General features: G+C 55.6%; 50 protein-coding genes, 1 tRNA gene and 1 pseudogene (1 of these 52 only partly in view). 27 read left to right on the top strand and 25 right to left on the bottom strand.

The window, feature by feature from the left end; all coding sequences use genetic code 11:
- Positions 1 to 200 precede the first annotated feature (200 nt).
- The gene (locus tag RRF55_RS22020) at positions 201 to 1,061 is read right to left on the bottom strand and encodes a glycerophosphodiester phosphodiesterase family protein (protein WP_064277212.1); all 861 of its coding nucleotides are present in this window, start codon (positions 1,059 to 1,061) and stop codon (positions 201 to 203) included.
- A 159-nt stretch (positions 1,062 to 1,220) separates the two neighbouring features.
- Between RRF55_RS22020 and dinB the strand changes: the two genes are divergently transcribed.
- Both dinB and RRF55_RS22030 read left to right on the top strand, forming a co-directional pair.
- On the top strand, positions 1,221 to 2,276 hold the full coding sequence (gene dinB, locus RRF55_RS22025) for a DNA polymerase IV (protein ID WP_002889726.1): 1,056 nt from the start codon (positions 1,221 to 1,223) through the stop codon (positions 2,274 to 2,276).
- 2 nt (positions 2,277 to 2,278) lie between these two features.
- The gene (locus RRF55_RS22030) at positions 2,279 to 2,731 is read left to right on the top strand and encodes a GNAT family N-acetyltransferase (protein WP_032445589.1); all 453 of its coding nucleotides are present in this window, start codon (positions 2,279 to 2,281) and stop codon (positions 2,729 to 2,731) included.
- A gap of 42 nt (positions 2,732 to 2,773) precedes the next feature.
- Here RRF55_RS22030 and pepD read toward each other — a convergent pair whose 3' ends face one another.
- Positions 2,774 to 4,231 (bottom strand): cytosol nonspecific dipeptidase, encoded by a 1,458-nt coding sequence (gene pepD / locus RRF55_RS22035; RefSeq protein ID WP_016530034.1) that lies wholly within the window; start codon positions 4,229 to 4,231, stop codon positions 2,774 to 2,776.
- A 257-nt stretch (positions 4,232 to 4,488) separates the two neighbouring features.
- On the opposite strand from pepD, the gene gpt reads away from it, so the two are divergent.
- The 3 genes from gpt to crl all read left to right on the top strand — a co-directional run bounded on the left by gpt (position 4,489) and on the right by crl (position 6,753).
- Positions 4,489 to 4,947, top strand: coding sequence for a xanthine phosphoribosyltransferase (gpt, locus tag RRF55_RS22040; protein ID WP_002889733.1), 459 nt, complete (start codon positions 4,489 to 4,491; stop codon positions 4,945 to 4,947).
- Positions 4,948 to 5,052: 105 nt separating this feature from the next.
- The gene (gene frsA / locus RRF55_RS22045) at positions 5,053 to 6,297 is read left to right on the top strand and encodes an esterase FrsA (RefSeq protein ID WP_002889742.1); all 1,245 of its coding nucleotides are present in this window, start codon (positions 5,053 to 5,055) and stop codon (positions 6,295 to 6,297) included.
- Between the two features lie 57 nt (positions 6,298 to 6,354).
- Positions 6,355 to 6,753: a sigma factor-binding protein Crl gene (crl, locus tag RRF55_RS22050; RefSeq protein ID WP_004177332.1), complete on the top strand. Its 399-nt coding sequence runs from the start codon at positions 6,355 to 6,357 to the stop codon at positions 6,751 to 6,753.
- Positions 6,754 to 6,838: 85 nt separating this feature from the next.
- On the opposite strand, the gene csiR is transcribed toward crl, so the two are convergent.
- The 6 genes from csiR to glaH all read right to left on the bottom strand — a co-directional run bounded on the left by csiR (position 6,839) and on the right by glaH (position 14,171).
- Positions 6,839 to 7,531: a DNA-binding transcriptional regulator CsiR gene (csiR, locus tag RRF55_RS22055; protein WP_004177331.1), complete on the bottom strand. Its 693-nt coding sequence runs from the start codon at positions 7,529 to 7,531 to the stop codon at positions 6,839 to 6,841.
- A 45-nt stretch (positions 7,532 to 7,576) separates the two neighbouring features.
- Entirely contained in the window at positions 7,577 to 8,977 is a 1,401-nt protein-coding gene (gabP, locus tag RRF55_RS22060; RefSeq protein WP_002889795.1) for a GABA permease, read from the bottom strand.
- A gap of 149 nt (positions 8,978 to 9,126) precedes the next feature.
- On the bottom strand, positions 9,127 to 10,410 hold the full coding sequence (gene gabT / locus RRF55_RS22065; RefSeq protein WP_087830645.1) for a 4-aminobutyrate--2-oxoglutarate transaminase: 1,284 nt from the start codon (positions 10,408 to 10,410) through the stop codon (positions 9,127 to 9,129).
- 12 nt (positions 10,411 to 10,422) lie between these two features.
- The gene (gene gabD, locus RRF55_RS22070; protein ID WP_029602785.1) at positions 10,423 to 11,871 is read right to left on the bottom strand and encodes an NADP-dependent succinate-semialdehyde dehydrogenase; all 1,449 of its coding nucleotides are present in this window, start codon (positions 11,869 to 11,871) and stop codon (positions 10,423 to 10,425) included.
- Positions 11,872 to 11,897: 26 nt separating this feature from the next.
- Positions 11,898 to 13,166, bottom strand: a complete 1,269-nt coding sequence (gene lhgO / locus RRF55_RS22075; protein WP_002889846.1) for an L-2-hydroxyglutarate oxidase — start codon at positions 13,164 to 13,166, stop codon at positions 11,898 to 11,900.
- 27 nt (positions 13,167 to 13,193) lie between these two features.
- Positions 13,194 to 14,171, bottom strand: a complete 978-nt coding sequence (gene glaH / locus RRF55_RS22080; RefSeq protein ID WP_002889847.1) for a glutarate dioxygenase GlaH — start codon at positions 14,169 to 14,171, stop codon at positions 13,194 to 13,196.
- Between the two features lie 460 nt (positions 14,172 to 14,631).
- Between glaH and RRF55_RS22085 the strand changes: the two genes are divergently transcribed.
- The 3 genes from RRF55_RS22085 (at position 14,632) to RRF55_RS22095 (ending at position 16,432) form a co-directional block, all read left to right on the top strand.
- Positions 14,632 to 14,889 (top strand): YjhX family toxin, encoded by a 258-nt coding sequence (locus RRF55_RS22085; protein WP_002889848.1) that lies wholly within the window; start codon positions 14,632 to 14,634, stop codon positions 14,887 to 14,889.
- 57 nt (positions 14,890 to 14,946) lie between these two features.
- A complete protein-coding gene (locus RRF55_RS22090; protein WP_004222810.1) occupies positions 14,947 to 15,696 on the top strand; it encodes an SAM-dependent methyltransferase in 750 nt (249 codons plus the stop codon).
- A gap of 271 nt (positions 15,697 to 15,967) precedes the next feature.
- Positions 15,968 to 16,432 carry an HNH endonuclease gene (locus RRF55_RS22095; RefSeq protein WP_004191854.1) on the top strand — a complete coding sequence of 155 codons (465 nt, stop codon included), beginning with the start codon at positions 15,968 to 15,970 and terminating at the stop codon, positions 16,430 to 16,432.
- Positions 16,433 to 16,770: 338 nt separating this feature from the next.
- On the opposite strand, the gene lpdA is transcribed toward RRF55_RS22095, so the two are convergent.
- Genes lpdA through RRF55_RS22115 form a run of 4 tightly spaced genes read right to left on the bottom strand, consistent with a single transcriptional unit; the run spans position 16,771 to position 21,687 of the window.
- Positions 16,771 to 18,168, bottom strand: coding sequence for a dihydrolipoyl dehydrogenase (gene lpdA / locus RRF55_RS22100; RefSeq protein WP_032414554.1), 1,398 nt, complete (start codon positions 18,166 to 18,168; stop codon positions 16,771 to 16,773).
- The gene (locus tag RRF55_RS22105; protein ID WP_032414555.1) at positions 18,158 to 19,693 is read right to left on the bottom strand and encodes a 2-oxo acid dehydrogenase subunit E2; all 1,536 of its coding nucleotides are present in this window, start codon (positions 19,691 to 19,693) and stop codon (positions 18,158 to 18,160) included. The genes lpdA and RRF55_RS22105 overlap by 11 nt, the downstream gene beginning before the upstream one ends.
- Positions 19,694 to 19,696: 3 nt before the next feature.
- Positions 19,697 to 20,716, bottom strand: a complete 1,020-nt coding sequence (locus RRF55_RS22110; protein ID WP_002889881.1) for an alpha-ketoacid dehydrogenase subunit beta — start codon at positions 20,714 to 20,716, stop codon at positions 19,697 to 19,699.
- A gap of 11 nt (positions 20,717 to 20,727) precedes the next feature.
- Positions 20,728 to 21,687, bottom strand: coding sequence for a thiamine pyrophosphate-dependent dehydrogenase E1 component subunit alpha (locus RRF55_RS22115; RefSeq protein ID WP_002889884.1), 960 nt, complete (start codon positions 21,685 to 21,687; stop codon positions 20,728 to 20,730).
- A 255-nt stretch (positions 21,688 to 21,942) separates the two neighbouring features.
- On the opposite strand from RRF55_RS22115, the gene RRF55_RS22120 reads away from it, so the two are divergent.
- The 4 genes from RRF55_RS22120 (at position 21,943) to RRF55_RS22135 (ending at position 28,243) form a co-directional block, all read left to right on the top strand.
- Positions 21,943 to 24,708: a LuxR C-terminal-related transcriptional regulator gene (locus RRF55_RS22120; RefSeq protein ID WP_004222823.1), complete on the top strand. Its 2,766-nt coding sequence runs from the start codon at positions 21,943 to 21,945 to the stop codon at positions 24,706 to 24,708.
- A 372-nt stretch (positions 24,709 to 25,080) separates the two neighbouring features.
- Positions 25,081 to 25,536 (top strand): acetyl-CoA carboxylase biotin carboxyl carrier protein, encoded by a 456-nt coding sequence (accB, locus tag RRF55_RS22125; RefSeq protein WP_004222825.1) that lies wholly within the window; start codon positions 25,081 to 25,083, stop codon positions 25,534 to 25,536.
- An 8-nt stretch (positions 25,537 to 25,544) separates the two neighbouring features.
- Positions 25,545 to 26,891 carry an acetyl-CoA carboxylase biotin carboxylase subunit gene (gene accC / locus RRF55_RS22130; protein WP_004222829.1) on the top strand — a complete coding sequence of 449 codons (1,347 nt, stop codon included), beginning with the start codon at positions 25,545 to 25,547 and terminating at the stop codon, positions 26,889 to 26,891.
- 80 nt (positions 26,892 to 26,971) lie between these two features.
- Complete coding sequence (locus tag RRF55_RS22135) at positions 26,972 to 28,243, top strand: Glu/Leu/Phe/Val family dehydrogenase (protein WP_004222831.1); 1,272 nt, start codon at positions 26,972 to 26,974, stop codon at positions 28,241 to 28,243.
- A gap of 60 nt (positions 28,244 to 28,303) precedes the next feature.
- On the opposite strand, the gene RRF55_RS22140 is transcribed toward RRF55_RS22135, so the two are convergent.
- Positions 28,304 to 29,224 carry a DMT family transporter gene (locus RRF55_RS22140; protein WP_032438736.1) on the bottom strand — a complete coding sequence of 307 codons (921 nt, stop codon included), beginning with the start codon at positions 29,222 to 29,224 and terminating at the stop codon, positions 28,304 to 28,306.
- A gap of 297 nt (positions 29,225 to 29,521) precedes the next feature.
- Here RRF55_RS22140 and RRF55_RS22145 point away from each other — a divergent pair, with 297 nt between their 5' ends.
- Genes RRF55_RS22145 through RRF55_RS22160 form a run of 4 tightly spaced genes read left to right on the top strand, consistent with a single transcriptional unit; the run spans position 29,522 to position 32,835 of the window.
- Entirely contained in the window at positions 29,522 to 30,361 is an 840-nt protein-coding gene (locus tag RRF55_RS22145) for an ABC transporter substrate-binding protein (RefSeq protein WP_004222836.1), read from the top strand.
- A gap of 2 nt (positions 30,362 to 30,363) precedes the next feature.
- The gene (gene pxpB, locus RRF55_RS22150) at positions 30,364 to 31,071 is read left to right on the top strand and encodes a 5-oxoprolinase subunit PxpB (RefSeq protein ID WP_016529972.1); all 708 of its coding nucleotides are present in this window, start codon (positions 30,364 to 30,366) and stop codon (positions 31,069 to 31,071) included.
- Entirely contained in the window at positions 31,068 to 32,054 is a 987-nt protein-coding gene (locus RRF55_RS22155; protein ID WP_021312347.1) for a biotin-dependent carboxyltransferase family protein, read from the top strand. Before pxpB ends, RRF55_RS22155 begins: the two co-directional genes overlap by 4 nt.
- 10 nt (positions 32,055 to 32,064) lie before the next feature.
- Entirely contained in the window at positions 32,065 to 32,835 is a 771-nt protein-coding gene (locus tag RRF55_RS22160) for a 5-oxoprolinase subunit PxpA (RefSeq protein ID WP_130974946.1), read from the top strand.
- 223 nt (positions 32,836 to 33,058) lie between these two features.
- Here RRF55_RS22160 and RRF55_RS22165 read toward each other — a convergent pair whose 3' ends face one another.
- A complete protein-coding gene (locus RRF55_RS22165) occupies positions 33,059 to 34,261 on the bottom strand; it encodes a pyridoxal phosphate-dependent aminotransferase (RefSeq protein ID WP_040226171.1) in 1,203 nt (400 codons plus the stop codon).
- Positions 34,262 to 34,616: 355 nt separating this feature from the next.
- On the opposite strand from RRF55_RS22165, the gene nac reads away from it, so the two are divergent.
- From nac to RRF55_RS22205, 8 genes are all read left to right on the top strand, one after another.
- A complete protein-coding gene (gene nac / locus RRF55_RS22170; RefSeq protein WP_004222846.1) occupies positions 34,617 to 35,540 on the top strand; it encodes a nitrogen assimilation transcriptional regulator NAC in 924 nt (307 codons plus the stop codon).
- Between the two features lie 117 nt (positions 35,541 to 35,657).
- The gene (locus RRF55_RS22175) at positions 35,658 to 36,098 is read left to right on the top strand and encodes an acetyl-CoA carboxylase biotin carboxyl carrier protein (protein ID WP_224322346.1); all 441 of its coding nucleotides are present in this window, start codon (positions 35,658 to 35,660) and stop codon (positions 36,096 to 36,098) included.
- Positions 36,099 to 36,211: 113 nt separating this feature from the next.
- The gene (locus RRF55_RS22180; protein WP_046042675.1) at positions 36,212 to 36,964 is read left to right on the top strand and encodes an SDR family oxidoreductase; all 753 of its coding nucleotides are present in this window, start codon (positions 36,212 to 36,214) and stop codon (positions 36,962 to 36,964) included.
- 23 nt (positions 36,965 to 36,987) lie between these two features.
- Positions 36,988 to 37,683 carry an amino acid ABC transporter permease gene (locus RRF55_RS22185; protein WP_004222853.1) on the top strand — a complete coding sequence of 232 codons (696 nt, stop codon included), beginning with the start codon at positions 36,988 to 36,990 and terminating at the stop codon, positions 37,681 to 37,683.
- A 5-nt stretch (positions 37,684 to 37,688) separates the two neighbouring features.
- Positions 37,689 to 38,450 (top strand): amino acid ABC transporter permease, encoded by a 762-nt coding sequence (locus RRF55_RS22190; protein ID WP_004222855.1) that lies wholly within the window; start codon positions 37,689 to 37,691, stop codon positions 38,448 to 38,450.
- 9 nt (positions 38,451 to 38,459) lie between these two features.
- Positions 38,460 to 39,197 (top strand): amino acid ABC transporter ATP-binding protein, encoded by a 738-nt coding sequence (locus RRF55_RS22195; protein WP_020316552.1) that lies wholly within the window; start codon positions 38,460 to 38,462, stop codon positions 39,195 to 39,197.
- Positions 39,198 to 39,535: 338 nt separating this feature from the next.
- Positions 39,536 to 40,647 (top strand): IS3 family transposase gene (locus tag RRF55_RS22200; protein ID WP_251892738.1). Its coding sequence is split into 2 segments (ribosomal slippage): positions 39,536 to 39,746 and positions 39,746 to 40,647, totalling 1,113 coding nucleotides; the frame shifts between segments, so codons are not numbered across the junction.
- Between the two features lie 245 nt (positions 40,648 to 40,892).
- Positions 40,893 to 42,026: a DUF3800 domain-containing protein gene (locus RRF55_RS22205; RefSeq protein WP_064277216.1), complete on the top strand. Its 1,134-nt coding sequence runs from the start codon at positions 40,893 to 40,895 to the stop codon at positions 42,024 to 42,026.
- 73 nt (positions 42,027 to 42,099) lie between these two features.
- On the opposite strand, the gene RRF55_RS22210 is transcribed toward RRF55_RS22205, so the two are convergent.
- On the bottom strand, positions 42,100 to 42,906 hold the full coding sequence (locus tag RRF55_RS22210) for a hypothetical protein (RefSeq protein ID WP_064277217.1): 807 nt from the start codon (positions 42,904 to 42,906) through the stop codon (positions 42,100 to 42,102).
- Positions 42,903 to 43,421: a DNA-binding protein gene (locus tag RRF55_RS22215; RefSeq protein ID WP_064277264.1), complete on the bottom strand. Its 519-nt coding sequence runs from the start codon at positions 43,419 to 43,421 to the stop codon at positions 42,903 to 42,905. The genes RRF55_RS22210 and RRF55_RS22215 overlap by 4 nt, the downstream gene beginning before the upstream one ends.
- Positions 43,422 to 43,649: 228 nt before the next feature.
- Here RRF55_RS22215 and RRF55_RS22220 point away from each other — a divergent pair, with 228 nt between their 5' ends.
- Positions 43,650 to 44,078 (top strand): GFA family protein, encoded by a 429-nt coding sequence (locus RRF55_RS22220; RefSeq protein WP_114265531.1) that lies wholly within the window; start codon positions 43,650 to 43,652, stop codon positions 44,076 to 44,078.
- Between the two features lie 44 nt (positions 44,079 to 44,122).
- On the opposite strand, the gene RRF55_RS22225 is transcribed toward RRF55_RS22220, so the two are convergent.
- The 5 genes from RRF55_RS22225 to pifC form a co-directional block, all read right to left on the bottom strand.
- On the bottom strand, positions 44,123 to 44,725 hold the full coding sequence (locus RRF55_RS22225) for a site-specific integrase (protein ID WP_024906933.1): 603 nt from the start codon (positions 44,723 to 44,725) through the stop codon (positions 44,123 to 44,125).
- Between the two features lie 348 nt (positions 44,726 to 45,073).
- Positions 45,074 to 46,744 (bottom strand): AIPR family protein, encoded by a 1,671-nt coding sequence (locus RRF55_RS22230; RefSeq protein WP_439419168.1) that lies wholly within the window; start codon positions 46,742 to 46,744, stop codon positions 45,074 to 45,076.
- Positions 46,745 to 47,355: 611 nt separating this feature from the next.
- Entirely contained in the window at positions 47,356 to 49,119 is a 1,764-nt protein-coding gene (locus RRF55_RS22235; RefSeq protein ID WP_064151304.1) for a sensor domain-containing phosphodiesterase, read from the bottom strand.
- A gap of 287 nt (positions 49,120 to 49,406) precedes the next feature.
- The gene (locus tag RRF55_RS22240; protein WP_063160997.1) at positions 49,407 to 50,780 is read right to left on the bottom strand and encodes a hypothetical protein; all 1,374 of its coding nucleotides are present in this window, start codon (positions 50,778 to 50,780) and stop codon (positions 49,407 to 49,409) included.
- Positions 50,781 to 50,790: 10 nt separating this feature from the next.
- Entirely contained in the window at positions 50,791 to 51,879 is a 1,089-nt protein-coding gene (gene pifC, locus RRF55_RS22245; protein ID WP_032638120.1) for a transcriptional repressor PifC, read from the bottom strand.
- Between the two features lie 614 nt (positions 51,880 to 52,493).
- On the opposite strand from pifC, the gene RRF55_RS22250 reads away from it, so the two are divergent.
- Complete coding sequence (locus RRF55_RS22250) at positions 52,494 to 52,697, top strand: hypothetical protein (protein WP_130953190.1); 204 nt, start codon at positions 52,494 to 52,496, stop codon at positions 52,695 to 52,697.
- A gap of 61 nt (positions 52,698 to 52,758) precedes the next feature.
- Here the strand turns inward: RRF55_RS22250 and RRF55_RS22255 are convergent.
- The 4 genes and pseudogenes from RRF55_RS22255 to proB all read right to left on the bottom strand — a co-directional run bounded on the left by RRF55_RS22255 (position 52,759) and on the right by proB (position 56,674).
- Positions 52,759 to 53,954, bottom strand: a pseudogene (locus RRF55_RS22255) (tyrosine-type recombinase/integrase).
- Between the two features lie 163 nt (positions 53,955 to 54,117).
- Positions 54,118 to 54,193: transfer RNA gene (locus RRF55_RS22260), tRNA-Thr, on the bottom strand.
- A 113-nt stretch (positions 54,194 to 54,306) separates the two neighbouring features.
- A complete protein-coding gene (gene proA / locus RRF55_RS22265; RefSeq protein ID WP_023283266.1) occupies positions 54,307 to 55,560 on the bottom strand; it encodes a glutamate-5-semialdehyde dehydrogenase in 1,254 nt (417 codons plus the stop codon).
- Positions 55,561 to 55,570: 10 nt separating this feature from the next.
- On the bottom strand, positions 55,571 to 56,674 hold the full coding sequence (gene proB, locus RRF55_RS22270) for a glutamate 5-kinase (RefSeq protein ID WP_004144574.1): 1,104 nt from the start codon (positions 56,672 to 56,674) through the stop codon (positions 55,571 to 55,573).
- 289 nt (positions 56,675 to 56,963) lie between these two features.
- On the opposite strand from proB, the gene phoE reads away from it, so the two are divergent.
- A protein-coding gene (gene phoE, locus RRF55_RS22275) for a phosphoporin PhoE (protein ID WP_004144576.1) crosses the window boundary here: on the top strand, positions 56,964 to 57,671 show its 5' portion. Its footprint extends 345 nt past the window's final position; the window shows 708 of its 1,053 coding nt (coding positions 1–708); it begins with the start codon at positions 56,964 to 56,966; the stop codon falls past the right edge of the window.

Here is a 57,671-nt window from a genome sequence, read left to right on the forward strand (position 1 = left end):
CGGGGCTGCTGCTTCGGTTTTGTAGGCCGGGTAAGGCGCCAGCCGCCACCCGGCATAAAGCGGCTCCGTGCCCGGCGGCGCTGCGCATGCCGGGGCTGCTGCTTCGGTTTTGTAGGCCGGGTAAGGCGCCAGCCGCCACCCGGCAACAACATGCCAGCAATGTGAGGCCGCTTTCGCGGCCTTTTTAGCCGTTGACTCCCTTACTGCCAGCTTTTCGCCTGCGCCGGAGAATCCACCATCACCCCGTCGGCGCCCAGTTCTATCGCCGTGCGGTAATCTTCCGCACTGTTGATGCCGAAGAAGATAATGTGCGCTTTATCCTGCGAGCGGAAGCAATCCATTGCCTCTTTATCCCAGGTGAGCGTCGCCGGGGAGATCCCTTCGCCAAGGGTGAATTTCTCCACCACCTCGACTTTGCGCTTCAGCTCCAGGCCATACCACTGCTCACCATCGCGTTGACTCGCTGGCTGGCACTGATGACTGAGCGAAATATTGGCAAGCCTGGTGCGGGTTTCACTGCGAGTGATAAAGCGAGGGATGGCTGGCGGCAGGGCGGCGATATAGCGGTCTTCGGTGGAATAGACCCGCACGCGATCGAGGCTATCGGTGGTTTTTAACACTTCAAGCAGGCGCTGGCCCATCACGGTCGGATCGGCATCCGGAGATTTGATATCGATATAGAAAAAAGTGTGCGGCCATTGCTGTAAAACGCTTTGCAAGGTCGGAATGGTGGCCTGCTTACCGCGCCACGGGTGGCTGTCACCCCCCCATTTCCAGCCGGCGTCGACTTTCGCCAGCTCGGCGGCGGTCAAACTGGAAACTTTGCCCTCGCTATTGGTCAATGCGGAAAGATCGCTTGACCGGTAGAGCACCGGTACGCCGTCGCGGCTTAACTGCACCGTGACCCAGATGGCTTCGGCGTTATTCTCCAGCGCCAGCTTAATGGCCGGCAGGGTATTTTCCGGCGCATCGCCGGTGCCGCCGCGGTGGGCTATCAGCTGTGGAGCGGCCCAGGCGCCGGTGGTGGCCAGCAGGCAAAGCGCGGTAAGTATTTTCTTCATGATTACATCTTCCTGATTTATCTTTTAACTCAATGAAAATAAACATAATTTATTGCAGTATTATGTTTTAACCGCTTTTTTAGCCAATGAAATAAAAAAAGCATAAAATTCGCATCTGATTTTGCTATGCTGTATGGGTATACAGTGTTGAGTCTGACGATGCGTAAAATTATCCATGTCGATATGGACTGTTTCTTTGCGGCGGTGGAGATGCGCGACAACCCAGCGTTGCGCGATATTCCCCTCGCGATAGGCGGCAGTCGGGTACAACGTGGCGTGATTAGTACCGCGAACTATCCTGCGCGTAAGTTTGGCGTGCGCAGCGCCATGCCGACGGCGACGGCGCTCAAGCTGTGCCCGCACCTCACGCTGCTTCCTGGCCGCTTTGATGCCTACAAAGAAGCCTCGAACCATATCCGCGAAATTTTCTCCCGCTATACCTCGCGCATTGAGCCGCTGTCGCTGGATGAAGCCTATCTTGACGTCAGCGACAGCGAGCATTGTCACGGGTCAGCCACCCTGATAGCCCAGGAGATCCGCCAGACCATCGAACGGGAGCTGCGCCTCACCGCCTCGGCGGGGGTGGCGCCGGTGAAGTTTCTCGCTAAAATCGCTTCAGATATGAATAAACCCAACGGCCAGTTCGTTATCGCCCCCCATCAGGTGGCAGAGTTTGTGCGGGCGCTGCCGCTGGCGAAAATACCCGGCGTCGGGAAGGTATCGGCAGCGAAGCTGGAAAATATGGGCCTGCGAACCTGTGGCGATGTGCAAAACAGCGATCTGGCCATGCTGCTTAAGCGCTTCGGTAAATTCGGGCGTATTCTGTGGGAGCGCAGCCACGGGATTGATGAGCGGGAAATTCATAACGATCGGCAGCGTAAATCGGTGGGCGTGGAGCGCACCTTAGCGGAAGATATCCATGAATGGCCGGAGTGCGAAGCGATTATCGAAAACCTCTATCCCGAGCTGGAGAGGCGACTGGCGAAGGTCAAACCTGACCTGCTGATCGCCCGTCAGGGCATTAAACTGAAATTCAATGATTTCCAGCTGACCACCCAGGAGCACGTCTGGCCGCGGCTGAACAAAGAGGATCTGATCGCCACCGCGCACAAAGCCTGGGATGAGCGCCGCGGCGGACGGGGCGTGCGACTGGTTGGGCTCCACGTGACGTTGCTCGATCCGCAGCTGGAAAGGCAGCTTTTATTAGGGATTTAGCCATGCATATTCGTGCTTACCGCGACAGCGATTTGCCACTGCTCTGCCAGATCTTTCTGCGCGCGGTGCGGGAAACCGCCAGTCGGGACTATACCCCGGGGCAGATCGCGGCCTGGGCGCAGGTGGATGAGACGCGCTGGCGACAAAAGCTGGCCGACTCAATCGGCCTGGTGGCCGTGGTCAACAGCCAGCCGGTTGGCTTTATCACCGCCATCGGGACGCATATCGATTTGCTGTTCGTCTCGCCGGATCGTGCCCGCCAGGGTATCGGCGGCGCGCTTATCGAGGCGCTCTGCACTCAGTATCCAGCGCAAATCCTGACGGTGGACGCCAGCATTACCGCAAAGCCCTGTTTTACGGCTCATGGTTTTAAGGTGGTGGCTGAGCAGCGGGTGGCGGCGCGCGGGGAGTGGTTTATTAATTACCGGATGGAAAAACGCGTGGCGCTAAGGTGATGCGGGGTAAAACCGGCGGCGGGCCGCCGCCGGTTGTGGGGCTTATTTAGCCGGAATGGCTTTCAGCAGCTCGGTCAGCAGCGTCCAGTACTGACCGACGCTCTCGATATGGACCTGCTCATCCGGGGAGTGCGGACCGGTAATGGTTGGCCCGATGGAGACCATGTCCATCTCCGGATACGGTTTTTTGAACAGACCGCATTCCAGACCGGCGTGAATGATCTGGATGTTCGGCGTCTTGTTGAACAGACGCTGGTAAGTCTCGCGCACCAGGTGCATCACCGGCGAATTGGCGTCCGGTTGCCAGCCAGGGTAAGCGCCTTTGGCTTCGGTTTTCGCCCCCGCCAGCTTACCCAGAGAATCCAGCATGCTGACCACGTAGTCTTTGCCGCTGTCGATCAGCGAGCGGATCAGGCAGTGGATCTGTACGTTGTCATCGGTCATGGTGACGACGCCGACGTTCAGCGAAGTTTCCACTACGCCTTTCGCCACGTCAGAGTTGCGGATAACCCCGTTCGGCGTGGCGTTCAGCAGACGGATGAAAGTGTCGCGGGAAGCCTGAGTCAGCGCCGCTTTGTCGTTATCGACCGCTTCCAGGAGCACCACCAGGTTCTTCTCTTTGGCCTCCAGCTCGTTTTTCAGCAGCGCCTGGTAAGTATTCACCAGCGCTTTCAGCGCATCGGCTTTATCCGCGGCGACGGCGACAGTAGCGTAAGCTTCACGCGGGATGGCGTTGCGCAACGTGCCGCCGTTGAAATCGACCAGACGCAGATCCAGCTCATCGGCGTGGCCGGCGAGGAAGCGCGACAGCAGCTTGTTGGCATTACCCAGACCAAGGTGGATATCACCGCCGGAGTGGCCGCCTTTCAGCCCTTTTAAGGTGACTTTAAAGCTCTGGAACCCGGCGGGAATCGCTTCGCGGGTCAGCGCCAGGTTAGAGGTGAAATCGATCCCGCCGGCGCAACCCATATAGATTTCGCCTTCTTCTTCGGAGTCGGTGTTGATCAGGATATCGGCCTGTAGCCAGTTGGCCTGCAGACCGAACGCGCCGTCCATGCCGGCTTCTTCGGTCATGGTCAGCAGCACTTCCAGCGGGCCGTGAGCGACGCTATCGTCGGCCAGTACCGCCAGTGCGGACGCCATTCCGATACCGTTGTCCGCGCCCAGCGTGGTGCCGCGCGCTTTCACCCATTCGCCGTCAATGTACGGCTGGATCGGATCTTTAACGAAGTCGTGGACGGTGTCGTTATTTTTCTGCGGCACCATATCGAGGTGCGCCTGCAGCGCTACCGGCTTACGGTTTTCCATACCGGCAGTCGCGCCTTTACGAATCAGAATGTTGCCAACCTGGTCGCGTTCCGCATGTAAGCCTTTTTCTTTTGCCCAACCCATAATGTGCTCGGCGAGCTGTTCTTCGTGATAGGACGGGTGCGGGATGGAGCAAATCTTGGCAAAAATATCCCAAAGCGGCTGCGGGGATAGTTGAGACAGTTCAGACACGGTAAGTCTCCTTACAGACTCCTGCATACAGCGGTTGCAGGACGAGGGTTAGCGTTAAAATACACAACAAGCCCGGGCTTGCGCGATGGGGTTGAGAATACCACTTTCCACCGCCGCAGGTAGTGTAAACAACGCAAAAAGCGTTGCGCAAACCGCTTAGCACTGGTTTTTAGTGCGTCAGATCTCTATAATCTCGCGCAACCATTTTCCCCCTCGAACATTATTTAAGCCGTATTACACAGGCTGGGACACTTCACATGAGCGAAAAATACGTCGTCACCTGGGACATGTTGCAGATTCACGCCCGCAAACTGGCCAGCCGTCTGCTGCCGGTTGAGCAATGGAAAGGCATTATTGCCGTTAGCCGCGGTGGACTGGTACCGGGAGCCTTACTGGCGCGTGAACTGGGCATTCGTCATGTTGATACCGTATGCATCTCCAGCTACGACCATGATAACCAGCGCGAGCTGAAAGTGCTGAAACGTGCGGAAGGCGATGGCGAAGGCTTTATCGTCATCGACGATCTGGTGGATACCGGCGGTACCGCCGTGGCGATCCGCGAAATGTATCCCAAAGCGCACTTTGTCACCATTTTCGCCAAGCCGGCAGGCCGCCCGCTGGTGGACGATTACGTTGTGGATATTCCGCAGGATACCTGGATTGAACAGCCGTGGGATATGGGCGTGGTGTTTGTACCGCCTATCGCAGGTCGTTAATTCTTCAGGACAGTGCTATTTACCACGCCCGGCTTGCCGGGCGTGGTTTTTTTTATCCTTTAGCAGGTTACAATATCCGGAGTGGCACTACGACGGAGACTGCACATGTCACAGGCTAACCTCAGCGAAACGCTGTTTAAACCTCGCTTCAAACATCCCGAAACTTCTACGCTGGTGCGTCGGTTTTCTGCCGGAAAACCCCAGGCGATGCAGTCGGCGCTGAGCGGCAATCACGTCGATCACTGGTACCGTCTGATCAACCGTTTGATGTGGATCTGGCGCGGCGTAACTCCGCAGGAGATCCTCGATGTGCAAGCGCGCATTGTGATGAGCGAGGCCGAACGAACCGATCCTGAGCTGTTCGATACCGTCATCGGCTATCGCGGCGGCAACTGGATCTTCGAGTGGGCGAAAGAAGCCATGCAGTGGCAGCAAAAGGCCGGGCAGGAAGCCGATCCTTTGCTGAGCGGCCGCCACTGGCTGCATGCCTCGAACCTGTATAGCATTGCCGCTTATCCGCATATTAAAGGCGATGAGCTGGCGGAACAGGCGCAGGCTTTAGCCAACCGGGCGTATGAAGAAGCCGCCCAGCGGCTGCCGGGCTCGCTGCGCGAGCTGGAGTTCACCATCCCTGGCGGCTCGCCGATAACCGGGTTTTTGCATATGCCGAAAGGCGAGGGGCCGTTTCCGACGGTGCTGATGTGCGGGGGGCTGGACTCGCTGCAGACCGATTATTACAACCTGTATGAGAACTACTTCTCACCGCTCGGCATTGCCATGCTGACCATTGATATGCCCTCCATCGGCTTCTCGTCAAAATGGACGCTAAATCAGGACACCAGCCTGCTGCATCAGCACGCGCTGCGCCATCTGGAAAATGTGCCGTGGATTGACCATACCCGGGTCGCCGCTTTCGGCTTCCGCTTTGGCGCCAATATCGCGGTGCGTCTGGGCTATCTGGAGCCGCAGCGGCTGAAGGCTGTAGCCTGTCTGGGCCCGGTCGTTCATGGTCTGCTGGTGGATCCCCTGCATCAGGGGCGCGTGCCGGAGATGTATCTTGACGTGCTGGCTTCGCGGCTGGGCATGCATGACGCCTCCGATGAAGCGCTACGCGTGGAGCTCAACCGCTATTCGTTAAAAACCCAGGGACTGCTGGGGCGCCGTTGCCCGACGCCGATGCTCTCCGGCTTCTGGAAGGACGATCCGTTCAGCCCCGAAGAGGAGTCGCGGTTAATCACCTCGTCATCTGCCGATGGCAAACTGCTGGAGATCCCGTTTAACCCGGTGTATCGCAATTTTGATCACGCATTGCGACAGATCGCCCGCTGGATCAATCATAGATTTGGTTAATTTATTGCTAAATTCTATTGGTTTGGTAAAACAGTTGCATCACTAAAGGAGATCGCAATGACGTTACCGAGTGGACACCTGAAAAGTAAGTTGATCAAGAAATTCACGGCGCTGGGGCCTTACATTCGCGAAGAGCAGTGCCATGATAACCGTTTCTTTTTCGATTGCCTGGCAGTTTGCGTCAATGTTAAGCCCGCACCGGAGAAGCGTGAATTCTGGGGCTGGTGGATGGAAATGGAAGCACAAGAGTCACGTTTCACCTATAGCTACCAGTTTGGCCTGTTCAATAAGGAAGGATCATGGCAGGCGGTCGACATTGGCGACCCGGAAGTGAGCGACAGGCTGGAAAAAACGCTGCGCGAGTTTCACGAGCGCGCGGCAGCGCTGCTGACCACCTTTAATCTGAAGCTGGAACCGGCCGACGATTTCAGCGAGCCGGTTCGCCTGCGGGCCTGATTGATCTACGGATACGATTTCTCCACGCCCGTGCGGCGTGGAGATGCGTGCCGCCATACCCGTAATTTCCACCCCTCCATCTGACTCACCCTGCCTGCGGCGACAGCTTGCCAGCCATCGCCTGTTGAATAATCGGGATCGGAGTCAGTAAGTGCTCACGCATCAGCGCGCTGGCCTGTTCGGCGTCGCGCGCCAGAATAGCGTCCACCAGGGTCTGATGCTGGACATGCTTATCTTCCAGCATCTCCACCGACAGCACGGTGGTGCGCAGCCAGATGAAGCGGTAGCGCGCCGCCAGATCGAACAGCCGTTCGCGCATCTGCAGCAGATACTGCGAACCGCAGCCGGCGACGATGGCGGTGTGAAACGCCTGATGGCGCTGGTCCCATTCATCGAGTAGGTGCTCACTCGCTTCGCACGACTCCAGCTTGTTGAGCAGATGGGTGCGGGCCAGCAGCTCGGCTTCCCACTCGTCGCCGCCGCGTTCAATGGCGAGACGCACCAGCATGGCCTCCATGTTGGCGCGCGCGTCGAAGATATCGAGAAGCTCCTGTTCCGACATGGGCGCCACCCGATAGCCTTTCTGATTGACCACCGTTACCAGCCGCTCGGCCACCAGTTGCGAAAGCGCCTCGCGCAGCGGACCGACCCCCAGGCCATAGCGCGACGTCAGCAGGCTCATCCGCAGCTTCTCATCGGGGTGGTAAACCCCGCGGATGATGTCGTTTTTTAACCAACGGTATCCGTCAATGGCCGTCGCCTGGGGAATGGCGGTCATGTTCTTACTCCTGAATACTCTTCCCGGCGGGCGCCGGGAACAGGGTTAACGCGTATTTTGCAGCGGCAGTTTTTGCCACAATACCAGCTTTTTCCAGCGTGACATAATCGGTACCGTACAAATAATTCCCAGAGCTAACAGGCCGGTAGAGATCACCTCCAGCTGCTGCGCCGGACGAAACAGCATCACCACCAGCACGAAGGTGATAAAGGCGATCACCAGCCAGGTCAGGTATGGATAGAGCCACATTCTGAGACGGATCTCACCGCCTTGCGCCTGAAGGATTTTGCGCATCCGCAGTTGTGAAACGGCGATCACCAGATAGACCAGCAGGGCGATGGCGCCAGAGCTGTCGATGAGAAATTTAAACACCTTGGCGGGGGCATAGTAGTTCACCACTACGGTGAGGAACGCCGCGCCGGTGGAGAGCAGCACCGCCACGTATGGCGTTTTGCTGCGGTTGGTCCGGCCCATAATGGCCGGCGCATCGCCGCGACGGCTCAGGGAGTAGAGCATCCGCGAGGCGGTATACAGCGCCGAGTTCAGACAGCTGGTGACCGACAGGAGGATCACGCCGTCCATAATCAGCTTGGCATAGGGAATATGCAGCAGCTCGAGCACCGAGCGGTAGGAGCCGATGCTCTTCAGCCCCGGCATATTCCATGGGATGAGGGCGACGACGATAAAGATCGAGCACAGATAAAAAATAGAGATACGCCAGATCACCGAGTTGGTGGCGCGCACGATATGTTTATCCGGGGTATCCGATTCGGCGGCGGCGATGGTGACGATCTCCGCGCCCATAAACGAGAACATGGTGATCAGCATCGCGCTCAGCACCGCGCCGAAGCCGTTAGGCATAAAGCCGCCGTGATCCCACAGCCGCGAAATGCCGCTCACTTCGGCATAGGGGTAAAAGCCGGTAATGGCGACCGCGCCCAGTACGATAAACGCCAGAATAGCGATCACTTTGCACAGCGCCAGCCAGAACTCGAATTCGCCGTAGTTCTTGACGCTCAGCAGGTTACTGCCGGTGAGGGCGAGAGTGATGACCAGGGAGAACAACCACACCGGGACGCCCGGCACCCACGAATGCAGAATAATCGCCGCGATATTGGCTTCCAGCGGAATAACCAGGACCCAGAACCACCAGTACAGCCAGCCGATGGTATACCCCGCCCAGCGGCCGATGGCTTTATCGGCGTAGGTGGAAAAGGAGCCGGTATCCGGCGTGGCGACCGCCATTTCGGCCAGCATACGCATAATCATCACCACCAGCAGCCCGGCAAACAAATAGGCCAGCAGCACCGCCGGGCCTGCCTCGGCAATGGCGACGCTGGAGCCGACAAATAAACTCGCGCCGATCACCCCGGCGATAGATAACATCGTGACGTGGCGCGACTTCAGCCCCGCCCCTAAATCCTGTGATTGCGACAGTTGCCCCATCATTTACCCTCTCGAAGTGTGTCACCTGGGAGAGCGCCCCGACGTTCCCGCGCCGGGGCACGCGTATTATTGTTGTTTTGCAGGTCTCGTCTTCATTCCCTTACGAACGTACTTCGCTTCCGCATGTGTTCTGTTCTATGCCTGTTTCTCTATGCCTGTTTCGCCTCGCTAAAGCAGTCGGCGATGATCTTGAGCCCCTGCTCGATCTGCGCCTCTTCGATGGTCAGCGGCACCAGGATGCGCAGCACGTTGTAGTACGGCCCGCAGGAGAGCAGGATCAGGCCTTTGTCGCGGGCGCGGGCGACGATATCCGCCGTCAGCCTGGCGTTCGGCCTGCTGCGGTCGCCCTCTTCAAACAGCTCAATGGCGATCATCGCCCCCAGACCGCGCACGTCGCCGATCTCCGGATGATCTTCAGCGATCGCCAGCAGGCCCTGGCGCAGGGTGTCGCCGAGCTGGTTGGCTTTTTCCAGCAGATTCTCCTGCTCGAAAATCTGTAATACCGCCAGGGCGGCGGCGCAGGCGATGGGGTTGCCGGCGTAGGTGCCGCCCAGTCCGCCGGGGGCGATGGCGTCCATCACCTCCGCGCGGCCGGTGACGCCCGCCAGCGGGAAACCGCCGGCGATGGATTTGGCGAAGGTGGTGATATCCGCCGCGACGCCCATCTGCTCCATGGCGAACAGGGTACCGGTGCGGCCCGCGCCGCTCTGGACCTCATCGGCGATGAGCATAATGCCGTGCTCGTCGCACAGGGCGCGCAGGCGCTGCATAAAGGCCGGGGAGGCGGCATAGAACCCGCCTTCACCCTGCACCGGCTCAATAATGATGGCGGCGATATCTTCCGGCGCGGCATCGTTTTTGAAGATGCGATGGATGCTGGCGATCGCCTCGTCATCACTGACGCCGTGCAGCGCGCATGGGTAGAGGGCGCGATAGACATGGCCCGGCATTAAGCCCATACCGTCGGAGTAAGGATTCACTTTGCCGGTCAGCGACAGGGTGTAATGGGTGCGGCCGTGATAGGCGCCGGTGAAGGCGATAGCGCCGCTGCGCCCGGTTGCCGCGCGGGCGATCTTCACCGCGTTCTCCACCGCTTCCGACCCGGTGGTGACCAGCAGGGTTTTCTTGGCGAAATCACCGGGCACCTTTTGATTCATCTTTTCGCACAGCGCCAGATAAGGCTCATAGGCCAGCACCTGGAAGCAGGTATGCGACAGCTTTTTCAGCTGGTCTTCGACGGCGGCGACAACCTGCGGATGCAGGTGGCCGGTATTGAGCACCGCGATACCGCCGGCAAAATCGAGATATTCCCGGCCTTCCACGTCCCACACCCGGCAGTTCTCCGCGCGTTCGGCGAAGATAGGGTGGATCTGGCCGACGCCGCGCGGGACCGCGTCGCTGCGACGCGCCATCATTGCTTTATTGCTGTTCATCCGTCGCTCCTGTTAAAGGCCAATGCACATATATTTGATTTCTAAGTAATCTTCGATGCCGTACTTCGACCCTTCGCGGCCGAGGCCGGAGGCCTTAACGCCGCCGAACGGCGCGACTTCGGTGGAGATAATGCCGGTATTGATGCCGATGATGCCGTACTCCAGCGCTTCGCCGACGCGGAAGACGCGGCTCAGATCGCGGGCGTAGAAATAGGCGGCGAGACCGAACTCGGTATCGTTGGCCTGGGCAATGACGTCGGCTTCATCTTTAAAGCGGAACAGCGGGGCCAGCGGGCCGAAGGTCTCCTCTTTCGCCACTTTGGCGCTGTCGGGAACGTTGACCAGGATGGTCGGCTGGAAGAAGTTGCCACCCAGGGCGTGCGGTTTGCCGCCGGTGACCACCTTCGCGCCTTTGGCGATGGCATCGGCAATGTGTTCTTCAACTTTGGCCACGGCTTTCTCGTCGATCAGCGGGCCGGTGGTGACGCCGTCCTGCAGGCCGTCGCCAATGCGCAGTTTTTCCACCGCCTGCTGCAGCTTCTCGGCGAAACGGTCATACACCCCGTCCTGGACGTACAGGCGGTTGGCGCAGACGCAGGTCTGCCCGGCGTTGCGGAACTTCGACGCCAGCGCCCCCTCGACGGCTTTATCGAGGTCGGCATCGTCAAAGACGATAAACGGCGCGTTGCCGCCCAGCTCCAGGGAGACTTTTTTGATGTCTTTCGCGCACTGCTCCATCAGCTGGCGGCCAATCTCGGTAGAGCCGGTAAAGGAGAGCTTGCGCACCAGCGGGTTGCTGGTCAGTTCGCCGCCGACCGCGCCGGCGGAGCCGGTGACCACGTTGAACACTCCGGCGGGGATCCCGGCGCGATTCGCCAGTTCGGCCAGCGCCAGCGCGGAAAACGGCGTCTGGCTGGCCGGTTTCAGGACCATGGTGCAGCCGGCGGCCAGCGCCGGGCCCGCTTTGCGGGTGATCATCGCCGCCGGGAAGTTCCACGGCGTGATGGCGGCGGTAACGCCGATGGGCTGCTTAATCACCAGCAGGCGCTTGTCGGCCTGGTGGCCCGGAATGGTGTCGCCGTAGATGCGCTTACCTTCTTCGGCGAACCACTCAATAAAGGAGGCGGCGTAGCTGATTTCGCCTTTGGCTTCCGCCAACGGTTTTCCCTGCTCGAGGGTCATCAGGCGAGCGAGATCGTCCTGATTCTCCATCATAAGATCGAACCAGCGGCGCAGAATGTTCGCCCGCTCTTTGGCGGTCAGGGCGCGCCAGGCGGGTAGGGCGCGATTGGCGGCTTCAATCGCTTCGCGGGTTTCATCGGCGCCCATTTTCGGCACGCTGCCGAGCTGCTCGCCGTTGGCCGGGTTGGTGACCGCAATCACGTCGCCGTTGGGCGCATCGCGCCACTGGCCATCGATCAGCGACTGCTGGCGAAACAGTGTCATATCGTTGAGTTGCATAATTGCTTCCTGTGTTCAGGGGGGGGTTAACGGGTAAAAGCGGCGTGTAGTGTCTCCACGCTACGTGCCGCACGCAGCGTGCGTCCGGGATTGCTCTGGCTGGCCAGCAGGCTCTGCACCTTGCTGACGATATGCGCGCCGATCGGGATAGCGGAGGTGGCCGCTGGCGATGGCGCATTGCAGGTATGTATCGAACGCGCGGTGGTAACGAAGAGAAAATCGTCGATCAGCTTGCCCTGCGGGGACACGGCCTGCGCCCGCACGCCGGCCGGCCACGGGCGTAAATCGCTCAGCGTCAGGCTCGGGCAGTATTTTTGCACCAGCCGCAGATAGCCGCTTCTGCACAGCGAATTCTTCATTTCGCCCAGTCCGGAGCGCAGGTTGTTTTGCAGTACCCGGCGGATGCCGGGCGAGGTGAGGATCTCCAGGGTATCGGCCAGCGAGATATCGCGCTTGCGGTAGCCTTCGCGCTTCAGAGCCAGCACGGCGTTGGGGCCGACGGTGACGCTGCCGTCGATCATGCGGGTCAGGTGGACGCCGAGGAACGGCATCGCCGGATCGGGGATCGGATAGATCAAATGGTTGACGATCTGGTTGTGCTGCGGCGCCAGCTGGAAATACTCGCCGCGGAACGGACAAATGATAAACCCGGGGTCGACGCCGAGCATTTTTACCAGCCGATCGGCCATCAAGCCCGAACAGGCGATCAGCGTCGAGGCCTCATATTCTCCGCCCTGGCGGGTGCGGATCACCACGCCACTGGCATGTTCTTTCAGGGCGCTGACTTCGGCGTTGTAGACGATCGTTCCGCCTTTCGCTTCGAAGTTCTTCGCCATTGCCGCCGCCACTTCGCGGTAGCTGACGATGCCGCTGGAAGGGACGAAGATCCCGCCGAGCCCGGTAATGTTCGGTTCGCGCTCGCGTAGCTCCCCGGCGCTTAGCCACTCGCGCTGCAGGCCATTGGCGGCGGTGCGATCCCACAGGGCGCGCATCCGCTCCATCTCCAGCGGTGAGGTGGCGACCAGCATTTTGCCGCAGACGTCATAGCGGATGCCGTTCTGCTCGCAAAAGGCCTTGGTGGCGCGGTTGCCGGCGAGGCAAAACTGCGCCTTGAGGCTGCCGGGCGTGTAATACACCCCGGCGTGGATCACGCCGCTGTTGTGGCCAGTCTGATGGCAGGCCGGGCCGGCCTCTTTTTCCAGCAGCGCAATGCGGGCGTCCGGGTAAATCTCAATTAACTGCATGGCGGTCGACATGCCGATGATGCCGCCGCCGATAATCACGAAATCATACATCCGCTCAATTCCTTCGCCTGAAAACCCTTATTGATGAGTCTGGTAATGATTCGTGGAATACGCAAAGTAGCCGCGCTGGCGCATCAGCTCGCGGCGCAGGTCCGGGTGCGGCGTAAAGCGGTCGCGGCCGTGCAGCCAGAACAGGTTATTAATGAGCAGAAATTTGCCCACCGGCACCGGTATGGAAAGGATGTTTTTGCTGGTCTCCAGCGCGTCGGAGAGGCGGCTCAGCCAGGTGCCTTCTTCGAAATCTTTCGGCTGGACGAACTGGTCGATATAGCGCATTACCGGGCGGCCCAGCGAATCGACGTCGAACACCGGGTGGAAAACATCCTTGCTGACGTTTTTGCTCGGCGGCGCGGCCCAGCGCATTGGGCGGCGAGCCAGCGGGTCGCGGAAAAATTCGTCGAGATGCTCCCAGTCGTCGAGATGCAGCAGCAGGGAATTGCCGCCCTGCATGTTCTGCTCGTCGATCTTCATCATTAATACGTAGTCGGTTTGCTCTTCGACGTAGGTACCGTCGTTGTGCAGCTCCATCACCCGGTGCGGCTGGCGCAGGTAGCTGTCGGAGTTATCGACATTTTTCACCACGAAGCGGGCGTAATACTGACCGCTCATGGCGTCGAAGTTGGAACGACCAATCAAGTGGGCGACGGCGGTGGCCAGCTTGACCATCTCCTCGGCCTGGCTGACGTGATCGATCCCTTCGCCGTTGATAAGCAGCGCGCCTTCCGCGCGATCGAGCAATGTTTTGATCAGCAACGGCTGCAGCTGATTGCCACACAGATCGTCGAGGATCTTGCCGACCTGGAAGCGTAAGAAAGATTTGTACTCCAGCGCCTGCACCGGCCACTGCGCGACCTGCTGCAGGAACTGCGTGGTCGTTTCGGCGGAAAAGGTGAGCTCCAGCAAGCGCGGCGACTGGGCGGAAGGGGTGAAAGAAAAGCCAGGGTATTGCTGGGCTACCGGCGCGGGTGTCGGTTTTACTGCGGTCAGGGCGTTCATCAGGATCGTTCCTCGCTGTAAGGTCAGGGTGATGTTCATTTCGTAGCCATAAATTAAAAATATCTACATTTTTATAAAATGCGTACGAAATGGCCTTTTTGTTTCCATTTTGTGATCTGACAACAATTATTTAACAATGCGGAAGGGGGATAAGGTGGTGGTGAAAGTGGCGGAACAGAGCGGGTGGCGTATAGCGCAAAATGGGGATAAGGCCGAGGGAAATCGTAATACCGGTCACAGTTTTTAATCTGCACAATATCCTTACCAGATGAAGGTGTTAATATTCAGCCGGTAAATACCTTTCAATGCTCACTGAGGCTTCGATGCTGGAGAATGTCATTATCAGATAATCAGTTTCCCGACCTGCCCAGGCCGGACTGATTATCGCTGCGCTTAAACCTTACGCACACACCTGCGGGTGTAGGCATGTTTTCGCACATGATAATGAACAGGTTTCAGTATGAATTTATCCCGTCAGGAACAACGGACCTTACACGTTCTCGCCAAAGGTGGTCGTATTGCGCACGTCCGCGATACCTCCGGCCGCATTACCGCCGTTGAATGCTACACCCGCGAAGGGCTGTTGCTGAGCGACTGCACCCTTGCGGTCTTCAAAAAGCTCAAAACCAAAAAGCTGATTAAGTCGGTGAACGGCCAGCCGTACCGGATCAACACGACCGGTTTGAATAACGTTCGCGCGCAAGCGGACAACCGCTGAAATAGCGACCCGGGCAGGGTCGCTGCCCGGGCGTATGGCTCTCAAGGAGAAAACCTCATGATCGATATCCCTCGCATTTTTACCATCAGTGAAAGCGAGCACCGTATCCATAACCCTTTTACCCCGGAAAAGTACGCCACGCTGGGACGGGCGCTGCGAATGGCGCCGGGCACCACCATTCTCGACCTCGGCAGCGGCTCCGGCGAGATGCTCTGTAGCTGGGCGCGCGATCATCAGATCGTCGGCACCGGCGTAGACATGAGCCTGCTGTTCAGTCAGCAGGCGGCCGCCCGGGCAGAGGAGCTCGGGGTAAGCGACCGGGTAACCTTTGTGCACCAGGATGCCAGCGGATATGTCGCCAGCCAGCCGTGCGATGTTGCCGCCTGCGTGGGGGCCACGTGGATCGGCGGCGGGATGGCAGGCACAATCGAGCTGCTGAAGCAGAGCCTTACGCCAGGCGGCATGTTGCTTATCGGCGAGCCATGGTGGCGCAAACGTCCGGCCACGGCAGAAGAGGCGATTGCCTGCGGCGCGCAGTCACCCGATGACTTCCTGACGCTACCGGCGCTGGTCGCCCACTTTGGCGAACTGGGCTATGACGTGGTGGAGATGGTGCTGGCCGACCAGGAGGGCTGGGATCGTTATGAAGCGGCGAAATGGCTGACAATGCGCCGCTGGCTGGAGGCCAATCCGCACGATGACTTCGCACCGGAGGTTCGCCAGCAGTTGACCACTGCGCCGCTACACCACGTCACCTGGACCCGGGAATATCTCGGCTGGGGCGTGTTTGTCCTGATGGCGCGTTAACCGGTATGTCGGTAGCGTCAGGAGGCGCCACCGACCACCTTCAGACCTTCAGTTCGTCGTAGCTGACCATGACGTGTTCTGGGGTATCACAACGTACGGCCAGGAGAGTAGGGGCACAATAGCGATGAGTCGCCTGGGGGTGGGTGAGCTGTGGGGGCTGGCTAGCCTTGCGATAACGCGAATTCATCCCTACAAAGGTATAATGACCATCAATATGGCGCTTGTATAAAATAATGCAGCAATCATCTTTGAACGAGAATAAGGCGAGGGAGTGGAAACGTTAGTTATTCTGGCCGTAGTCGTATGGATACTTTTCAAGCTGGTACAAAAGGTTACGAGCAAACTCTATCCTCAAGACTCGGTGAAGGTACAGGAGAAGCCCGACACGACACCAGCGACGGATGCCTGGGGAAATTACCCTAAAGCCGAAGGGCATGTCGTTTTATTCGAACAGTTCCGACGTGAGCAGGCGCAGCGGCAGCAAGCTGCTAAAGAGGCTGAGACATTCTACCGCTCAAGGGAGTGGCGGCGTTTACGTTACCAGGCGTTCCAGCGCTACGGCAATAAATGTTGCGTATGCGGGCGCGGCGCCAGTGACGGGATGGTGATGCACGTTGATCATATAAAACCGCGTTCTCTTTACCCGCATTTAGCCCTCGATATTGCCAATCTGCAAATCATGTGCAACGAGTGCAACGTCAGTAAGGGCAACAGAGATGAGGTTGCGTGGCAATAATAAGGACAGGTTAGCGGCTATGTGCAATTCCCCAGGTATTAAAATGTTCGTAACGAACAATAAGCAAGTCTTGACGGAATGAATCCGCAATGACGCTTTTATTTCGTTACAGCAGCTCATTGGTGAATTCCTTCATCACCGCATTTGTCGGTAGCCATTTGCCTTGCGTTAGTCCTGCTCATTTTCAATAAAGTGAGATGACTGCCAGTGGCTGGAGATCAATGATGCGGGATACTTACCTAACGACGGGCTGTTACCTTATCGAACGTTTAAGGAAAATACAGGAGGGATAACGGACAACTTACTCCGTATCACGACGCTATCGCCTCCCTTATTTTTTATTGATGCAACGGTTGGTCGCAGGCCGCGAGGATTGATTCATGCATCGCTTCGGAAAGTGTCGGATGCGCAAAGATCATCGACAGGAGACTTTCATCTGTGGCCTCCAGGTGACGGGCGATGCCAAAGCCCTGGATCTGTTCCGTGACCTGTGCGCCAACCATATGCGCGCCCAGCAACTCGCCGGTTTCAGCATCGAAAATCGTCTTCACAAAACCCTCTGTCTCGCCGCTGGCCAGCGCCTTACCATTGCTCTGATAAGAGAACTTACCGATCCTGACGGGCCGTCCTCTGGCCAGGGCCGTCGATTCCGTCAGGCCCAGACTGGCAACCTGAGGCCGGGAATAAGTGCAACCGGGCACATAGTCGCGATCAAGCGGGTGGGTGCCTTCGACACCAGCCAGTGTCTCAATGCAGATCACGCCTTCGTGGCTGGCCTTGTGCGCCAGACACGGCGGGCCGGCTACATCGCCGATGGCATAAAGCCCAAATACGTTAGTGCGACAAGCCGCATCCGTCTTGATAAAACCGCGGTCTAACTCGACGCCCAGTGCTTCCAGCCCCAGATCTTCAATATTCGGCTGTACGCCAACCGCCAGCAGCACACGTTCGACTTCCAGGAAAGATTCGGCGCTCGTATTTTTCATTGTACAGCGCACCCCGGTATCGGTGAGCTGTACTTGCGTTACCTGGGTCTGGGTATGGACCTGAATCCCGCGCTTTTCGAATGACTTACGCACCGCCGCTGACACTTCGGCATCTTCCACGGGCAAAATCTGCGACGCTAGCTCGACCAGCGTCACTTTACAGCCCAGATCGTTATAAAGGCTGGCGAACTCGACGCCAATCGCGCCTGAACCGATGATTAATAGCGACCTGGGCAATCGCTTAGGCTGTAGTGCCTCGTAATAGGTCCAGATATGTTCGCCATCTGGCGCTATGCCTGGTAATGCGCGTGGTCGGGCGCCCGTGGCCAGGATCACGTGATCGGCCCGGTAATCGTGCGCTTCCCCCCGGGCATCCGCTACCGTTATTTGTCCCTTACCGCGCAGCCGCGCGGTGCCATCAATCACCCTCACGCCATTTTTCTTCAACAGGTACTCAACGCCACCCGTGAGCTGTTGCGAAACGGCACGGCTAAACTGCACCAGTTTCTGCAGATCGACATTCACCTCACCCACGCTGATGCCCAGCTGACTGGCATGGGTGATACTGTGCGCGACCTCAGCGCCATGCAACAGCGCCTTGGTTGGAATGCATCCCCAGTTCAGGCAGATGCCGCCCAGATGTTGTTTTTCCACTAAGGCGGTACGAAGTCCTAGCTGGCCGGCACGGATGGCGGCCACATACCCCCCAGGACCCCCGCCGATGATCAGCACATCGTAATTATCGTGCATAGCTCGTCTCCTGGATAAACATCAGGGTAGGGGTTTCAGTCAGTCGCTTGAGTTCCCGGAGAAAAGCTGCACCTGCCGCCCCATCGATGACCCGGTGATCGCAGGATAGCGATACCGTCAGTTGGTGGCGCGCGACGATTTGCCCGTCGCGTACTACCGCCCGGACCTCGCCGGTGCCAATGGCGAGGATTGCGCTTTGCGGTGGATTGATGATGGCGTCAAACTGCCGTACGCCGAGCATCCCCAGATTTGACACGCTAAAGGTCCCCCCCTGGAACTCTTCCGGCTTCAGCGTGCCCGCTTTGGCCCTGGTCACCAGGGCGTGAATTTCGGCCGATATGTCGCTGATCGACTTCCGGTTCGCCGAGCGAACAATGGGGGTAATTAGCCCGTCAGGCAGCGCAACAGCCACCGAAATGTCGGCATCCACAAAGCGGCGGATACTTTGTGTCGCTTCATCAAACTGGATGTTGACGTCTGGCACGGCCACCAGCGCCAGGGCACAAGCCTTCACCAGCAGGTCGTTAACCGAAATCTTGACACCGGGTACTTCGCGGTTAATTTCCTGACGAAACGCTAACAGTCGTTCCAGATCGAGATCGACACTCAAACGGAAATGGGGAGACTGTTGCTTAGAGGTTTGCAGGCGAGAAGCGATAGCCCGCCGCATACCGGACATGGGGATGCTCTCAAAGGGTGTCGGGGCACTCTCCTGCACAGGGCTGACCGGCGGGTGCCCGTCGAGCAACAACGCCGCAGCCAGCACATCATCGCGACTCACCCGACCGCGTGAACCGCTGCTTCGGCAGTCATGCAAGTTGATACCCAGTTTGCCGGCCAGACGGCGCGCCAGCGGGGTGGCCGATACCTGGCTATCATCGGCATGCGAGCGGGGCGCTTTGCTGGGACGAACGGGGGGCGTCGGAGAGGCCAGGCGACCGCCGGCGGCAACGATCGCGCTTTCCAGATCAGAAACAGAGATACGTTCCCCGCGCCCGCTGCCGCGGACCTTTTTCAGGTCGACACCCCAGCGGGCAGACAGTCGTAACGCATGGGGCGTGGCATTAACCTGAGTCACATCGGTCACGCCTTGCAGACTGACGGGGATGACGGTCTGCCCAACAGGGGGCTCCGGACTGTTGGATGGCGGCGAAACAACGGAAGGTGGCTTAGCGCCTGCCTGTGCCGCTACGTCCGGCGCGGCAGCCTCCGGGCCAGGTGCTGCGGGTTTCACTGTCGCCAGACTGGCAGCAAATTCGTCCAGTTCAGCATCGCTGACCGAAGCGTCAGCCGCCAGAGCCAGCACGGCGCCAACCTGAAGCGTCTCACCCTCTCGGGCGATTATCCGGCGTAATGTACCGGCAAAAGGTGCCTCCAGCACATTGACGATTTTACTGGTTTCAATCTCACAGATTTCCTGCCCTCTGGTGAAATCGTCACCCTCCTGGATTGCCCATCGAGCGAGCAAGCCTTCCTCCATGGAAAGCCCCCACTTTGGCATTTCAAGCGTCTTGATTTCGCTCATAGGTTAATCCTCCAGCACTTGACGGACGGCGGCTTCGATACGTTCAACGCCAGGGATCCAGAGTTTTTCGAGAGCAGGGGAGAACGGGACCGGCGTGTGTGGCGGCGTCACCAGCAGAACGGGCGCTTTGAGGAAATGGAATGCCTGGGACGCAATCAGCGCCGCGACATCATGAGCAAAACCGAAGCGTGCAGCGGACTCGTCGACTATCACGACCCGCCCCGTGGAAGCCACCGATTCCAGAATACCTTCCTCATCCAGCGGCGAAATGGTTCGCGGGTCGACCACCTCGACCGAGATCCCCTCTCTGGCCAGTTTGTCCGCCACCTGGTTTGCTTTATGTACCATTGCCGACAACGCAATGATGGTGACGTCCTCTCCTTCGCGCGTGTAGTTGGCTACACCTAGCGGGATGGTATAGATCTCGTCCGGTACCTCGCCCTTGAGGTCGTACAGCATTTTATGCTCGCAGAATACCACCGGGTCGTCGTCGCGAATGGACTGGATTAACAGACCCTTGACGTCATAAGGCGTCGAGGGCACCACCACCTTCAGTCCAGGCGTGGTGGCAAAGATATTATAGGGTGACTGTGAATGCTGGGCTGCGGCAGAAAACCCCGCGCCGATCATCCCTCGCATCACCAGCGGAGCTCTGGCTTTGCCACCAAACATGTAGCGGAACTTAGCCGCCTGGTTATACAGTGCATCGTGGCTCACACCAAAAAAATCCATGAACATCAATTCCGCGACTGGCCGCAGCCCCGTCGCTGCGGCGCCGGCCGCCATACCGATAATGGCCGACTCGGTAATGGGCGTGTCGATCACCCGATCGGAGCCGAACTGCGTCCACAGCCCTTTAGTGACACCCAGCACACCGCCAAAGGCTTCAATCTTCGCCTCTTCGGGCGCATTTCCGCCATGACCGCCACGCAAGTCTTCACCGATGAGTACCACGCGTTCATCGCGCTCCATTTCCTGAGCCAGGGCTTCCTTGACCGCTTCACGATAGGTTTTTATTGTCATGGTTATCACCCTCAGTATGAGACGTACACGTCTGTCAGCAGGTCTTCCGGAGCCGGGTAGGCAGCGGCGCGGGCCTTCAATACGGCATCGTTGACCAGGGCTTCTACTTCCTCGTCAATCGCCGCCAGTTCTTCCTGGGTGATATGTTGCTTGACCTTAGCGGTGAAAATCTTCAGCGGATCATGTTGTTCACGCAGGCGTTGCACTTCACCTTCCGCACGATATAGCGCGGGATCGCCCTCAAAATGACCATGCCAGCGGAAGGCTTTGGCCTCAATGACGCTTGGACCACCGCCTTCTCGCGCACGCTTGACCGCCTCTGAGGTTGCCTCATAAACGGCAAAGAAATCGGTGCCATCGACGGTCACTGCCGGCAGGCCGAAGCCAGCGGCGCGCCGGGCGATATCACGCCCACCCACGGCGTAGTCATGGCCGGTCCCTTCGCCGTAACCGTTATTCTCGAAAATAAAGACGGCTGGAAGCTGGAGCACGACGGCCATATTGATGGCTTCAAAGACCAGGCCCTGATTAGAACCCCCATCGCCCGTAAAAGAGACACCGACGTTGCCGGTTTTTAGCGTCTTTGCCGTTAGCGCGGCGCCGATGGCCAGTGGAGGGGCTCCCCCAACGATAGCGTTCGCCCCCAGCATTCCTTTCGACAGATCGGCAATGTGCATCGACCCGCCCTTACCGCGACATAACCCGCTGTCCTTACCGAATATTTCGGCCATCATGCCGTGAATGTCACAACCTTTAGCAATACAGTGGCCATGTCCACGGTGTGTTGAACCAATGAAATCTGCGCTCGTTAAATTTTCGCAGACCCCCACCGCGATGGCCTCCTCACCGGTATAAAGGTGAATGAAGCCCGGAATATCACCGCTGGTATTTTCCTGATGCAACCGCTCTTCAAAGGTCCTGATCTCCCGCATCTTGCGGTAAGCCTGCAATAACGCCTGTTTGCTGAGCATCGTTTAATTCTCCTCAATATAGGTCACCCAGGCGGGGCCAACAGACAGGGCGAATAACCCTGGCCACACCCATGCAATGAATCTACGAGCGGTTAAAGAGAGTGCGAAGCCACCTTCATGGGGGGGGTAGGTGGGGGTTTTCATGCTTGAGGTCAAACTTTCTAAATTTTGTGTAGCCATAAAGTTTGCCTGCCCCATGTCATCCCGGTGGCTGGCGTACAATTGAAAAAAAAACAAAACGAGTAGACACCCCGGATGAAGCCATTGGATTTAGAAGGTCGCCAATCACCCTCACTGGTCTCCGGGCCATTGCGGCTGACGCGAGGCTTGCCGTTAATCCTGACCAAATTCGTCCCGCCTCGCTCCTCGATACAATTGCTGGAGCGCCCCCGGCTTCTTCAGCTTCTTAATCCCGTTCAGCAGTGCCGGCTGGGCGTCGTCTGCGCCGGCGCTGGATTTGGCAAAACCACGCTGTTGGCGCAATGGCATCAGCAGATGGTCGCCCAGGGGGAACGTATCGCCTGGCTGAGCCTCGATGAGGATGATGATGACGTATGGCAGTTTATTCCTTATCTGCTGCAAGCATTGCGTCCACTCTATGCTGACTGGGACGCCGATTTCTGGCGTGACATGGAAGAACAGAAGCTCTCCAGCTCCGAGCAACTGCTGGCCGGGCTCATTAACCAGCTACACTACTGCCCGCATGACGTATACCTGATCATCGACGACTTCCACGTGATTAACGATCGTGGGGTCTATGAAGCCGTGGGGTATTTAATCAAGCATGCGCCTGCCGCCTTGCATCTGATCATTGGCAGCCGTTTCCACCCGAATCTTGCGCTGAGCCAGCTGCAGGCCCAGGACCAACTGGTGGAAATCTATGATCGAGACCTGCAATTCACGCTCGAAGAAACAAAACACTATTTTAGCCGCACGGTTGCGCTACCCCTCAGCAACCACCATGCACAGCGGCTACAGTCCGTGACAGAGGGCTGGATTGCAGGGATGAAGATCGCTTCATTGTCCGCAGAATTACAGCATGATCCCGAGCATCTGTTGCGCAATATGCATGGAGGAACACGGTCCATTGCCCGCTATCTGAAAGAGGTGGTACTGGATCCGCTGCCGGAAGAGGTTCTCGATTTCCTGGTAAAAACGTCCTTCCTCAGTCGGTTAAATGCCGAATTATGCAACGCAGTGACAGGACGAGATGATAGTAAAGCGATGCTGACATGGATTGAGCGACACAACCTTTTTTTGTCAGCCCTTGACGAACAAGGCTACTGGTTCCGCTACCATCCTCTGTTGCAGGAAAATCTTCGGACCATGCTGCAGCAGAACAACGATATTGATCGCAAACAGCTACATGAATTAGCCAGTCATTGGTTCGTCGAACAGAAGCTGTGGTCTGAAGCGGTACGCCATGCGCTCAGCGCAGGCAAGCCGGTGCATAGCCCCGTACAGGACGGCGCAAGCGCTCAGTCACTGGCGGAAGAAGGGGATATCGATACCCTGATTTCATGGATGCATCATTTACCGCCCAGTACCGATCCTTCGCGCATTGACCTGCAAATTAATCTGGCCTGGGCACTGGCGCATTATTTCCACTTTGATGAGTCGAGGCAGCTGCTTGATAACCTCGATCAGATGGTACTTCATCATCGTGAGGATTTAACCCGCAGCACCTGGTGTAAATTGCGGGTTGTGCGGGCAATTTGCGAAGCCTTTGCGGAAAACATCCCGGAGAGTCTGGCTATTGTTCAGCCGTTGCTGGCCGAAGTGCCCTGCGGCGACACCTGGGTTGATGGTCTGATATGCAATATTCTCAGCTATTGCCATGTTGTTAACCAGCGCTATCACGATGCGCTGGAGGTTCAACAGCATATGCCCTCTCCGGAAAGTCCTTTAGATAATCTGTTTGTCTCGGTTTATCGCGCTTTTATCATTGCCCAGTGCCATCTTTGTCAGGGCGATCTGGGGAAAGCCGGGTGGTACGCAGAGAAAACGTTGCGCCAGGCTGAATGTTATACCGGTACCCAGTCGACCAGTGGCGCGACGCTGGCGCCGCTGCTGGCGGAGATAGCCTATGAATGTCAGAGTGGCGACTCGCCCGAGCATCTGTTAGCCGACCGGCTCGAATTCATCGACCGATTCAGTCCACCCGATGCGCTGAGTCGTTGCTATACCTATCTCGCGCGTCAGGCCCTGGATGGCAATATGCCGTATGAGGCCGAGCGATTGCTGGAGCATGCGCAGCGTCTTGCCGTGTCTCGCGGCTGGCAACGGCTCCAGGCCATGATGTTAGCCGAGCAGGTGAGGGTGCGGCTGCAGCGCGGCAATGTCACAGGCGCAGAGCAACTGCAGCGACAACTTGAACAAATGGCCGCCAGCTTCAGAATGGATGCCGAACATCCCTGTCAACGCGCTATCGCTCTGTCTGCATCCCTTAGCCACTGTCGCCTTCTTCTCGCCAGAGGCCAGGCGCCGCAAGCCTGTATTCTCCTGGCTGATATGGTCCCTGATCAGGAAAACCGGGGGGACAGGTTAACCGCAGCGCGTCTGCGTACGCTCTGGTCATTGGCCTTGTGGAACAGTGGCAAAACTGCCGCTGCGCGCACGACATTTCAGCCAGTCGTGCAGCTGGCTGAACAACAGCATCTCAAAGGCCTCTTTCTTGAAGCTGGCGATACCTTGCAACCTTTGCTTGCCGGTATGAATGAAACCTCTTCGGCTTGTACTGAGGAAGGGATAGTCCATGAACCCTGGGCCGGCAAGCGCGCGCCTGCAGATGGAACACCGTTTAATAGTGGAAGCCCCGATATTCATGGGGAACTCAGCGAGCGAGAATTTCAGATATTACAACTGATCGCTGAAGGTCAGATGAATAAAGAAATTGCTCGCTCCCTCGCTATTTCTGCCGAGACGGTCAAATGGCACATCAAAAACATCTACGCGAAGCTTAAAGTGAATAGCCGCACTCAAGCGATGAGCCGGGCGCTGGAGATGAAATTACTGGATTAACGGTTTGAAGAGGGAGGGCTGGATATAAAATATTATTAAGACGAGCCACTTTCTTAACGGGGCTATGAGCCACGGATAATCCCGGCGTTTTTGAGCCTATGATCTTCAAAACATATTTCGTGATAACGACGTTCACTGCTCCCTCAAAACAGCCTTACCGTATGAGATTTTCAGTTTTACAGTTGATTCCTTTACTTCAGGCGATAACCCAGATAGCAAGGGATTCGTTCATTACCAGTTTGACCCTCATATTTTCTTATCCCACCACCTGAACTTCCTATGAAATATCGCCCACCAGCTCTGCTATAACTGCATCACCGCTGATTGCGCAATCGGGTACATCATTTCCTATTTCTGCGGAACCCGAAAATTATGGATATTGCCAGCATTGAAAAATTGATCGCTCTGGTTGAAGCCTCCGGCATTGGCGAACTGGAAATTGCCGAAGGGGCAAGCTCCGTGCGTATCAGCCGCGCCATCTCCAGCCCCACGGCGGTTGGGTCGTCCGCCGTATCCGCGGCCGTCGTCCAGCCGCAGTTGGATATTCCGATTCAGGCCGCACAGGCCAGGGCTATCGCATCTGACCCTGCGACGGAGCACATCATGTCATCCCCGATGGTAGGAACCTTTTATCTCTCTCCGGGACCCGGTGCGGCGCCATTTGTGGCTGTGGGTCAGCAGGTTAATATTGGCGATACCCTGTGCATCGTCGAAGCGATGAAGATGATGAATCAAATCTCGGCAGAGAACAGCGGGATCGTTAAAGCGATTCTGGCTACTGATGGTCAACCGGTTGAATTCGACCAGCCGCTGATAGTGATTGAATAGGGGATCTCATGCTGGACAAAATCGTGATTGCCAATCGTGGCGAAATCGCGCTGCGTATTCTGCGCGCCTGCCGGGAGCTTAACATCCGCTCGGTAGCCGTTCACTCTACTGCCGACCGCGAGTTAAAACACGTGCTGCTGGCCGATGAAAGCGTCTGTATTGGTCCTCCGTCATCCGCCAAAAGCTATCTCAATATTCCGGCGGTAATTTCGGCAGCTGAAGTGACGGGCGCGGCGGCCATTCATCCCGGTTACGGTTTTCTCGCAGAAAATGCGGATTTTGCCGAACAGGTGGAACGCTCAGGATTTGTGTTTATCGGCCCGAAAGCGGAAACCATTCGCCTGATGGGGGATAAGGTCTCGGCTATTCAGGCAATGAAGCAAGCTGGAGTACCGTGCGTACCGGGTTCCGATGGCCCGCTGGACGATAACCATGAGAAGAATCGCCGGCTGGCAGCCGGGATCGGTTACCCGATTATCGTCAAAGCCTCCGGAGGCGGCGGTGGGCGCGGGATGCGGGTTGTTCGCGAAGAGAAAGAGCTGGCGCAGGCCATTGACATGACGCGCGCCGAGGCAAAGGCAGCGTTCAACAATGATATGGTCTACATGGAAAAGTATCTGGAGAATCCACGCCATATCGAAATCCAGATTCTGGCCGATGGGCAAGGGCAGGCGATATATCTTGCCGAACGCGATTGCTCAATGCAGCGTCGCCACCAGAAGGTGGTGGAGGAGGCCCCTGCGCCGGGGATCACCGCGGAAATCCGCCAGGCTATCGGCGAGCGCTGTGCCAAAGCCTGTCTGGACATCGGCTATCGCGGTGCCGGTACCTTTGAATTTCTCTATCAGCAGGGTGAGTTTTATTTTATCGAAATGAATACCCGCATTCAGGTGGAGCATCCGGTGACGGAAATGATCACCGGCATTGACCTGATTAAAGAGCAGTTGAGGATTGCCTCCGGATTGCCTCTCTCCATCAGCCAGCAGCAGGTGAGCCTACGCGGTCATGCAATTGAATGCCGTATTAACGCCGAAGACCCACATACCTTCATGCCCAGCCCCGGCAAAATTACCCGTTTTCATGCGCCAGGTGGCTTCGGCGTACGCTGGGAATCTCATATCTACGCAGGTTACTGCGTCCCACCGTACTACGACTCAATGATTGGCAAATTGATCGTCATCGGCGACAGCCGGAATGAGGCCATTGCGAGAATGGAACATGCCCTGAGCGAACTGGTGATCGATGGCATCAAAACCAACGCTGAACTACAGCGGCGGATCATGGCGGATGACCATTTTCGCGCTGGCGGCTGCAACATCCATTATCTGGAAAAGAAACTGGAGCTCAATCGCTGAACTTAGCCCCAAAGCCGCCTCCGGGCGGCTTTCTTCATTTATCGCTATCAATATCACTACAGGAAAACCGGAGGTAAGTTGTGTCTGCACTCTCTTATGTGACGGGTGAGAGCCATTGTGCCTGGGCTATATATCTCTCCCAGGTGGAACGCGTTCTGCCGCTGCCCGGCGATCTCAATCGCTGGGCCAATACTCTGCGCCACCCGGAAAGGGCGCTGATTGTCGATGTTCCTCTGGAAATGGATGACGGGACGATTCGCCATTTTGAAGGCTTTCGGGTTCAGCATAATCTCTCTCGCGGACCCGGCAAAGGGGGCGTGCGCTATCACCCCGACGTCAGCCTGCAGGAGGTGATGGCGCTGGCGGCGTGGATGACCGTGAAATGCGCGGCGCTCAATCTGCCGTTCGGCGGGGCGAAAGGCGGTGTGCGCGTCGACCCGTCGACGCTATCCGACAGAGAGCTGGAGCGTTTGACCCGGCGCTACACTTGTGAAATCAGCAGAGTAATCGGCCCTCGGCAGGATATTCCGGCGCCGGACGTCGGCACTAACGCCCAGGTCATGGCCTGGATGATGGATACCTGGTCACGCAACGCCGGAACAGCCGCGACCGGCGTGGTGACGGGGAAACCGGTCCACCTCGGCGGATCGCTGGGGCGGGTACAGGCGACCGGGCGCGGCGTGTTTATCACCGGCTGTCACATTGCGGAAAAAATGGGACTCCCCGTGGCGCAAAGCCGGGTTGCGGTGCAGGGTTTTGGCAATGTGGGTAGCGTCAGCGCCGGGCTGTTTCATGCTGCTGGCGCGCGGGTGGTGGCTGTACAGGATCATCGTGCGACGTTGTATCAGCATAACGGGCTCGATATCCCGGCACTGCAGGCGTGGCAACAGGAGCACGGCACAATAGCTGGTTTCCCCGGTGCCGATAACGTGACGGAAGAGGCTTTCTGGCGTCTCGAGTACGAGATACTGATTCCGGCAGCCCTGGAGGGGCAAATTAGCGCGGAACTCGCGGCTGGGCTGCGCTGCCGCCTCATTCTGGAGGGTGCCAATGGTCCTACGCTGCCGGAGGCTGACGACGTGCTGGCTGAGCGGGGGATCGTGCTGGTTCCAGACGTTATTGCCAACGCCGGCGGGGTAACGGTCAGCTATTTCGAGTGGGTGCAGGATCTCTCCAGCCTTTTCTGGAGCGAAGAGGAGATCGACGCTCGGCTGGATACCATTATGCGCCACGCTATCGAAAGCGTCTGGCAAAAAGCGCAGGCGCTGGCAATCCCCCTGCGTACCGCCGCCTGGGCCCTGGCCTGCGAACGGATCCTACAGGCAAGTAAAGACCGCGGGCTGTATTCCTGAGGCGTGGCGATGAAAAGCCCTGCGTTGTCGGCGCGGGGCCATAGGTAGAGTCAGAAAGCGTCAGGAAGAGGCGCGCGCGATATGCGCCCGCCGTTGCCGCTGGTCACACCACAGGGTGAATATCCCCGCCAGCGCTACGATCCCTGCGCCGATCAGCGTTGAAGAACCGGGCAGGCTGTTTAAGAACAGATAACCGATGACCATCGACCAGACCAGCGTGGTGTAGTCAAACGGCGCCAGTAGCGAAGCGTCGGTAAACCGCAGGCTCAGCGTGACCAGAATCTGTGCCATGCCGCCGAAGAAGCCGCAGCCCACCAGCAACAGCAACTGACTCGGCGTAGGACGTACCCAGCCGAACAGGCTGGTTGCCAGACCAATCAGGGTGGTCATCAGCGAGAAGTAAAAGACGATGGCGCCAGGTTTTTCAATGCCGTTGAGAAAACGGATCTGAATGTTGGAGGTGGCGGTGCAAAGAGCGGCAAGCAGGGCGAACGCGACGCCGAGAGCCATCCCGGACTGCAGATGGCCGCCAGCGAACAGAGAACCGCTGGCGGTTAAACTGGCGGAGAGCATAAACAGAATGCCGGAAAAACCGACGATAACCCCCAGCCAACGGGAAAAACGTACCCGCTCTTTCAGCAGCAGGGCCGCCATGATGACGGTTAAGAGCGGAGCAGCGTAGCTCAGTGCGGTGGCGTCGGCGAGAGAAATCGATACCAGCGCCAGATAGTTGAAGTACATCCCACCGGTACCGGAAAAGCCGCGAATCAGATGGCCGAAAATATTTTTGGTCTTGATACTGGCCAGCACGTTGCCCTGAATTTTTAACCAGATAAGCAGGGGAAACATAGCAATAAAAGAGCGAAAGAAGATCACCTCGCCGGTGGGAATCGCCCCCTGCAATCCTTTGACGCAGGCCAGCATTAATGTAGCGCATAGCGCGGAGAGTATTTTTAGATAAATCCCAAGTCGGGCATTCATGTGACTACCTTTGGTTAACGGTCGCGGAGGGACGCGGCGTGGGTGTCGCGCATGGCGTAACAGTAGAGGGCGCTCGGGGCAGGCAGATAAGATAATTTTGTTCTGTGAGGATAACTTTTGCTTATCTCCCGGCGCCGGCGCCGTCATATAAATCACCTATCTCGCAACAGCGTTTCCCTCTTACCCATCACCGAAACAATGTCGATATAGTCGCGATAAGTGGTTAGCCATACCGGCGAAACGGGAAACCTTTTACCGGGTGTCGGTACTCTTTTATCCAGACCGAGGAAAACAATAATGAAACTGAAGCGAAATGCGGGTTTAGCGCTGGTTCTGACGCTGGTAGCAGTGTCCGGGGCCGCGCGCGCCGACATGCTGGCGGATATTCATGCGCGCGGTGAGCTGAAGTGCGCGGTCTATTCCGATGTGCCGCCATTTTCTGCCCCGGATCCAAAAACCCGCCAGTTGGTCGGGATGGACGTTGAACTCTGTCATGCGCTGGCAAAACAGATGGGAGTCAAGGCGCAGCTGGTTCCTACTTCCGTGGAAGCGCGTATTGCTATTATCGCCACCGGGCGAGCCGACGTGCTGATCGCCAACCTTGCCTATACCAAAACACGTGGCCGCCAGATTCAGTTCAGTGACCCTTACTACGTCGCGAAAGAGATGCTGTTGGTAAAAGAGGCGAATGCCGATAAAACCCTTGCCGATTTTAAAGGCAAGCGTATCAGCGCCACCAAGGGCACTACCTCTGAACAATCCATCGTGCTGAAGGGCGGCAAACCGGTTACCTTCCAGGACGCGGCGTCGGCGTTCCTTGCCCTTGAACAGAATAAGGTGCTGGGTTTCGTCACCAACACTATGACCGGTATCAAAATGATCGGTCAGGCAAAAAAGGACGGCATTAATCTGGCGATGATTAAAGAGCCGATGGCGCTAGAGCCTATAGGCGTGGGGATGAAGCAGGGCGAACCGCAACTGCTGGCCAGCGTCAATGAAAGCCTGAAGGTAATGGATGACGACGGGACGATCGACAAGATCTGGAATACCTGGATTGGACCGAATACCGAATACAAAATGGTCCGCGAAGAACGGGTACAACCGTTGTCCAGCCTTACGTTCGAACCGCTGGAATAAGTATGACGCCGACATCGAAAACGTTGTTACCCGAGCGCCGCGTTGAAATTCATGCCAGCGCTCCGGCGCGGATTTCCATGATGGGCAGCCGGGCCTGGCTTATCGAAGCGCCGGGTGCCTTTGACCTTCCGGCACAGCGCCGTATCTGGTCTATGGCGCAGAACCTGCAACAGTGGCCGGCGGTGGAATCCCTGATCCCCGGCGTGACCAATTTACTGGTATTGCTCCATGACACACCGGAGGAACCGACGGCAGTGGAGCGCCGGTTACACGAGTACTGGCTGTCCGCGCAGGCGCTCAACCTCGAAGGGCGGCAGATTGATATCCCGGTGTGCTACGGTGGCGAACACGCCACCGATCTCGAGGCGGTATGTCGGCATACTGGTTTTTCCGCCCGGGAAGTTATTCGTCGGCATTCGCAGGGGGTCTATACCGTGGTCGCGCTTGGCAGTGCGCCGGGGTTTGGCTATCTCCATGGTCTGGATCCGCGTCTGGCGACGCCGCGTAAAAAGGTGCCTTCGCTGAATATGCTCAAAGGGACGGTCACTATTGGCGGTCCACAAGCGGGGGTGTCGGTGTTGACCGGACCGAACGGCTGGAATGCAATCGGCTACGCGGAAATTGAGGTATTCAACCCCCACGCCGCCATTCCTGCATTGATGGCGCCAGGCGATATCATCCGTTTTCTGCCTGAGAGAGTCGAACTGTGATTGAGATTGAACAAAGCGGATCGCTAAATACGATTCAGGATTTAGGCCGTCCGGCGTGGCGTCATCTTGGCGTCTCAGTGAGTGGGGTGATGGATCCGCTGGCACTGCGCGCCGGTAACACCCTGCTGGGAAACGAGGAGAATGCGGCGGCCATCGAAGTTCAGATGTTTCCCTTTCGCGTGCGTTTCCTGGCGGACAGCTGGATCGCGCTCACCGGCGCCGATTGCCGGGCAAGGCTCGACGGCGATGAACTACCGGCCTGGTGGGGCTGCGCGGTACGTAAAGGCCAGGTGCTTGAGTTGCGTTTTCCCCGTCGCGGCGCACGCGGCTACTTATGCGTGGCAGGGGGTATTGATGTCCCTCTGGTTCTGGGCTCGCGCAGTACCGCCCTGCGTGGCGGTTTTGGCGGACTCGAGGGGCGGCAACTACAGCGCGGCGACGTGCTGTCCTGTGGTCCCTGGCAGGGGGCGCCACTCCCGGATTCCGGGATTGGCATTGAGCCGCCGGAAGTGGCCTTAAACGCCTTTTTCCCGCGCAACGCACAGGGCGATGTCCAGATCCGAGCTATACCCGCTGGCGAGTATCCGTTGTTTGCCGCTGATGCATCGCGGTTCTGGAGCCAGGCGTGGAAAATTTCGCAGCACAGCAACCGAACCGGCTATCGCCTGGCGGGAGAGCCTATCCTGCCAGCCGAAACGGTTGAAATGCGCTCCTATGGCCTGATACCGGGCATCGTACAGGTTCCGCCAGCCGGCGAACCGATTATCCAGTTAAGCGATGCCAACACCGCGGGAGGCTATCCCAAAATTGCCTGCGTGATTGAAGAAGATCTCTGGCGTCTGGGCCAGCTCCAGGCGGGGCAGTCAATTCAACTGGTACAGGCCGATACGTCCACCGCCATCGCCGTGCGGCAGGAAATTGAACGTTGGCTGCAGCGTTTGCGCGTCAGCATAGCGCCGCTGGTCAAGGTCGTTGGTTTATAAGGAACTCAGCATGAAAATTGATGTGAACTCTGATATGGGAGAAGGTTTTGGCGTCTATCAGCTATGTGATGATTCAGCGCTAATGGATAAGGTCTCTTCTGCCAACATCGCCTGCGGTTTTCACGCGGGGGATCCGGCGATCATGACGCGGATGGTACGCCTGGCGAAAGTGCGCGGCGTGGGGATTGGAGCCCACCCCGGTCTGCCGGATCGCCAGGGCTTCGGGCGCAAAGAGATGGCGTTCTCTGCCGATGAGATCTGCCAGCAGGTGGTATATCAGCTTGGCGCGCTCTCTGCCATTGCCCGCGCCGAGGGGACCCGGGTAGTTCACCTGAGTTTTCACGCGGCAATGGGCAATATGATTAACCGTGACGATGCGCTGGCGCTGCAGGTGATGCAGGCCGTCGCCCGGATCGATTCGCAACTGATTATCTTCTGCCAGCCGGATACTATCATTGAACGAGCGGCGCAGGCTGCCGGATTGCCGACGCTGACGCTGTTTCTCGCCGACCGGGCCTACGACGATCGCGGACAACTTGTCCCGCGCGGTATTGCCGGTTCGCTAATCAAAGAAGAAGCGGCGGTGCGCGCCAGAGTACGTCAGTTTCTCCAGCAGGGAACGGTGACCACTTTTAGCGGCAATACCCTGCCGATACGTGCGCGTTCGATCCTGGTCCATAGCGATACCCCGGGCTCTCTGGCGCTGGCGACGCTGGTTCGTAGTGAGATTGAAGCCTGCGGTGCGACGGTAGCATCCGCGGCGGAGGTGCTGGCGCAGTAAAGCCTTTTCCCGTCACGAGGGGGGCAAATCGCGCCCCTGACCACTACCTGTTCTCCCTTTACGCTATGCGCTCTCGGACCCACGGTCAGTCAAAACCCATTGGCCATCCCGCCAGGTATGAATCCATCCCGGCGCCCCTCTGGAACGATAAAAAATGCCTGCCGGGTCAGACGCCAGGCAGGCATTTCACTCTGCTTCGCGCGTACAGTCTGCGCGCTACAGCTTAACGGCACCCCGCGCAGAAGGCCGCGAGGCGATCGCAACCGGTTTGCAGGCGTTCCATACTGGTGGCGTAAGAAAGACGGAAGTAGGGGCTCATGCCGTAGGCTGCCCCCTGTACCGTCACCACGTGCTGCTCCTCAATAAGCGCCATCACAAAATCGGCGTCGCTGGCGATAAAATGGCCGCTGGCGCTGGTTTTTCCGATAAATGCCTCGATGTTGACGAACAGATAGAAGGCCCCCTGCGGCTTATGGCATCGCAGACCGTGAATACCGGCAAGACGCTCAAGCACGTAATCGCGGCGCTGGCGATAGATTTCCGCCCGTTCTGCCAGCAGATCCTGTGGGCCATCCAGTGCGGCGACGGACCCCGCTTGTGCCAGGGTCGTCACGCCGCCGCTGTTTTGCGTATTGACGTTGCTCATCGCCTTAATCAGCGTCAATGGGCCACCGCAAAAACCCAGCCGCCAGCCGGTCATTGAATAGGCTTTCGAGACGCCGTTCACTGTCAATACGCGATCGTACAGCCGGGGCTCCACCTGTGCCAGGGTCCAGAATTTCACGCCGTCATACAACAGATGCTCATAAATATCGTCGGTCATGATCCAGATATGCGGATGACGCAACAGCGTCTCACCGAGTGCCAGGAGTTCGGCATGGGTGGCGACCGATCCAGTCGGATTGCTGGGATAATTCAGCAGCAGCCATTTGGTCTTCGGCGTGATCGCTGCTTCGACGTCCTGCGGCAGTGGTTTAAAACCGTACTCTTCATGACAGGGTACTGGCACCGGTGTGCCGCCAGCGAATTTAACGATGTCGGCGTAGCTAATCCAGGATGGCATGGGGATGAGTACCTCATCGCCGGGGTTAATGGTCGCCATCATAGCGTTGAAGATAATCTGTCGGGCGCCACCAGCGGTCAGGATCTGGCTGATATCGTAGCGTAGCTCATTGTCGCGCAGGAACTTGCGCTGGATGGCCGCACGCAACGCTGGCGTGCCGTCCGTCGGCGGGTAGCGGGTATCCCCGGCGCATGCTGCGGCATAGGCGGCATCGATCACGTGAGGAGGAGTGGGAAAGTCCGGTTCGCCGGTAGACAGACCAACGACATCGATTCCCTGCGCGGCGAGATCGCGTGCTTTTTGCGTCATGGCGACGGAGGCGGAGACGGTAACATTTTTGAGACGATCGGCTATATCAGGCATGAGGCTGCGGTTCCTGGTTCTAAGGTCAGCAAACCCACACGCGGCGCAGAATAATCCACCGTGTGCGGCGAAGGAGGTTAATACACATCAGCCAGCATAGAGGGGGGCGAAGGTGGCAAGCTAATAGCGCTTTGTTGTGGGGACATAACGCAATGCGATGACCGAAGGAAATCGTCCTCCTGGCATTCCGTTGACAAACAGGTATATGCCGCTGCACTCCGACGGTGCAAAGGCAACGGCGTTGAAGCGTGGGATGCCTGAAAATGGCGGCGCTATTGGCTGCCTGTGGTGCTCTTAGGCTATGGCACCGATCTTGCTTGCCATCAGAGATACGTATTGATGTGGGACTGCTACTATGAATCTTCGCCGCCTGAAATATTTCATTAAAATCGTCGACGTCGGGAGCCTGACGCAGGCCGCTGACATTCTGCATATCGCTCAGCCGGCGCTCAGCCAGCAGCTGGCGACTCTGGAAGGCGAAGTCGATCAGCAGCTATTAATTCGTACCAAACGAGGGGTCACGCCAACCAACGCCGGAAAAATTCTCTATACCCACGCTCAGGCGATTCTGCGCCAATGCGAGCAGGCGCAAAGCGCCATCGACGGTGCAGGCCAGGCCCTGAGCGGTCAGGTTTCTGTCGGGCTGGCGCCGGGCACAGCTGCCCAACTGCTGGCGATCCCGCTGCTGACAGAAGTCCAGCGCCAGCATCCCGGGATTGTGCTCTATTTCAATGAAAATTTTGGCACCACTCTCAGCGAATTGATTATGAGCGGTCGGATGGATATGGCGGTTATCTACGGTGACCGTGATATTCATGGATTGCGTTTTCTACCGCTGATGAAAGAAGAACTTTTTTTCGTCTGTCCGCACGCGCTGGGGGAGTCCCGGCGCGAAATCTCCCTGGCGGAGGTCGCCCGCTACGATCTGTTTCTACCGCGGATTTATAACATTATGCGTAAAGCCGCGGACGACGCCTTTACCCTGGCCGGACTGAGCTACCGGGTGAAGTGCGAGATTGAATCTTTGACCACGCTTAACGCCGCGCTGGCGGCGGATCTCGGCGGCACCATCATGCCGGAGTCCGCGGCGCGCACCATGCTCCAGCCCGCCAATGCCTGGATGGCGAGAATTGTCGAACCCAATGTACTCACTTCGCTCTCGTTCTGTATGTCCGATCATCTGCCGCTTTCACAGCCCGCAGAGGCGGTGAAGGGGATTTTGCTCTCCCTGATGGCGCAGCGGACTGAGGACAACCGGCCGCTAACCCTGGTGGGATAATAAGTCCCCCTTATTGCCTCAAAGCGAAACCCTCTTATCAACCCTTCCGATCCCCGCGCTAGAGTCACTACTCTGGCGCGCGGCACAGCCGTGCTCTGACCCTTGCGCGATGGAATCATGATGGAAAAAGAACTGATAGCTTTTGAGGACGTGCGCCAGCTGGCGCAGAAGATGCATAACGCCGGACTGCGGGAGCTTGAGTGGCGCGGCGCGGACTGGTCGGTTCGCCTGCGCTACCCCAGTGGCAAAACGATGGCCGAACCGCCGCCTCTGCCGCCGCTGGCGGCCGAAATCCGCCCGCTATCGGTGTGTTCCCCGATGCCGGGACGCCTGTTGCTGAGCCATCCCAGCCATGGGGAGGCGTTCGTCAGCGAGGGGCAGCATGTTGCGCCGAACGATATCCTCGCGCTGGTGCAGGTCGGGCCGCTCTATTTGCCGGTGCGCAGCCCGGTGGCCGGGACGCTCAAAAACCTTGTGGCGCCGGCGGGGAGCCGGCTGGAGTACGGCAGCGAGATCGCGCTGCTGCTGCCCACGGATGCCGCTTCCGCGAAGTTATAAGGACCCCTTATCGGGCCAAACTATTTATGTCTTATCCCCGTTGGACATAACTGCATACAGTCAGAAAAACAACGTCAAAGGCAGATCGGTCTGCCGCAACAGGAGAGGCTCATATGCCATTTTCAGATTATAAAGTGGCCCTGGTGACCGGCGCTTCCGCTGGGATGGGGGAAGCGATTGTCGAACGCCTTTGTCAGGAAGGCATTGAGGTTCACGCGGTAGCACGTCGCCATGAACAGCTTGCCGCCCTGGCGGACAGAACTGGCTGCATTCCCCACGCCGTCGACGTCGGCGATCTATCGGCGCTGACCGCACTGTGCCAGGGTCTGCAGGTCGATATTCTGGTGAACAACGCCGGCGTTTCTCATCCGGGATCGATTCTCGATGCCGAGGCCGACTGGGTCAACACCCAGGTGGATGTCAACCTGCGTGCCGTGCTGCACCTGTGTCGTCTGTTGGTACCGGGAATGGTGGCGCGCGACTGCGGTCACGTCATTAATATTACCTCCATCGCTGCGATTTATAACTTCAATGGCAATTCCATCTATCACGCCACCAAAGCAGGAGTGCACGCGCTGTCGCGTCAGCTGCGCGTCGATTGCTATGGCAAGCGGGTACGAATTACCGAAATTTGCCCGGGGCGGGTGGCGACGGAGATATTCGGTAACGTATCCGGCGATCATGAAGAGGCCCGCCGTCGCTTTATCGATGGTTTCGAGCTCCCGGAAGCAAAAGATATCGCCGACTGCGTGGCCTTTGCGCTCGCCGCGCCGGTGGCAGTCAACATCGGCAATATTGAGATCACGCCGACGCTGCAGGTACCCGGTGGGCTATCCACGATGCGTCCTGGTGACCGTGAGTCCTGAATGACGGCAAACGAGGAGGATATATGGCACTCGACTTCAGTAACGTGATGACTGGCCACTACGGCCAGATGATTATTGATGGCACCGTCGTCACTCTGGAACTGGCGTTGGGTGCATGGCTGCTGGCCATGTTTATTGCGCTGGTGCTGGTGATGATCCGTCTGAGCAACAAGCGCTTCGCGCAGCTTTTGGTCGCGGCGTATGTATCCTATCACCGCAATGTACCGACGCTTATTCAGCTGATGATGTGGTATTTCGCGATTCCGACGCTGCTGCCTGAGTCGTTGCAGATGTGGGTCAACGAGATGAATGCGGAGTTTCTGTTCTCGCTGGTCGCGCTGGGATTGTGCCAGGCGGCCTATTTCTCTGAAGACATCCGCAGCGGTCTGCGTGCCATCCCCGAAGGCCAGAATGAAGCGGCGAGGGCGCTGGGAATGGGATATTTGCGCGCCATGTGGCTGGTGATTCTGCCACAAGGGATCCGTAATGCGTTGCCATCGGTGATTAACCACACCGTGCTGCTGTTTAAAAATACCAGCCTTGCAATGGTCATTGGCGTCACCGAGTTGACTTACGTAACGCGCGATATTGAAAACCAGACCTTCCGTACCTTCGAAGCTTATATGGTGGCGACGGTAGGCTACCTGGCCTTCTCTTTGTTGCTGATGGGGATGGGGGCGCTGCTGGCCCGTCGCTTTCAGCGCGCGTATGCGAGGTAATATGTATGTTTGATTTTTTCACGATTCTGCATGATAACGGCCTGTTGTTGCTGATGGGGCAATATCCTGATGGTCCGCTTGGCGGTGTGCTGTGTACCTTGCTGGTGTCGCTGCTGGCAGTGCTGTTCGCCTTCCCGGTCGGCGTGCTGTTGTGCCTCGCTCGCCTCTCTCCGTGGCGCTGGCTGAGCTGGCCGGTCACCTGCTGGATCTATCTGCTACGCGGTATTCCTCTGATGATGGTGGTGTTCTGGACCTATTTCTGCGTGCCGTTGCTGATTGGCCACAATATTAGCGGCTTCAGCACGATGCTGTGTACGCTGGTTATCTACGAGAGCACCTACATCGCTGAAATTGTGCGCGGCGGGATCCAGGCGCTGCCTTCAGGGCAATATGAAGCCTCCCGTGCGCTGGGAATGGGGCATGTGCGGGCTCTGCGCCTGGTGATTCTACCGCAGGCGTTGTACAACGCGCTGCCAAGTCTAGTCAGTCAACTGGTGTCGATTATCAAAGATAGTACCCTCGGCTACGTTATTAACGTTCCGGAGCTGACCTATGCGGCCAACCAGGTCAGTAATCAGCTGCTGACAAAACCGTTCCAGGTCTTTGCCATCGTAGCGCTGAGCTACTACATCATTAATTTTAGCCTGACGTGGCTGGCCAATCGCCTGGAGCTGCGTATTGCCAGCAGGAGGCAACGTGCACAGTCCGCTATGGGAAAGCCGGTCATGCCGCTGGTTCTCGACCCATCACCATCACAAACTCAATAAGGAGCAACCATGCGACCGATGATTCTGTTCAATCAGGTGAATAAATGGTACGGGGAATATCAGGCCCTGACCGACGTCAGCGCCGAAATAAAAAGCGGTGAAGTGGTGGTGGTGTGCGGTCCTTCCGGATCCGGCAAATCGACGTTAATCCGGACGGTCAACCGTCTTGAGCCCATCGAAAAGGGACAGATCCTGTTTGACGGCGTCGATATTCATGGCTCGAGCACCAGGCTGAACCAGCTGCGTACGAGAATCGGCTTTGTCTTCCAGAGTTTCAATCTGTTTCCGCACGTTTCGGTGCTGGAAAATATCATGATGTCGCCAGTGAAAGTTCTCGGCGAGAAGCGTTCGGAAGCCCGACGTCATGCCGGGGAACTGCTGGAAAGGGTGGGACTATCGCACAAGGCCGACGTTTATCCGGCACAGCTTTCCGGCGGCCAGCAGCAGCGGGTGGCTATCGCCCGGGCGCTGGCGATGAAGCCGCCTGTCATGCTGTTTGACGAACCGACATCTGCACTCGACCCGGAGATGGTCGGCGAGGTGCTGAGCGTGATGCGCGGGCTGGCGCAGGAAGGGATGACCATGATGTGCGTGACTCATGAAATGAACTTTGCGCGTGACGTAGCCGATACGATCTGGTTTATGGATCAGGGACAAATACTGGAAAAGGCTGATCCGGATAAATTCTTCACCGCGCCACAACATCCGCGCGCGCGACGTTTCCTCAATGATCTACTGCTCCATTAGGCGTAAATTCACTAATCAAAGAACAGGTAGGAACTTTTCAGCCTTATAACGCCTGATGAATTTCATCGGGCGATTTGTATTGTCGTGGCTGTTGTATTGTACATTTCTACTCTATCGACTTTCTTGCCTGTACCAGAGAACATCGGTAGGCATCCATTTTCGAGGTGCCGCAGATACAGATTCTCGACGGTCGTTCCGATAGCATTCATCCGGGCTCAAGCATTCAAATGGATAAGGATCATTTACCGTTGCTGGAAGACCAAAACCCGGTACGACGAAGCGAGATACTTTCTGGCACTGGAAGAGTGAAAATCTCCCTTACTAATGCCGTAAAAAGCTTGTCGAATGTCTCAGGGCGTGAAGCGGACGTTACTAACTCCAGTGTTGCAACACGTCTCGATATCACCACTCACAGTCTTTACGCCTGGATAAAGAAGTACGGCCCGGATTCTTCCACTCATAATGAACAGTCAGATGCTCAGGCCGAGATCCGCCGTCTTCAGAAAGAGTTGAAGCTGGTTACGGACGAACGGGACATATTAAAAAAAGCCGCGGCGTACTTCGCAAAGCTGTCCGACTGAGGTACGCCTTTATCCGCGACAACAGCCGTTGCTGGCCTGTTCGTTTGCTCTGTCGGGTTCTGGATGTCCATCCGAGTGGATTTTATTTCTGGCTTCAGCAGCCACATTCGCAGCGTCACCAGACAGATCGGATGCTGACCGGGCAAATCAAACAGTTCTGGCTTGAGTCTGGCTGCGTCTATGGTTATCGCAAGATCCATCTCGATCTGCGTGATACCGGACAGCAGTGCGGAGTGAACCGGGTCTGGCGGCTGATGAAGCGTGCCGGAATAAAAGCTCAGGTTGGGTACCGTAGCCCACGAGCACGTAAAGGCGAAGCCAGTATCGTGACACCCAACAGGCTCCAGCGGCAGTTCAATCCGGACTCACCGGATGAGCGTTGGGTGACGGACATAACCTACATCCGAACCCACGAAGGCTGGCTGTATCTGGCCGTGGTGGTTGACCTGTTCTCCCGAAAAGTTATCGGCTGGTCAATGCAACCCCGCATGACAAAAGAGATTGTCCTGAACGCCTTACTTATGGCGGTGTGGAGGCGTAATCCTCAAAAGCAGGTACTGGTTCACTCTGATCAGGGTAGTCAGTACACGAGCCATGAGTGGCAGTCGTTCCTGAAATCACACGGTCTGGAAGGCAGCATGAGTCGTCGCGGTAACTGCCACGACAACGCGGTTGCGGAAAGCTTTTTCCAGCTACTGAAACGCGAACGGATTAAGAAAAGGATCTACGGAACGAGAGACGAAGCCAGAAGCGATATTTTTGATTATATCGAAATGTTTTATAACAGTAAGCGTCGGCATGGTTCGAGCGAGCAGATGCCACCGGCTGAATATGAAAACCTATATTATCAACGGCTCAGAAGTGTCTAGATTATCCGTGGCGATTCATTATTTCATCTCCTTTCTAATCCGAGACGTAAAAGAACACCATCATTTTTTCGGAGAAAATGCACATAGCCTTTCATAAAGTTACATATTGCTGCTTTTTTGTGCACAATTTTTCCCCAGAACCAATCAATAGCTTAAACGAATCTCTTGCACACACTGACAGTAAGGATTTACTGTCGCGTAAACAATATCGTTTCGCTTACACCAGCCTGAGTAAGGAACCCAGCATGCATTTTTATGTGGATGAAACCGGTCATACCGGTCCCAATCTTTTTGACCGCACCCAGCCCGTACTTTCCTACGGCGTGCTTTCCTCACCGGATGACCTGGACAAGGTTGCCGAAGCAGATCTTGCTGCCTTGCGTAAGAAACTGGGGGTACAGCGCCTGCACGCCGCAGAACTGGGCATGCACCGCCTTGATGAGGTGGTTGATACACTGCTTGTCCTGCAGAAGAAGCACCGGATACGGTTTGATATCTGGCAGGTGGTTAAACGGGATCACGCCATTATTTCGTTCTTCGACCAGGTGTTCGATCAGGGATTGAATCCGGTAGTGCCCTGGACTGCTTACTGGACCCCACTGCGGTACCCGCTACTGCTGAACCTGGCAAACCTGTTTGATGATGAACTGGCTGCAAAAGCGTGGCGTGCACGTCACGAAGCCCATGATGAACGTTCCTCATCCCTGTTCAGTGAGGTCTGCAGGGAGTTACTTGCACGGGTGCATACTCTGAGAGATCCCCGTTCGGTTGAACTGATAACCGATGCGTTGTCCTGGGCGATGGTCCACTTTGACGAGCTGGGTTATAACTGCAAAACCGGTAAGGAAAAGCTGCAGATCATGCCTAACATGATAGGGTTCCAGTCAGTGTTGCACGGTATCTGTTCCCGCCTGGGAGCGCCAAACCGAAGAGCCGATATCATTGTGGACCAGCAGTCACAGTTTAATACCACCCAGCGGGAGCTGAGTCAGTTCTATTACCAGATCCGTGAACAGCCCTGGGCACTCGGACCTGGTTTACCGGTTATGGATATGAAGAACATGCCGGCTAAACCGCTGGTCTTCCAGTCGGGAACGCAGAGTGCAGGGCTGGAGCTGGTTGATATTTATCTCTGGATCTTCAAACGATTTATGGAAGGGAAGGAGCTGACCAGACCCCTTGCCCGCCTGGTTTATACGAATCAGAATACTGCCCGCACGGACAGTGTTTCTCTGCAGTCGGTCGCTAAACGATTTAAGGAATTCTTTGAAAAACTGCCGGAGCCAACGGCAGAGATGATGAAAAAGGCGAATGAATACCGGGATCAGGAAGAGGCGAGGCGGTTAGCACATCGGGTGCAAATCCTGCCGTCATCCTGATCCGGCAGGTTGTGTTCGCACTGAGTGGAAGCGGCCGCGAAGGGTTGGTGCGCCTGTCCGGCATCTTCGACCGTTAATCTTCAGACTGGATTTCCCGGATGCTCTTCAAATCAAGGCGGTTTGCACTCCAGACGCCGCTTCCGGTCGCCGCGCCGGTGTCCTTTCTGAAGCGCAGGCCGCACTCACTGACCCACTGGGTGTCCGTTTCCCGCAGCCTGACCTCGCGGGGCCGGTAGCATTCTGTAATGATCCCCACGTGCGTCATTGGCCGCCGTTTTTTCTGCCCGGTGACCTGAGTGGCCGTATCTGACGCACCGGCAACTGTTCCGGCGCGGTACTGAGGAGGGTTCTCCGTGGAGACCAGCAGGGGCATACTGTCAGGTGCCCTGCCCTTTCCTGATGCAGCGAGCAGATCGTCCGCCACCTCCTTAAGCCAGGCATACAGTTTATACGCCTGGTCCGGAATGCCGTCGAACGTCAGTTCACGCGTGCTGAGTTTCCCGCCGTGGGCCCGGACCTTCTGAATAAATCCCGCAATCTGCCCGCCGTACTCAATGGGCTCCGCCACAATCCGGTCGTGATACCCGTCAAACTGATCCAGCGTCAGGTCGATGTACTCCCCGTCCAGGGCGACAATGACGTGGCCGTGTCTGTCAGGACCGTCATCCCACTGCATGCCGATAATATAGGGATGCAGTTTGCTGCCGTCTTCCGTCAGATATTCCGCCAGCGTCTGGCTGGCCAGCTCGCAGCAACCGTCCGGGAAATCCTTCACTACGTCACGCCAGACGGACGGTACCGGCTCGCCGGACCGTTCACGGGCAGCCAGCTCCAGCGCACGACGGAAGGCCTTCACGCGGGCCCGGGTGTCCGCATTCATTTCTTCACCTTCCCGTCCTGGCGGGCCAGGGCCAGCAGTTCGGTCTGAAGCTGACGGCCGTCCTCCCGGGCTTCCTTCAGCTCCGCTTTCGTGTCCTGCAGCTGCGCCGCCAGGTGTTCGCCGGTGGCGGTCAGGCGGGCCACCTGCTCGCGCAGCACCGCCAGCTCGCTTTCCAGCGCGGCCACGTTCGCCAGGGCCTCATCCCGCTCCTGGTCGGCCCGGGCAATGTCGTCGTCGGCCTGCTCGCGCGCCGCCAGGGCTCCGGCTTCAGCCTGTTTTACCGCGGCCTGCCACAGCAGCCCCAGCTGGCCTGTCAGCAGCTGCGCCAGCTCTGCAGGCAGGGGCGTGGCCTGTTCAGCGGCCTGCTCGCGCTGGCGGGCGCGGAACGCGCGCATCACCGGGGAAATGTGGGACAGGGAGCCGCCGCCGAGGTGCTGACGGACCTGCTCGTTGGTCGGGTTCGGGGTGCTGGCGGCGATTGCTTTCCTGAGATCCGAAAAAAGGCAAAGTAGGATCTGTGCTGATTCCTGGTTAAGAGAGATCAAGAAGGCAGGTGATAAAGTAAATTTTTGTCTGAATGGCATACTTCTGGCGCAGGCCAAACTGTCCGCCTTGAGCGAAGAGCGGATATTCAGACCGACTGATAGCTGATTTTGAGTTGCCAAAAAGAGCGCTCCTATTCAGTACAAAAAAGATGGTAATGTTTCATAAAATCTCTTAGACCTTGCAGGAATGGTTTTCAAATGAATGGATCTTGTTTGTGTGGAACAATTGAATTTGAACTTACTCATAAACCAGCAGTGTTTTATCGTTGTCATTGCTCGCTTTGCAGAAAGCAGAGCGGTGTGGGTTACAATCTCGCCACACTAGTCAAAGACAGTGAGTTTCGCTGGATTAAAGGGGAAAACTGCATTGCTTCATGGTCTAAGCCAACGGGGTACCGTACAGATTTTTGCAATGTATGTGGCTCAACTGTGCCTAACAGTCTGCGAGACGTACCTTATGTCTGGGTTCCTGTTGGTTTAATTGACGAACGTCTTGACATGGAATGTGCAGGAGACTTCTGCACTGATGATGCAATGCCCTGGGATGAAACCCGCTCACCTAGTTGTCACGCTGGACCTGTCGAGTCGCTAGCCTCGCTTTTAAAGTACCTGAAACTCAATTCCTGAGCGTCAGCATTTGGCACAGGGCTGCTGTTGCAGCCCTGACAACCTTAGACTTCAATCGATTCAGATATCTCTAACGCATCATCGACTTCGATGCCCAGATAACGGACTGTGCTTTCCAGTTTCTTATGGCCCAACAGAAGTTGGATCACCCGGAGATTCTTGGTTTTCTTGTATATCAAGTAAGGTTTTGTTCTTCTCATGGAATGTGTGCTGTAAAGCGAAGCTTCGAGACCAAGCTTTTCTACCCACCCATGAAAAATTCGGCTGTATTGTCGGGTTGATATGTGCCGGTTAGTTCCGATCCGAGACCGAAACAAGAAGTCTTTGCTGTGCAAATTGCCAAGCTTTATCAATGCAGCAACAGCTTCTCTTGTCCCTTTGGTTATCTCAAATTGCACAGGGCTACCGGTTTTCTGTTGCAGCACCGTAGCTCTGCTTGAAACCGAGCTACCATATGCAACATCAGATACTTTGAGGCTCACCAGATCGCAGCCTCGTAGCTTACTGTCTAAGGCCATATTGAACAGAGCTAAATCACGCGTTTTACCTTCCAGTTCAAGCCGGATTCGAATCCCCCAGATATGAGATATCTGAAGTGGTCTTTTTTGGCCTATGATACGGTCTTTATTCCACGGTGACGTGTTCATACTCAAATCTCCTGCAATGTGGGAGATTTGAGTATGGTTGTCCCTTATGAGCGAAGAGCGGACATTGCCTTTATGGCATCTTTCGGCTATATAATATTTTATTAATATAAATAAAGCTAAAGCTCTCTAACTTTAGCTTTCCTTTTTACTCGGCATAATTAAATATTTTAACCAAGTAGATTTCGTGCTTTATCTATCAATGCCGATGTAAATCTAGACCTTTTCAGTTGGTCATCTGTCACATCACCATTACTGTCATTAACTACTGCGTCTATAATCTGGTGACATTTAGAGAAATGTGCAATATAAGCATCACTTTTAAAGCTTTTGATTATTTTATCGCAGTAGTTATTTATTTTTTTTTGAGTTTGGTTCTATTTTTTCGACTTTACCGTGAACCACCCAAGGGTACAGCATTGCGATATGCCACCGGTATTTGTTATATCTTTGCGCATTTTCTCTTTTACCGTTAATCATTGTATTATACTTATAGCGTATATAAACAGAAGCGAAGTAAGCGCACTCGTTGTCTGAAGGGTTAAATATAACATCTTCTTTTTTTTCAGATACTTGTTGGTCTGCTGCTTCTTGTTGGTCTGCCGCTTGTTGGTCTGCCACTTCTTGTTGGTCTGCCACTTGTTGGTCAGGGTTTTTTTGTCCAGATGCCTTTTGATTCAAAACTTTCTTCACATATCTCGCGGCATTATGAGGATCGGCCTTAAATACGGATATAAAACATCTAGCTAATTCTTTGATATCATAAATCCTTGTTGATTGGATATCGTGACCACGATATTCATTTTCTCTGCGCTCAAAATATAGACTCTCTAACGTATCGTCCTTACGCTTTAGGTCAAAAAACTTTTGTACCATCCTCGCTTTTTCTTTAAGCGCTAAAAAAGCTTCTCCCTCAATAGCGGACTGACTATTAGTAGCTTCAATGATTCTACTAGCAACATCTGCATCTTGTGATTCAATAAATTTTACTATTAATCTTACATCATCATTGATTTGATTATAGTGATGATGCAACGTATTAGTCGTTTGGCAACCATTTATTATTTGGTAATTAGTAAGGTTTATCACTTTTGTATTCGGCTGAATAGACAATTCTGGAGAGATAATTGTCACTCCATTATTTAAAACTGGGAATTGCTTAGATTTTATTTCATCGTCTGTTATTGTCTCTGAGATTTTTTTATTTACTTTATTCTCACCACCAAGAAAAGCCCTTATATTCTCTTCAAAAACAGACTCTTTAATCTTTCCGTCTTCATCCATTGCTATTTTTTCAATGAAGTGCTTGGCTTTAACAGTCGCAATATATGATTGAGGAATACCCGGCATGGATTCAATACCGATGTAGTCAATTAACTGCAGTTCCGCTTCATTTTTTTCTGTGAGCGATATCCATAAGTCCATCAACTCCTTTCTACCTAATGGTTTAACTTCCACCTTGCTGAAATAGTCAGTCTCAATGCAAAAACGTTTGATTATATCTAACGTTGCTTCGATCTCTCTCTCTGCATTATATGTCCCACTAGAACAAAAGTTTATCGTTAGCGAAGGTTTTTTATTATGTATTTTTTTGACATTTTTAAAAATTAACTTAAGAATTTCAATTGCTTGGGTGTTATAAATGCCATTTGGAAGTTTAGGTTCTAAACTTAGAAAGTCTTCTATACCTACCTTAAAATTTGATATATCACTCTTTAAGAAACTTTCCCCAGATTTTGCTTGTGTAAGAATTATTTCAACGGGTAATGATGTTTTGTAAGTATTAAATGCTGCCTCAGCATCGTCAACATTATATATCAATTCCCCATCAACTATAAATATCACACCATCCAATGAGGCATCATCTTCTTGTGTGGTGATGTCGATTGGATTGAATCTACCCAAATATTTTTTTGATGCTATGACATAGTTACAAAAATATTCAAATAGCTTCGACTCTTCAGCTTCAATTTCAAATTGAGCAGAGAGATCTTGGACATACTGTTGAAGAATTGCGTGCATAATTATAATTCCTAGCTAAGATTAATGATTTTTATGAATCCTGCATTAAAACTAATCAAAGACAATAAAATTATTACACAATCAATTTGCTCATAATTTCACGGAATTGTCAATGTAAAAATACTGAACCGAATAAGTACATCGACTTGATAGGATATAGTTGTTACCGCATTACCTAGCTAAAACCTCGGAACTATCGCATTGTACTATGATTCTTATCTAAACATCATAGTCCACCCAGTTTAAACTCTCTTTTCCGTAGAAACGTCAGGAGGTTTGGAGCTTGTAGCGAACTAAGACGAGCTATTAGTGCTAAACATTTTAGCCATCGAACGTACTCCTGCTGCATTTACCAAACAATAAAAGGTTACACAATGTCTGATCAAGGACCTTTCCAGGTTAAGCTATCCGCTTATGTCACATAGCAGACAGCTATCTGCTGCTAAAGGTCCACTGTGAGCGAGAAACGGAAGTGAGAATTTGTCATGATTACCCGGATGCAGAACTAAAACCGGCCGCTGATAATCAATGAAGAGCAGGTCAGGGTGACCAGCTCCCTTCTTATTTATATATTACGGACAGGCGAGCATACGTTTTTACTTAATACTCGTTCACTTTAAGGCTTCGTCTCTGCCGTGATACCAGGTTTCAAAAGCATCAGGGGTCATCGGTTTGGCAAAAAAATAGCCCTGAACTTCATCGCAGCCCAGCCTTCTTAAAATATCAACGGTCCTGGCGTCCTCGACTCCTTCGGCCAGAACGATATAGTCGAGCTGCTTGAGGAGTGTGATAACGTTGCGAACAATGATGCGGCTGGCATTGTCGCCAGCAACCTTACTCACAATAGAGCGGTCAAGCTTGATGATGTCCATCGGGATTTGTCGCAGGTAATTAATGTTGCTGTATCCGGAACCAAAATCATCCAGAGATATTTTAAATCCGCGTTGTTTGAGCATGTCCAGGCCGATAAGTGCAGCGGGGCTTTCCAGCATCTTCTCGGTTTCCAGACACTCCACCCCCAGCAGGGCGGGATCCAGACGCGCGTCCAGCATTTTCTGTTCCAGCTCATCGCAGAAATCTGGTCTTGAAAAATCACTGGCAGCCAGATTAATCGACACAGGTAAAGAAACTCCACGGCTTTGCCAGGCACTCAGTTGCACAATCGTGTGATCGATAACCCATGCTGTGAGTTCACGCATCAGGCTGGTCTTTTCGACCAGAGGAATAAACACACCCGGCAACACTTCGCCGTTTTTAGGATGTTGCCATCTAAGCAAAGCTTCGGCTCCCGTCACACGCCCTGTCACCAGTGAGATTTTCGGCTGATAAACCAGATATAAGCCCTGGTTTTCTTGTAGCGCTTGTCTAACTTCAGTAAGAAGGCTGAAATCAGTCTTCTTACGGCTATCCAGTGCGTCATCATAAACTGTAAACCGGCGCCCCTGACTTATCCCTTCATGCAATGCGCTGACTGCACGGCGCAGTATTTCATTCGATGTCAGAGATTTATCGCAAAGCCCGGAGTCACCCATGTGAATATCCAGATCAAGGGGAACTTCAGGGGTAAACCTGGCCTGGATCCCCTGAAGGCTTTGAGAGATATCTTCTAATGTCCGAGTTTTTTCCTTATGGGTAAAAAAGGCAAATCGTCCAACTGCCACGGCGTAGAGCGGCCCTTCTAAAGGCAGGCGGATCTGCAGCTCTGCGACCATATTACGAAGTAGATTTTCTACGGCAGTCATACCGAGTGAGCGAGCCATTTCGTAGGCTAATGGCATATCAATACAATCAATAATGACGAGCCTGAATGCGCCTTCAGTTGAAACCTCTATATCCTTCAGCAGTCGCTGCCGGTTTGGTAATAGCGTGACTATATCGAGGTAGCCGACGGAGTGCCACGAGGCCAGAAAATCCGATATAAGTCCTGCAATCTTTTCAAAAAGATCGAGCTGCTCGTCTGAAAGTTCCCTAGGCTGAGTATCGAGGATACACAAGGTACCTATGGGTACTCCATCCTGGGTTTTAAGTGGGCAGCCTGCATAAAAGCGAATGAATGGAGCCTCTTTCACCGCGTGATAGTCACGAAAGGTAGGGTGCTGATGAGTGTCATGACAAATGAATGTCTTACTCTGTTCCTGGGTCTGTACGCAAAATGCCTCGCTCAGGCTGATTTCCGTGACGGCAACATTTTGGGCTGATTTGATGTATTGCTTTTCTTCATCGAGAACAGAAACAAAGCCCATCGGCATGTTCAGCAATTGGCATATTAGATGAGTATATTTTTTTAACGCATCATCCCGGCCCTTGTCAGGATTTTTCAACAAGTCGATTGCCGCAAGTCTTTTACTTTCATCTCTGCTGAGATCGGTCAACATGGCAAGACATCCTCCGGCGCAATAGGCTTCTGGTTATTCCACACTCAAAGGTAGCATGCATCATTCTTCCAATGGCATATGGTAATACATACGCTGTGACCTGCATAAACTCTCACATTAAAATGTTTCCAGTTGATTGTCTCCCGGAAATGTCGCCCCCGGGCTGCCCGGTAATCCATTTGCTGGTTGTGTTTGTGTCAGTAATGTCCGCTCCTGGCACAGAGCAGACGTTAATTACCGAAATGTACACCTGCCTGAAAGGGAGCTTCCCCCATCCTGCTACGGCGCTATTTTTTTAGCCGCTGAATATCTGTGGTGCGCAGGAGAAACCAGGACGGATGATGGATAACCTCCTGATGATGACGGTGGGCACTCAGCGCGGCCTGCAGAAGACTGGCCGCTCCGGCGGCCAGATTGAGCAATGAAGGCGCCCCCATGTAACCCAGCACAGCCGGCACGGCGAGCAGGGCTGTGTCCTGTATACTCCGCCGCTTCCATGTGGCAAGTTTCTGCTGCAGATCATCCAGCCCTTCATCAGCAATTCGCTCCCGGAAACGCTGCTGCAGCAGGCTGATCTCCGCCGGTCCAGATGCCCGCTCCATTTCAACCGCACAGTCACGCAGCGTGCGTCTGAAGGCTGTTACGCTCGGCTCATAATCGGTGCGGATGCGGAAAATGTCGTGAAGCGACAAGTTCTGCAGAAACGGGAGTTCAACCTCAAGCATTCTGCGTGACAGTCTCCCGGATGCGTCGAGTTTCTGCAGGATTTTGCCCTGCAGCGGACAGCGGGTGACAAGTGAGGCGCCGGCCCGGGCTGACTGACTGATATCAGTCAGCAGCCCGTGATAATGAAAGTAGATACTCCGGTTCATGGCCCCGCGCACCCATCGGTCATACCCTTTACGGCTTTCGTGTTTACCGCGGGTGATCCTTGCCCTGAATCTGCCGTCTTCTTCCACTTCGACTGGCTGCAGCTCCTGGTACATATAGGCATTGGTAAAAGGGCTCTGACAGTCCCGCAGCTCCAGCATGATTTCGTCCGGCAGTGTTTTTTCTGACACGAAGCGGATATGCCCTTCATTGCTGACCCGTCTGACCCCCCGCACCTTCACGCTCCTCTCGTACAGCCGGACCACCTCTGCGGGCATCACGGCGTTAAGGAAATGCCGGTCGGGATTATCCTGCAGGAGCTGCATCTTACGCTCCTGCTCCTGCCGGACTGATTCACAGGGTGTGAAGGCAATAAAGCCGGCCTGGATCAGCAGAAAATTGTCCTTCACAAAACGCACGAACTGCGCCACGCCGGTCCTGATATCTGCCAGCCGATCGGTTGCATTGTAATGTATCAGCTGATCCATCGCTTCCGATGACTCAATGGTATCAAGGCGTAGCACCGCTTCCTCCAGTGTATCGGTCAGGATGATGCGTTCAGCCGACAGCAGGCCGGGGCGATAAAGAGCCAGTTGATCGTGACGGGCAATCCACAGGCTGAGCGGAGAGTCATGCAGGGGATGCCACTCCCCGCGCAGAACACTGACAGCCTGAAGGTAGCTCCTTAACGCACTTCCCAGTGCTTCTGCATCCAGTTCCGTATAGTCTGTAGCCAGAAGGTTGTCATCCCAAAGGATACTCTCACTCAGGGCCGGAAGGTTATTGTACATAAGCCTCTCCTCACAAATCTCCATACAGGCAGCGCAGGCCGTTAAGGGCGTCTGCCAGCTGACCGGTAACCGTGTCACTTGTCATCTGGCTGACCAGCAACTCAAAGGCCTCTGCCGGCATAAAAACCCGCAGCCCGTCGATGCCGAAGAATCCCTCCGGCGTGACGTTTCCCGGCGGGGAGAACATCACGCGCTCACCCTGGTGGCCGTGCGCCAGGGCTTCAGGATGACGGGCGTACAGCGTGAACAGCCCCAGCAGTTCGGAGAAGGCTTCCCACCCGTACGGCACCACGAAGTCCTGGCCGGTGATGAGCAGGTGCAGTCGGGGTGTATTGTACCAGGCGCCCGGGCGCTCGCCGGGATGCTGGCCGTCAATGCGGATATCGAGGCGCAGGGTGCCGGCTTCGATGGTTTGCGTCACGGCCGGGATCACCGGGCGCAGATCCTGCGCCAGCGCTGTCGCTTTCTGTGTGCTCCAGTCCAGCCCGCGCAGGACCAGGGGGAAAATGGCTTTCAGCCGTGGCAGGGTGAAGATTTCCCCCAGCACGGCGTCCGGCACGTCCGCCAGGACAAAACAGTCGCTTTCCAGCGGGCGCAGCAGGTGTTCGGCATACATCTGATCCACCACGGGGCTCAGCGCCGCCAGGAAGGCGTCAAATTCTTCCGTCCAGCTCTCCCCGGCCAGGCGGAAGATCCCTTTAAGGTAATGTCCGTCCACCGGACGGTCGTTCTCAGCCTGCCAGGCCAGCAGGTCCCGGGTGATGTCGAGCAGGGTGCGCAGGGCCGGGAGCGTGGCCACCCTGTTCCGGCCGCACAGAAAGGCTTCCCGGGCATAGGCCAGGATGAAGCGCAGCTCGTCCCGGGAAACGGGCGCGGTGCCGAAGGTCTGGCCGAGAATGATATGCCGGTACAGCTGCCGGACCGTGGCCTCCGGATCGGCAACCAGCTGAAAATACCCGTCGCCGGGCGCGACTGTTTTCAGGCCGTCATCGAGGAAGCGTTCGGCCAGGGCGTTGACCGAAGTATTTTCGCGACCGGCGCGCACTTTCAGCGCCTCGATCAGCTTTTTGTGAAAACGCAGGTTAAGCTGGCTGAGCATCAACGTTCCTTTCATGTTTGTTTTGTTCGCCATGCTAACCTAGCATCAATGAAATGTGTTATTAAATTTATCCTTTGACGCATATGTTTGTGATGAATCTATAACTACGGAAAGTGATGCCGGGATTGCTACGCCTTCTGTTCTCTCTTCTTATTTCTCCTGAGATCCGAAAAAAGGTAGTTCCGGATCTTCAAAAAACATCCCTGGGAATTTATGTGAAACGAACCGGTTTCGCGACCTATACACCAGGGGTGATGCGGATTTGGCATGATATCAGACATGGGGTGTCAGCGTTGTTCGCGCAAGGGAATTAGCCGCTTTCATGATTACCTGACCATGGTACACTTCCGGAAAGTCGTCATACGCCAGAAAGTCGGATCTACCGGAAATAGGTGTCCGGTAATTGAGTGCCGTTGCTATATGTCTACTTATTATCAGCATGCAAATGATGCCGAAAAGGAAACTGTACGGCGTGACCGCTAGGTGCGTGAAAAGATAATGGTTTTGTACTGTGATTATTTTTCGCCCACAGGACTAACCCTACAGATGATAAATCCAGGAAGAAGATTGGTATTAGCCAATTGAAAGGTTTCAGTGTACTTCTGAAAGAAACTTTGGCGATTGAACTGAGTGGCGCTTACAAAATGATTCGTTCTCATTATGACGAAATCAGCTGGTCGCCCTCAAAAAAATGGAAAAGCCGCACTTTTGTTGCTGATGCTTCAGCAAGGAAAAAACTTTTAAAAACCAAAAGCAGCGGGATTTTCCATCAGCAACAAAAAAATAGAATTTTTGATCTGGAGCGCTTCCCTGAGTGAGCGCTCTACGGATAATTTTCCCTTGTTCATAAAAGAACAATTCCCTCATTAATAAATATTATTAAGAGGCATGTATTAGTTTCGATTTTCCGAATTGGCTTATATAATCCGCATACCACTGCATCATATCTCTTCTACCTTCAAGATACTTAGCATGGTTATACGTCCCGCGAATAGAATTCTTATCAACGTGAGCAAGCTGGGTTTCAATCCATGCCGTATTGAATCCTTCCTCATGCAAAATCGTACTCATCGTGTGGCGAAAACCGTGTCCAGTTACCTTCCCCTTGTATCCAATCCGTTTGAATACCTGATTAATGCTCGCTTCGCTCATCGTTTTGCGGGGATCATTCCTCCCAGGAAACACCAGAGGATATTGCCCAGATATCACCTTGAGCTGCTGTACGATCTCTAGTGCTTGGGTAGAGAGGGGGACAAGGTGAGGCCGTTTCATCTTCATCGGTCGGCAGGAATTTCCCACACCGCCTTCTCAAGATCAAACTCACTCCAGAAAGCACCTCGAAGCTCGCCGGTACGAACTCCCGTAAGGATCAGCAGACGTGCTGCAAGAACAACTAACGGGCTCCCTGTGTAGCCTGCGAGAGCTTTAAAGAAGTCTGGTAACTCCTCAACAGTCAGGAAGGGATAATGCTTCGATTCATGCCCTGACATCGCGCTGGTTAGATCCGCTGCAGAATTGTATTCCGCACGACCGGTAACAATGGCGTAACGAAAGACTTCGCTGCAACGCTGGCGAACCTTCTTGGCCTTCTCTGTCGCGCCACGGCTTACCATTCGACGCAGCACATTAAGCAGAACCAGCGGTTTGATTACATTTACCGGCTGCTGGCCGATATAGGGGAAAATATCTTTATTGAATGCTTCGATGATATCGGAGGCATAACCTTCTGACCATCGGCTCACCTTCGTTCCGTGCCATTCAAGCGCCACAGCCTGAAATGTATTATGGAGCCGCACATCCCGAACCAGCTTTTCTTATTTCTTGGCAAACGATGGATCGATACCCTCGGCCAGCTTTTTCTTAGCTTTATTGCGCAGTGCCCTCGCTTGTGCAAGGGAAACTGCCGGATAGACCCCAAAGGCCATACGCTTCTCTTTTCCATTGAAGCGATATTTCATCCGCCAGTATCGGGAACCAGAGGGAACAACTTCAAGATACAAACCAGCACCATCTGCCAGCTGATAGGCTTTCTCTCTGGGTTTAGCCGTGTCTACCTGTCTCGCATTAAGTTTCATTGGGGGCATCTCCCAGGACCGAACACAGAATGCCCCCACTTATGCCCCCAATAGGTGCTTGATTTCGGTTGAATCAAGTTGATAACGGAATATAAGAACCGGGCTACAAAGCGCAGTATTCTTGGGTTTAATTGATTTCGGTAGACTTGGGAAGAGTTTGAAATGGTGCCGATAATAGGAGTCGAACCTACGACCTTCGCATTACGAATGCGCTGCTCTACCAACTGAGCTATATCGGCCCTGCAAGAGGTGTTCACGAGCGTGAATCACGAGGCAAAAGGTTAGAACTTAGCGGGCGATGCGTCAATAGCCAGTGGAATCAACTGCCTATTTTTGCATCGCCCGTTCTCATTTACGCACGAATGGTATCGTCGCCGAAACCAATCCACTTATAGGTGGTTAACGCTTCCAGCCCCATCGGGCCGCGGGCGTGCAGCTTCTGGGTGCTGACCGCCACTTCCGCGCCGAGGCCGAACTGGCCGCCGTCGGTGAAGCGCGTGGAGGCGTTCACATATACCGCGGAAGAGTCCACTTCATTGATAAAGCGGTTGGCGTTACGCAGGGTGCGGGTCAGGATGGCGTCGGAGTGCTGGGTGCCATGTTCGCGGATATGGGCGATAGCCTCATCCATATCAGCCACCACTTTGACGTTCAGATCCAGCGACAGATACTCGTCGTCATACTGCTCCGCTTTCACCGGCTCGACTTTCGCAGGGCCGTTTTGCAGCGCGGGGAGGGCGGAAGGGGCGGCGTGCAGGGTGACGCCGCTCTCGGCCATCTGCTTGCTCAACGCCGGCAGGAAGGTATCGGCGATGTTGCGGTGCACCAGCAGCGTTTCCACGGTATTGCAGGTGCTCGGCCGCTGGGTCTTGGCGTTGACGATGATCTTCAGCGCGGGGGCGATCTCGGCGGTTTCATCCACGAAAATATGGCACACGCCAATCCCGCCGGTGATCACCGGGATCGTTGACTGCTCACGGCACAGCTTGTGCAGGCCCGCGCCGCCGCGAGGGATCAGCATATCGATGTATTTATCCATCTTCAGCATTTCGCCCACCAGCGCGCGATCCGGGCTCTCGATAGCCTGTACCGCGGCGGCCGGCAGACCGCACTCCTGCAGCGCCTGCTGGATCACCTTCACCGTGGCGGCGTTGGTGCGCCAGGTCTCTTTCCCGCCGCGCAGGATCGCCGCGTTGCCGGTTTTCAGACACAGGGAGGCGACGTCGACCGTCACGTTAGGACGCGCTTCATAAATCACGCCAATCACCCCCAGCGGGACGCGGCGACGTTCAATACGCAGACCGCTGTCCAGCAGCCCGCCGTCGATCACCTGGCCGACCGGATCGGCCAGATTGCACACCTGGCGCACATCGCTGGCGATGCCGCTCAGACGCGCCGGGGTCAGCGCGAGGCGATCGAGCATCGCTTCACTCAGGCCATTGGCGCGAGCTTCGGCTAAATCTTCCGCGTTGGCGCGCAGAATAACGTCGGTCTGCGCTTCCAGATAATCGGCGATCTTTTCCAGTACCTGATTCTTTTCCCGGCTGGAGAGTAACGCCAGCTGCCAGGAGGCCGCTTTGGCGGCAATGCCCATTTGTTCCAGCATTTTCAGCTCCTTAACGGATGATCATATCATCGCGGTGGACGGCCACCGGGCCGTATTCATAGCCCAGAATGGCATCGATTTGCTGCGAGTGCTGGCCGGCGATAAGGCGCAGCGCATCGCTGTTGTAGCGGCTGACGCCGTGAGCGATGTCGCGTCCTTCGCTATTGCGGATGCGGATCACTTCGCCGCGGGAGAAGTTGCCGCTGACGATTTTGATCCCTTTTGGCAATAGCGAGCTGCCTCTTTCGAGGATCGCCTGGGTCGCGCCCGCATCGACGGTGATTTCCCCCGCCGGCGGCGCGCCGAAGATCCAGCGCTTACGGTTCTCCAGCGGAGACTCCTGGGCGTGGAAGCAGGTACCTACCGGCAGGCCTGCCATGGCATGGCCGATGACGTCCGGACGGTTCCCGGCGGCGATGATGGTATCAATCCCCGCCCGGCAGGCGACGTCCGCGGCCTGCAGCTTGGTGCCCATGCCGCCGGTGCCGAGTCCGGAGACGCTATCGCCGGCGATGGCGCGCAGCGCGTCGTCGATGCCGTAGACGTCTTTAATCAGCTCCGCCTGCGGGTTGCTGCGCGGGTCGGCGGTGAACAGGCCTGGCTGGTCGGTTAACAGCAGCAGCTTATCCGCCCCGGCGAGGATCGCGGCCAGCGCGGAGAGATTGTCGTTATCGCCCACTTTGATTTCCGCGGTAGCGACGGCGTCGTTTTCGTTAATGACCGGGACGATGCTGTTATCCAGCAGCGCGCGCAGAGTGTCGCGGGCGTTGAGGAACCGTTCTCTGTCTTCCATGTCGGCGCGGGTCAGCAGCATCTGGCCAACGTGAATGCCATAGATAGAAAACAGCTGTTCCCACAGCTGGATCAGACGGCTTTGTCCCACCGCCGCCAGCAGCTGCTTGGAGGCGATGGTGGCGGGCAGTTCCGGGTAACCAAGGTGCTCGCGCCCGGCGGCAATGGCCCCGGAGGTCACGATGACAATACGGTGTCCCATGGCGTGCAACTGTGCGCACTGGCGCACAAGCTCGACGATATGGGCGCGGTTCAGGCGACGGGACCCGCCTGTTAAAACACTGGTGCCCAGTTTTACCACCAGCGTCTGGCTTTCACTCATGATTCTCTGCCGTTCAAAAGGAATATCGATATCGAGCTGATGTTGTAGCAGGAGTCGGCCCGCTTGCCAACACCCGGGGCGGCGGGCGCGCCATTTTATTGCGCGGGATCGGGCATTCTGGAGAGGGAATGTGACAAAAATATGTCAGATACATTTAAATACCCTTTTTTATAAAAAGTTCCATCTTGTCATAAATATTTAATATCCCGGCGTTAAAAAACCTCCTGTTTTTGATGGGCGAGCGCCCGCAATTGAATAGCGCGTATAAATAAATCACCAGGACTGAATAATGAAAAAGAGTACTCTGGCATTAATGATGATGGGCTTTGTGGCTTCAACAGCGACGCAGGCAGCGGAAGTTTATAATAAGAACGCGAACAAGCTGGATGTGTACGGCAAGATCAAAGCCATGCACTATTTCAGCGACTATGACAGCAAGGATGGCGATCAGACCTACGTGCGTTTCGGTATTAAAGGCGAAACGCAGATTAACGACGACCTGACCGGCTATGGCCGTTGGGAATCTGAATTCTCCGGTAACAAAACCGAGAGCGACTCCAGCCAGAAAACCCGTCTGGCGTTCGCCGGCGTGAAGCTGAAGAACTACGGCTCCTTCGATTACGGTCGTAACCTTGGCGCCCTGTACGACGTGGAAGCCTGGACCGATATGTTCCCGGAATTCGGCGGCGATTCCTCTGCCCAGACCGATAACTTTATGACCAAGCGCGCCAGCGGCCTGGCGACCTACCGCAACACCGACTTCTTCGGTCTGGTGGATGGCCTGGATCTGACCCTGCAGTACCAGGGTAAAAACGAAGGCCGTGAAGCGAAGAAACAGAACGGCGACGGCGTCGGCACCTCGTTAAGCTATGATTTCGGCGGCAGCGACTTCGCCGTCAGCGCGGCCTACACCAGCTCCGACCGTACCAACGATCAGAACCTGCTGGCCCGCGGCCAGGGTTCGAAAGCGGAAGCCTGGGCGACCGGCCTGAAATAT

Origin of the sequence: Klebsiella sp. K47 (assembly GCF_051858335.1) — a bacterium.
Classification (GTDB): domain Bacteria; phylum Pseudomonadota; class Gammaproteobacteria; order Enterobacterales; family Enterobacteriaceae; genus Klebsiella; species Klebsiella pneumoniae.

Coding starts and splice junctions, on each gene's coding strand:
- RRF55_RS22120 (WP_004222823.1), top strand. CDS start 21,943: ATGAAGCCATTGGATTTAGAAGGTCGCCAATCACCCTCACTGGTCTCC.
- RRF55_RS22110 (WP_002889881.1), bottom strand. CDS start 20,716: ATGACAATAAAAACCTATCGTGAAGCGGTCAAGGAAGCCCTGGCTCAG.
- accC (WP_004222829.1), top strand. CDS start 25,545: ATGCTGGACAAAATCGTGATTGCCAATCGTGGCGAAATCGCGCTGCGT.
- crl (WP_004177332.1), top strand. CDS start 6,355: ATGACGTTACCGAGTGGACACCTGAAAAGTAAGTTGATCAAGAAATTC.
- RRF55_RS22115 (WP_002889884.1), bottom strand. CDS start 21,687: ATGCTCAGCAAACAGGCGTTATTGCAGGCTTACCGCAAGATGCGGGAG.
- RRF55_RS22180 (WP_046042675.1), top strand. CDS start 36,212: ATGCCATTTTCAGATTATAAAGTGGCCCTGGTGACCGGCGCTTCCGCT.
- csiR (WP_004177331.1), bottom strand. CDS start 7,531: ATGACCGCCATTCCCCAGGCGACGGCCATTGACGGATACCGTTGGTTA.
- RRF55_RS22225 (WP_024906933.1), bottom strand. CDS start 44,725: ATGAACACGTCACCGTGGAATAAAGACCGTATCATAGGCCAAAAAAGA.
- RRF55_RS22210 (WP_064277217.1), bottom strand. CDS start 42,906: ATGAATGCGGACACCCGGGCCCGCGTGAAGGCCTTCCGTCGTGCGCTG.
- proA (WP_023283266.1), bottom strand. CDS start 55,560: ATGCTGGAACAAATGGGCATTGCCGCCAAAGCGGCCTCCTGGCAGCTG.
- lpdA (WP_032414554.1), bottom strand. CDS start 18,168: ATGCACGATAATTACGATGTGCTGATCATCGGCGGGGGTCCTGGGGGG.
- RRF55_RS22205 (WP_064277216.1), top strand. CDS start 40,893: ATGCATTTTTATGTGGATGAAACCGGTCATACCGGTCCCAATCTTTTT.
- RRF55_RS22090 (WP_004222810.1), top strand. CDS start 14,947: ATGATCGATATCCCTCGCATTTTTACCATCAGTGAAAGCGAGCACCGT.
- dinB (WP_002889726.1), top strand. CDS start 1,221: ATGCGTAAAATTATCCATGTCGATATGGACTGTTTCTTTGCGGCGGTG.
- RRF55_RS22140 (WP_032438736.1), bottom strand. CDS start 29,224: ATGAATGCCCGACTTGGGATTTATCTAAAAATACTCTCCGCGCTATGC.
- RRF55_RS22165 (WP_040226171.1), bottom strand. CDS start 34,261: ATGCCTGATATAGCCGATCGTCTCAAAAATGTTACCGTCTCCGCCTCC.
- gpt (WP_002889733.1), top strand. CDS start 4,489: ATGAGCGAAAAATACGTCGTCACCTGGGACATGTTGCAGATTCACGCC.
- gabP (WP_002889795.1), bottom strand. CDS start 8,977: ATGGGGCAACTGTCGCAATCACAGGATTTAGGGGCGGGGCTGAAGTCG.
- accB (WP_004222825.1), top strand. CDS start 25,081: ATGGATATTGCCAGCATTGAAAAATTGATCGCTCTGGTTGAAGCCTCC.
- RRF55_RS22235 (WP_064151304.1), bottom strand. CDS start 49,119: ATGTTGACCGATCTCAGCAGAGATGAAAGTAAAAGACTTGCGGCAATC.
- RRF55_RS22185 (WP_004222853.1), top strand. CDS start 36,988: ATGGCACTCGACTTCAGTAACGTGATGACTGGCCACTACGGCCAGATG.
- lhgO (WP_002889846.1), bottom strand. CDS start 13,166: ATGTATGATTTCGTGATTATCGGCGGCGGCATCATCGGCATGTCGACC.
- glaH (WP_002889847.1), bottom strand. CDS start 14,171: ATGAACGCCCTGACCGCAGTAAAACCGACACCCGCGCCGGTAGCCCAG.
- frsA (WP_002889742.1), top strand. CDS start 5,053: ATGTCACAGGCTAACCTCAGCGAAACGCTGTTTAAACCTCGCTTCAAA.
- proB (WP_004144574.1), bottom strand. CDS start 56,674: ATGAGTGAAAGCCAGACGCTGGTGGTAAAACTGGGCACCAGTGTTTTA.
- pxpB (WP_016529972.1), top strand. CDS start 30,364: ATGACGCCGACATCGAAAACGTTGTTACCCGAGCGCCGCGTTGAAATT.
- RRF55_RS22195 (WP_020316552.1), top strand. CDS start 38,460: ATGCGACCGATGATTCTGTTCAATCAGGTGAATAAATGGTACGGGGAA.
- RRF55_RS22145 (WP_004222836.1), top strand. CDS start 29,522: ATGAAACTGAAGCGAAATGCGGGTTTAGCGCTGGTTCTGACGCTGGTA.
- RRF55_RS22175 (WP_224322346.1), top strand. CDS start 35,658: ATGATGGAAAAAGAACTGATAGCTTTTGAGGACGTGCGCCAGCTGGCG.
- RRF55_RS22160 (WP_130974946.1), top strand. CDS start 32,065: ATGAAAATTGATGTGAACTCTGATATGGGAGAAGGTTTTGGCGTCTAT.
- RRF55_RS22230 (WP_439419168.1), bottom strand. CDS start 46,744: ATGCACGCAATTCTTCAACAGTATGTCCAAGATCTCTCTGCTCAATTT.
- RRF55_RS22190 (WP_004222855.1), top strand. CDS start 37,689: ATGTTTGATTTTTTCACGATTCTGCATGATAACGGCCTGTTGTTGCTG.
- gabD (WP_029602785.1), bottom strand. CDS start 11,871: ATGCAACTCAACGATATGACACTGTTTCGCCAGCAGTCGCTGATCGAT.
- nac (WP_004222846.1), top strand. CDS start 34,617: ATGAATCTTCGCCGCCTGAAATATTTCATTAAAATCGTCGACGTCGGG.
- RRF55_RS22085 (WP_002889848.1), top strand. CDS start 14,632: ATGAATTTATCCCGTCAGGAACAACGGACCTTACACGTTCTCGCCAAA.
- pifC (WP_032638120.1), bottom strand. CDS start 51,879: ATGCTCAGCCAGCTTAACCTGCGTTTTCACAAAAAGCTGATCGAGGCG.
- RRF55_RS22220 (WP_114265531.1), top strand. CDS start 43,650: ATGAATGGATCTTGTTTGTGTGGAACAATTGAATTTGAACTTACTCAT.
- RRF55_RS22030 (WP_032445589.1), top strand. CDS start 2,279: ATGCATATTCGTGCTTACCGCGACAGCGATTTGCCACTGCTCTGCCAG.
- RRF55_RS22240 (WP_063160997.1), bottom strand. CDS start 50,780: ATGTACAATAACCTTCCGGCCCTGAGTGAGAGTATCCTTTGGGATGAC.
- RRF55_RS22020 (WP_064277212.1), bottom strand. CDS start 1,061: ATGAAGAAAATACTTACCGCGCTTTGCCTGCTGGCCACCACCGGCGCC.
- RRF55_RS22105 (WP_032414555.1), bottom strand. CDS start 19,693: ATGAGCGAAATCAAGACGCTTGAAATGCCAAAGTGGGGGCTTTCCATG.
- gabT (WP_087830645.1), bottom strand. CDS start 10,410: ATGAACAGCAATAAAGCAATGATGGCGCGTCGCAGCGACGCGGTCCCG.